Annotated in this window: 49 protein-coding genes (2 of these 49 only partly in view); 10 read left to right on the top strand and 39 right to left on the bottom strand. The window is 69.4% G+C overall.

Going from position 1 to position 57,107, the window contains the following annotated elements; all coding sequences use genetic code 11:
• The 11 genes from trpC to AC3A6J_RS18185 all read right to left on the bottom strand — a co-directional run.
• Positions 1-703: the 5' portion of an indole-3-glycerol phosphate synthase TrpC gene (trpC, locus tag AC3A6J_RS18235; RefSeq protein ID WP_487861381.1), read on the bottom strand. The gene continues 98 nt to the left of window position 1, outside the view; only the first 703 of its 801 coding nucleotides appear in the window; the start codon lies at positions 701-703; its stop codon lies beyond the left edge, outside the window.
• A 29-nt stretch (positions 704-732) separates the two neighbouring features.
• Positions 733-1,755: an anthranilate phosphoribosyltransferase gene (gene trpD, locus AC3A6J_RS18230; protein ID WP_487861380.1), complete on the bottom strand. Its 1,023-nt coding sequence runs from the start codon at positions 1,753-1,755 to the stop codon at positions 733-735.
• Positions 1,756-1,782: 27 nt separating this feature from the next.
• Complete coding sequence (locus tag AC3A6J_RS18225) at positions 1,783-2,451, bottom strand: LysE family translocator (RefSeq protein ID WP_487861379.1); 669 nt, start codon at positions 2,449-2,451, stop codon at positions 1,783-1,785.
• A 17-nt stretch (positions 2,452-2,468) separates the two neighbouring features.
• Positions 2,469-3,530, bottom strand: a complete 1,062-nt coding sequence (gene ltaE, locus AC3A6J_RS18220; RefSeq protein ID WP_487861378.1) for a low-specificity L-threonine aldolase — start codon at positions 3,528-3,530, stop codon at positions 2,469-2,471.
• Positions 3,531-3,539: 9 nt separating this feature from the next.
• Positions 3,540-4,124, bottom strand: a complete 585-nt coding sequence (locus AC3A6J_RS18215; RefSeq protein ID WP_487861377.1) for an aminodeoxychorismate/anthranilate synthase component II — start codon at positions 4,122-4,124, stop codon at positions 3,540-3,542.
• A complete protein-coding gene (locus AC3A6J_RS18210) occupies positions 4,121-4,513 on the bottom strand; it encodes a GxxExxY protein (RefSeq protein ID WP_487861376.1) in 393 nt (130 codons plus the stop codon). The genes AC3A6J_RS18215 and AC3A6J_RS18210 overlap by 4 nt, the downstream gene beginning before the upstream one ends.
• A 61-nt stretch (positions 4,514-4,574) precedes the next feature.
• The gene (gene trpE / locus AC3A6J_RS18205) at positions 4,575-6,077 is read right to left on the bottom strand and encodes an anthranilate synthase component I (protein WP_487861375.1); all 1,503 of its coding nucleotides are present in this window, start codon (positions 6,075-6,077) and stop codon (positions 4,575-4,577) included.
• 281 nt (positions 6,078-6,358) lie between these two features.
• Positions 6,359-7,087 carry a phosphoglycolate phosphatase gene (gene gph, locus AC3A6J_RS18200; protein ID WP_487861374.1) on the bottom strand — a complete coding sequence of 243 codons (729 nt, stop codon included), beginning with the start codon at positions 7,085-7,087 and terminating at the stop codon, positions 6,359-6,361.
• 83 nt (positions 7,088-7,170) lie between these two features.
• Entirely contained in the window at positions 7,171-8,958 is a 1,788-nt protein-coding gene (locus AC3A6J_RS18195) for an alkaline phosphatase D family protein (protein WP_487861373.1), read from the bottom strand.
• Positions 8,959-9,126: 168 nt separating this feature from the next.
• Positions 9,127-9,609 carry a ferritin-like domain-containing protein gene (locus AC3A6J_RS18190; RefSeq protein ID WP_487861372.1) on the bottom strand — a complete coding sequence of 161 codons (483 nt, stop codon included), beginning with the start codon at positions 9,607-9,609 and terminating at the stop codon, positions 9,127-9,129.
• A gap of 185 nt (positions 9,610-9,794) precedes the next feature.
• Positions 9,795-10,076, bottom strand: a complete 282-nt coding sequence (locus AC3A6J_RS18185) for a hypothetical protein (protein WP_487861371.1) — start codon at positions 10,074-10,076, stop codon at positions 9,795-9,797.
• 209 nt (positions 10,077-10,285) lie between these two features.
• Between AC3A6J_RS18185 and AC3A6J_RS18180 the strand changes: the two genes are divergently transcribed.
• Together AC3A6J_RS18180 and AC3A6J_RS18175 are read left to right on the top strand one after the other, a co-directional pair.
• Positions 10,286-10,645: a translation initiation factor IF-2 gene (locus AC3A6J_RS18180; protein ID WP_487861370.1), complete on the top strand. Its 360-nt coding sequence runs from the start codon at positions 10,286-10,288 to the stop codon at positions 10,643-10,645.
• A gap of 28 nt (positions 10,646-10,673) precedes the next feature.
• On the top strand, positions 10,674-10,907 hold the full coding sequence (locus tag AC3A6J_RS18175) for a hypothetical protein (RefSeq protein WP_487861369.1): 234 nt from the start codon (positions 10,674-10,676) through the stop codon (positions 10,905-10,907).
• Between the two features lie 10 nt (positions 10,908-10,917).
• Here AC3A6J_RS18175 and AC3A6J_RS18170 read toward each other — a convergent pair whose 3' ends face one another.
• The 3 genes from AC3A6J_RS18170 to AC3A6J_RS18160 all read right to left on the bottom strand — a co-directional run bounded on the left by AC3A6J_RS18170 (position 10,918) and on the right by AC3A6J_RS18160 (position 12,558).
• Positions 10,918-11,367 (bottom strand): hypothetical protein, encoded by a 450-nt coding sequence (locus AC3A6J_RS18170; RefSeq protein WP_487861368.1) that lies wholly within the window; start codon positions 11,365-11,367, stop codon positions 10,918-10,920.
• A gap of 22 nt (positions 11,368-11,389) precedes the next feature.
• Positions 11,390-11,734 carry a hypothetical protein gene (locus tag AC3A6J_RS18165; RefSeq protein WP_487861367.1) on the bottom strand — a complete coding sequence of 115 codons (345 nt, stop codon included), beginning with the start codon at positions 11,732-11,734 and terminating at the stop codon, positions 11,390-11,392.
• Positions 11,735-11,874: 140 nt separating this feature from the next.
• Complete coding sequence (locus AC3A6J_RS18160) at positions 11,875-12,558, bottom strand: response regulator (RefSeq protein WP_487861366.1); 684 nt, start codon at positions 12,556-12,558, stop codon at positions 11,875-11,877.
• Between the two features lie 233 nt (positions 12,559-12,791).
• On the opposite strand from AC3A6J_RS18160, the gene AC3A6J_RS18155 reads away from it, so the two are divergent.
• Both AC3A6J_RS18155 and AC3A6J_RS18150 read left to right on the top strand, forming a co-directional pair.
• A complete protein-coding gene (locus tag AC3A6J_RS18155) occupies positions 12,792-14,111 on the top strand; it encodes a DotU family type IV/VI secretion system protein (RefSeq protein ID WP_487861365.1) in 1,320 nt (439 codons plus the stop codon).
• Positions 14,112-14,121: 10 nt separating this feature from the next.
• Positions 14,122-15,228, top strand: a complete 1,107-nt coding sequence (locus AC3A6J_RS18150) for a type VI secretion system protein (protein ID WP_487861364.1) — start codon at positions 14,122-14,124, stop codon at positions 15,226-15,228.
• A gap of 9 nt (positions 15,229-15,237) precedes the next feature.
• Here AC3A6J_RS18150 and tssJ read toward each other — a convergent pair whose 3' ends face one another.
• Positions 15,238-15,750, bottom strand: a complete 513-nt coding sequence (tssJ, locus tag AC3A6J_RS18145; protein WP_487861363.1) for a type VI secretion system lipoprotein TssJ — start codon at positions 15,748-15,750, stop codon at positions 15,238-15,240.
• 71 nt (positions 15,751-15,821) lie between these two features.
• Here tssJ and tssA point away from each other — a divergent pair, with 71 nt between their 5' ends.
• The 5 genes from tssA to AC3A6J_RS18120 all read left to right on the top strand — a co-directional run bounded on the left by tssA (position 15,822) and on the right by AC3A6J_RS18120 (position 20,968).
• Complete coding sequence (gene tssA, locus AC3A6J_RS18140; RefSeq protein WP_487861362.1) at positions 15,822-16,853, top strand: type VI secretion system protein TssA; 1,032 nt, start codon at positions 15,822-15,824, stop codon at positions 16,851-16,853.
• Positions 16,854-16,920: 67 nt separating this feature from the next.
• On the top strand, positions 16,921-17,445 hold the full coding sequence (gene tssB, locus AC3A6J_RS18135; protein WP_487861361.1) for a type VI secretion system contractile sheath small subunit: 525 nt from the start codon (positions 16,921-16,923) through the stop codon (positions 17,443-17,445).
• Positions 17,446-17,499: 54 nt separating this feature from the next.
• Complete coding sequence (gene tssC / locus AC3A6J_RS18130) at positions 17,500-18,993, top strand: type VI secretion system contractile sheath large subunit (RefSeq protein ID WP_487861360.1); 1,494 nt, start codon at positions 17,500-17,502, stop codon at positions 18,991-18,993.
• Between the two features lie 156 nt (positions 18,994-19,149).
• On the top strand, positions 19,150-19,632 hold the full coding sequence (locus AC3A6J_RS18125) for an Hcp family type VI secretion system effector (RefSeq protein ID WP_487861359.1): 483 nt from the start codon (positions 19,150-19,152) through the stop codon (positions 19,630-19,632).
• Positions 19,633-19,966: 334 nt separating this feature from the next.
• The gene (locus tag AC3A6J_RS18120) at positions 19,967-20,968 is read left to right on the top strand and encodes a hypothetical protein (protein ID WP_487861358.1); all 1,002 of its coding nucleotides are present in this window, start codon (positions 19,967-19,969) and stop codon (positions 20,966-20,968) included.
• Positions 20,969-21,007: 39 nt separating this feature from the next.
• Here AC3A6J_RS18120 and AC3A6J_RS18115 read toward each other — a convergent pair whose 3' ends face one another.
• From AC3A6J_RS18115 to phnD, 24 genes are all read right to left on the bottom strand, one after another.
• On the bottom strand, positions 21,008-21,799 hold the full coding sequence (locus AC3A6J_RS18115; protein ID WP_487861357.1) for a PP2C family protein-serine/threonine phosphatase: 792 nt from the start codon (positions 21,797-21,799) through the stop codon (positions 21,008-21,010).
• Positions 21,800-21,840: 41 nt separating this feature from the next.
• Complete coding sequence (tagH, locus tag AC3A6J_RS18110) at positions 21,841-23,505, bottom strand: type VI secretion system-associated FHA domain protein TagH (protein ID WP_487861356.1); 1,665 nt, start codon at positions 23,503-23,505, stop codon at positions 21,841-21,843.
• 140 nt (positions 23,506-23,645) lie between these two features.
• Entirely contained in the window at positions 23,646-24,041 is a 396-nt protein-coding gene (locus tag AC3A6J_RS18105; protein WP_487861355.1) for a DUF4150 domain-containing protein, read from the bottom strand.
• Positions 24,042-24,049: 8 nt separating this feature from the next.
• On the bottom strand, positions 24,050-24,739 hold the full coding sequence (locus AC3A6J_RS18100) for a DUF3540 domain-containing protein (protein WP_487861354.1): 690 nt from the start codon (positions 24,737-24,739) through the stop codon (positions 24,050-24,052).
• A gap of 47 nt (positions 24,740-24,786) precedes the next feature.
• Complete coding sequence (locus AC3A6J_RS18095; RefSeq protein ID WP_487861353.1) at positions 24,787-25,839, bottom strand: pentapeptide repeat-containing protein; 1,053 nt, start codon at positions 25,837-25,839, stop codon at positions 24,787-24,789.
• Between the two features lie 16 nt (positions 25,840-25,855).
• Positions 25,856-28,453, bottom strand: a complete 2,598-nt coding sequence (locus AC3A6J_RS18090) for a DUF2169 family type VI secretion system accessory protein (protein ID WP_487861352.1) — start codon at positions 28,451-28,453, stop codon at positions 25,856-25,858.
• Between the two features lie 26 nt (positions 28,454-28,479).
• Positions 28,480-31,293 carry a type VI secretion system Vgr family protein gene (locus AC3A6J_RS18085; RefSeq protein ID WP_487861351.1) on the bottom strand — a complete coding sequence of 938 codons (2,814 nt, stop codon included), beginning with the start codon at positions 31,291-31,293 and terminating at the stop codon, positions 28,480-28,482.
• A 35-nt stretch (positions 31,294-31,328) separates the two neighbouring features.
• Positions 31,329-34,028, bottom strand: a complete 2,700-nt coding sequence (gene tssH, locus AC3A6J_RS18080; RefSeq protein WP_487861350.1) for a type VI secretion system ATPase TssH — start codon at positions 34,026-34,028, stop codon at positions 31,329-31,331.
• Between the two features lie 39 nt (positions 34,029-34,067).
• On the bottom strand, positions 34,068-35,195 hold the full coding sequence (gene tssG, locus AC3A6J_RS18075) for a type VI secretion system baseplate subunit TssG (RefSeq protein WP_487861349.1): 1,128 nt from the start codon (positions 35,193-35,195) through the stop codon (positions 34,068-34,070).
• Complete coding sequence (gene tssF / locus AC3A6J_RS18070) at positions 35,171-37,063, bottom strand: type VI secretion system baseplate subunit TssF (RefSeq protein ID WP_487861348.1); 1,893 nt, start codon at positions 37,061-37,063, stop codon at positions 35,171-35,173. The genes tssG and tssF overlap by 25 nt, the downstream gene beginning before the upstream one ends.
• Positions 37,064-37,072: 9 nt before the next feature.
• Positions 37,073-37,582, bottom strand: a complete 510-nt coding sequence (gene tssE, locus AC3A6J_RS18065; protein ID WP_487861347.1) for a type VI secretion system baseplate subunit TssE — start codon at positions 37,580-37,582, stop codon at positions 37,073-37,075.
• Entirely contained in the window at positions 37,575-38,387 is an 813-nt protein-coding gene (locus AC3A6J_RS18060; protein ID WP_487861346.1) for a type VI secretion system accessory protein TagJ, read from the bottom strand. The genes tssE and AC3A6J_RS18060 overlap by 8 nt, the downstream gene beginning before the upstream one ends.
• Positions 38,388-38,529: 142 nt before the next feature.
• On the bottom strand, positions 38,530-39,087 hold the full coding sequence (locus tag AC3A6J_RS18055) for a type VI secretion system tube protein Hcp (protein WP_487861345.1): 558 nt from the start codon (positions 39,085-39,087) through the stop codon (positions 38,530-38,532).
• A 37-nt stretch (positions 39,088-39,124) separates the two neighbouring features.
• On the bottom strand, positions 39,125-41,116 hold the full coding sequence (locus AC3A6J_RS18050; RefSeq protein ID WP_487861344.1) for a caspase family protein: 1,992 nt from the start codon (positions 41,114-41,116) through the stop codon (positions 39,125-39,127).
• Between the two features lie 116 nt (positions 41,117-41,232).
• Entirely contained in the window at positions 41,233-42,366 is a 1,134-nt protein-coding gene (locus AC3A6J_RS18045; protein WP_487861343.1) for a hypothetical protein, read from the bottom strand.
• A gap of 28 nt (positions 42,367-42,394) precedes the next feature.
• The gene (locus AC3A6J_RS18040) at positions 42,395-43,144 is read right to left on the bottom strand and encodes a hypothetical protein (RefSeq protein WP_487861342.1); all 750 of its coding nucleotides are present in this window, start codon (positions 43,142-43,144) and stop codon (positions 42,395-42,397) included.
• 157 nt (positions 43,145-43,301) lie between these two features.
• Positions 43,302-44,924 (bottom strand): murein transglycosylase A, encoded by a 1,623-nt coding sequence (gene mltA / locus AC3A6J_RS18035; RefSeq protein WP_487861341.1) that lies wholly within the window; start codon positions 44,922-44,924, stop codon positions 43,302-43,304.
• 54 nt (positions 44,925-44,978) lie between these two features.
• Positions 44,979-46,886, bottom strand: coding sequence for a protein kinase domain-containing protein (locus AC3A6J_RS18030; protein WP_487861340.1), 1,908 nt, complete (start codon positions 46,884-46,886; stop codon positions 44,979-44,981).
• A gap of 610 nt (positions 46,887-47,496) precedes the next feature.
• Positions 47,497-48,078, bottom strand: coding sequence for a type VI secretion system-associated protein TagF (gene tagF, locus AC3A6J_RS18025; RefSeq protein ID WP_487861339.1), 582 nt, complete (start codon positions 48,076-48,078; stop codon positions 47,497-47,499).
• Positions 48,078-51,677: a type VI secretion system membrane subunit TssM gene (gene tssM, locus AC3A6J_RS18020; protein ID WP_487861338.1), complete on the bottom strand. Its 3,600-nt coding sequence runs from the start codon at positions 51,675-51,677 to the stop codon at positions 48,078-48,080. Before tssM ends, tagF begins: the two co-directional genes overlap by 1 nt.
• Complete coding sequence (locus tag AC3A6J_RS18015; RefSeq protein ID WP_487861337.1) at positions 51,674-52,999, bottom strand: DotU family type VI secretion system protein; 1,326 nt, start codon at positions 52,997-52,999, stop codon at positions 51,674-51,676. Before AC3A6J_RS18015 ends, tssM begins: the two co-directional genes overlap by 4 nt.
• Complete coding sequence (gene tssK / locus AC3A6J_RS18010; RefSeq protein WP_487861336.1) at positions 52,996-54,327, bottom strand: type VI secretion system baseplate subunit TssK; 1,332 nt, start codon at positions 54,325-54,327, stop codon at positions 52,996-52,998. Before tssK ends, AC3A6J_RS18015 begins: the two co-directional genes overlap by 4 nt.
• A 140-nt stretch (positions 54,328-54,467) precedes the next feature.
• The gene (locus AC3A6J_RS18005) at positions 54,468-55,523 is read right to left on the bottom strand and encodes a phosphate/phosphite/phosphonate ABC transporter substrate-binding protein (RefSeq protein WP_487861391.1); all 1,056 of its coding nucleotides are present in this window, start codon (positions 55,521-55,523) and stop codon (positions 54,468-54,470) included.
• Between the two features lie 2 nt (positions 55,524-55,525).
• Positions 55,526-56,590 (bottom strand): phosphate/phosphite/phosphonate ABC transporter substrate-binding protein, encoded by a 1,065-nt coding sequence (gene phnD / locus AC3A6J_RS18000; protein WP_487861390.1) that lies wholly within the window; start codon positions 56,588-56,590, stop codon positions 55,526-55,528.
• A gap of 172 nt (positions 56,591-56,762) precedes the next feature.
• On the opposite strand from phnD, the gene AC3A6J_RS17995 reads away from it, so the two are divergent.
• On the top strand, positions 56,763-57,107 hold the 5' end (the start) of the coding sequence (locus AC3A6J_RS17995) for an ATP-binding response regulator (RefSeq protein ID WP_487861335.1). It continues 1,557 nt past the right edge of the window; 345 of the gene's 1,902 nt are visible here — the first part of the coding sequence; its start codon is at positions 56,763-56,765; the stop codon falls past the right edge of the window.

Here is a 57,107-nt window from a genome sequence, read left to right as displayed (position 1 = left end):
CCACGTCCTCGCGCGTGGCGATGCCCGATTCGGTGACGGCCAGCCGGTCGGCCGGCAGCCCGGGCAGCAGGTCGATGGTGGCCTGGATCGACACTTCGAAATTGCGCAGGTTGCGGTTGTTCACGCCAATGAGCGGCGTCTTGAGCTTGAGCGCGCGCTCGAGCTCGGCCGCATCGTGCACCTCGACCAGCACCGCCATGCCGAGGCCCCGCGCAATGGCCTCGAAGTCGGTCATCTGCACGTCGTCGAGGCAGGCTGCGATCAACAGGATCGCATCGGCGCCGATCGCGCGCGATTCGTACACCTGGTAGGCGTCGACGATGAAGTCCTTGCGCAGCACCGGCAAGTCGCACGAGGCGCGGGCCTGCTTCAGGTAGTCGATGCCGCCCTGAAAGAACTGCCGGTCGGTCAGCACCGAGAGGCAGGCGGCGCGGATCTCGCCGTCGCCCTCGGCGTAACTCTGCGCGATGTCGGCCGGAATGAAGTCTTCGCGCAGCACGCCCTTGCTCGGGCTGGCCTTCTTGACCTCGGCGATCACGGCCGCCTGCCCCGCGGCGATCCTGGCGCGCAGCGCGCCTTCGAAATCGCGCGTCAGCACGCGGCTTTCGGCGTCGAAGCGCACGGCCTCGAGCGGGCTTCTCTTCTGGGCCGCGGCCACTTCCTGGTGCTTGACCGCAACGATCTTGTCGAGAATGTCGGACATGTTCTGTGTTCCTGCCTGTTGTTGCCGCGTCAGACCGCAGTCGAGATCCGGACCAACTCGTCGAGCTTGGCCCGCGCCTTGCCGGACACCACCGCTTCGCGCGCGCGCTCGATGCCCGCGGCCATTGAATCGGCCACGCCAGCTGCATACAGCGCCGCGCCGGCGTTGAGCAGCACGATATCGAGCGCCGGGCCCGCCTGGTTCTCGAGCACGCCGATCAGCATCGCCTTCGATTGCTCGGGCGTTTCCACGCGCAGCGCGCGGTTGCTCGACATCTGGAAGCCGAAGTCTTCGGGGTGCAGCTCGTATTCGCGGATCTCGCCGCCCTTGAGTTCGCCGACCATGGTCGCGGCGCCGAGCGAGATCTCGTCCATGCCGTCGCGGCCATAGACCACCATCGCATGCTCGGTGCCCAGGCGCTGCAGCGCCCGCACCTGGATGCCCACGAGGTCGGGGTGGAACACGCCCATCAGGATGTTCGGCGCGCCCGCCGGGTTGGTCAGCGGCCCGAGGATGTTGAAGATGGTCTTGATGCCGAGCTCCTTGCGCACCGGCGCGACGTTCTTCATCGCCGGATGGTGGTTGGGCGCGAACATGAAGCCGATGCCGCAGGCCTCGATGGAGCGCGCGATCTGCTCGGGCTGGAGGTTGATGTTGATGCCCAGCGACTCGAGCACGTCGGCGCTGCCCGACTTGCTCGACACGCTGCGCCCGCCGTGCTTGCTGACCTTGGCGCCCGCCGCGGCCGCAACGAACATCGAACACGTCGAGATGTTGAAGGTGTGCGAGCCGTCGCCGCCGGTGCCGACGATGTCGACCAGGTGCGTGGTGTCCTTCACCGGCACCTTCGTCGAGACTTCGCGCATCACCTGAGCCGCGGCGGTGATCTCGCCGATGGTTTCCTTCTTGACGCGCAGGCCCGTGACCAGCGCCGCCATCATCACCGGCGAGCATTCGCCGCTCATGATGAGCCGCACGATGTGCAGCATCTCGTCGTGGAACACCTCGCGGTGCTCGATGGTGCGCTGGAGCGCTTCCTGGGGGGTGATCATGAACAGTCTCCTCGATGTTTGTTGTCGTCAGGCGCCGACGCGGCTGGCCGGCGCGTCCGTGAAAGCGAGCTTGAGGCCGAAGCCGATGAACAGCGCGCCCGCGACCCGGTCGAGCCAGTGCATGCCCTTCTGCACGGCGCCGCGGCGTGCCATCCATCCCGCCGCGGCGGCCCAGCCGATGACGATCGGCGCCGAATTGAAGATGAACAGTACGCCGAGCAGCACGAAGGAAAGCGCCTTGTTCTCCGCGCCGGGCGCGATGAACTGCGGCACGAAGGCGAGGAAGAACAGCGCGACTTTCGGGTTCAGCACGTTGGTCCAGAAGCCGCCCAGAAAGATCTGCCGAAGGCTGCGTTCTGCGCCTGTAGAGGCGGCGGCGGGCACCTGGCCCAGTGCGGCGGGCGGCCTCGCGCGCGACAGCACCATGCGCACGCCGAGATAGAGCAGGTAGGCCGCGCCGGCGTACTTGAGCACCGTGAAAGCCGCCGCCGAGGTGGCGAGCAGCGTGCCGACGCCCACCGCCGCTGCGAACACATGCACGAAGCAGCCCGCCAGAATGCCGAGCCCGCCGACGATGCCAGCGCGCACGCCCGAACGCAGCGAGTGGCTCACGATGTAGAGCACGTCCGGCCCCGGCGTCAGGTTCAGCAGCCAGCCGGCGGCGATGAAGGCGAGCAGGTGGGGAAGATCGGGCATCGCTGGCTCCCGAGGATTCAGGCCTTGAAGAAACCGCGGATGGCGGCCACGGCGCGATCGACGCCGGCCGCATCGACGTCGAGGTGCGTCACGAAGCGCAGCCGGTAGAGCCCCGTCGCAAGGATGCCCTGGCTGTTGAGGTGCGCGAGCAGTTCGGCCGACCGTGCCTGGGCTGCGCCCGTGAGGTCGACGAAGACGATGTTGGTGTGCGGCGCTTCGACCTTGAGGCCCTCGATGCCTTCGAGCCCCTCGGCCAGGCGCCGCGCCAGTGCATGGTCGTCGGCGAGCCGGTCGACGTGATGGTCGAGCGCGTGCGATGCGGCGGCCGCGAGCAGCCCCGCCTGGCGCATGCCGCCGCCCGCCATCTTGCGGATGCGGTGCGCGCGCGCGATGAACGCGCGCGACCCCACCAGCGCCGACCCGACGGGTGCGCCCAGGCCCTTGCTGAAACAGACCGACACGCTGTCGAAGCACTGCGCGATGCGGCGGGCTTCGGCGCGGATGTCGCTGCGCCCGTGCTGCGCGGCCTGCGCCGTGGCGGCGTTGAAAAGCCGCGCGCCGTCGAGGTGCCGCTGCAGGCCCTTGTCTTTCGCGAGGTCGGTCGCGGCCTGCACGTAGTCGAACGGCAGCAGCTTGCCGCCCAGCGTGTTCTCCAGCGCCAGCAGGCGCGTGCGCGCGAAGTGCGCGTCGTCGGGCTTGATGGCGGCCTCGATCTGCGCGAGCGGCAGCGTGCCGTCGGGCGCATGGTCGAGCGGCTGCGGCTGCACGCTGCCGAACACCGCGGCGCCGCCGCCTTCCCAGCGGTAGCTGTGCGCCTGCTGGCCGACGATGTACTCGTCGCCCCGGCCGCAATGCGAAAGAATCGCGCAGAGGTTGCTCTGCGTGCCGGTCGGCACGAACAGCGCCGCCTCAAAACCCAGCAGCGCGGCGATCTTCTCCTGCAGCGCATTCATGCTCGGGTCGGTGCCGAACACGTCGTCGCCGAGCGGCGCCGCCAGCATCGCCTCGCGCATCGCCGGCGTGGGTTGCGTGACGGTGTCGCTGCGCAGGTCGACGACGGAGGAGCGGTCTGCTGTCATGGCGGTCGGTCAGTTCAGAAAGTTCTTGAGCATCGCGTGGCCATGCTCGGTGAGGATCGATTCGGGATGGAACTGCACGCCTTCGATGCGCACCTCATGCGCAAAGCCGGTGTGCCGCACGCCCATGATCTCGCCGTCATCGGTCCACGCAGTGACCGCCAGGGCCTTCGGGCAGCTGTCGCGCTCGATCGACAGCGAGTGGTACCGGTTGACGGTGAACTTCTCGGGCAGCCCCGCGAACACGCCTTCGCGCGTGGTCGTGATCTCGCTGGTCTTGCCGTGCATGAGCTGCTGCGCGCGCACGATCTTGCCGCCGAAGGCGGCGCCGATGGCCTGGTGGCCGAGGCACACGCCCAGGATCGGCAGCTTGCCCGCGAACTCGGTGATGGCCGCCACCGAAACGCCCGCCTCTGCCGGCGAGCACGGCCCGGGCGACACCACGAGCCGCGTCACGCCGGCGGCGATCAGTTCGCCGATCTGCGCGACGGTGATCTCGTCGTTGCGATGCACCTGCACGTCCGCACCCAGCTCGCCGAAGTACTGGACGATGTTGTAGGTGAAGCTGTCGTAGTTGTCGATCATCAGCAATTTCATGGCTTGCCCACAATCCTGTGCACGCCCTTGACGACGGGGAACACGTTGAAGTTGATCAGAAGGCCCAGCTTCAGGCCCGACAGGCGCAGCGCTGCAAGCACCTGCGCGCGATGCAGGTCGGTCAGCACGTCGACCGCCTTGAGCTCGACGATGACCGACTGCTCGATCACGAAGCCCGCGCGGTACACCTCGCCGAGCGAGCGGCCCTTGTAGCTCGCGGACAAGGCCACGTCGCGCGTGAAGCCGATCTCGCGCTCGGCCAGCTCGATGGCCAGCGCCGCGGCGTAGGCGCTCTCGTCGAGCCCCGTGCCGAGCACGCGCTGCACCTCGACGGCGGCGCCGATGATCTCGTGCGAAAAATCGTTCTGTGTATCGGGTGCGGAATTCATCGTAGTACCTCCGTGCTGCGCACTGCGGTGCGAGCTTGCTTGGGGCGGCCCGGCGCTGCGCTCATTCCAGGCCTTCCTCGACCAGTTCGGCCGCACGCAGCAGCGCGCGCGCCTTGGCTTCCGTTTCCTTCCATTCCAGCTCGGGCACCGAGTCGGCCACCACGCCGGCCGCGGCCTGCACGTGCAGCATCTGGTCCTTCACGATGCCGGTGCGGATCGCGATCGCCACGTCCATGTCGCCCGCATAGCTGATGTAGCCGCAGGCGCCGCCATAGAGGCCGCGCTTGGTCGGCTCGAGCTGGTCGATGAGTTCCATCGCATGCACCTTGGGCGCACCGGTCAATGTGCCCGCGGGGAACGTGGCCTTGAGCACGTCGATGGCGGTCATGCCGTCGGCCAGCGTGCCTTCGACGTTGCTCACGATGTGCATCACGTGGCTGTAGCGCTCGACCGCGAAGGCCTCGGTCACCTTCACGGTGCCGGTCTTCGCGATGCGGCCGATGTCGTTGCGCGCGAGGTCGATCAGCATGACGTGCTCGGCGCGCTCCTTCGGGTCGTTGATGAGCTCCTGCTCGGCGGCCTTGTCGAGTTCGAGCGAGGCGCCGCGCGGCCGCGTGCCGGCCAGCGGGCGGATGGTGATCTTCTGTTCGCCGTCGGCGGTGTTTTCCTGCCGCACCAGGATCTCGGGCGACGCGCCCACCACGTGGAAGTCGCCGAGGTCGTAGTAGTACATGTAGGGCGACGGATTGAGCGAGCGCAGCGCACGGTACAGCGACAGCGGCGACTCGGTGTAGCGCTTGCTGATGCGCTGGCCCACCTGAACCTGCATGAAGTCGCCTGCGGCGATCATTTCCTTCGCGCGCTCGACGGCCGCGAGGTAGTCGGCCTTGGCGAAGCTGCGTTCGGGCGGATGCGCCTGCGTCGGCTTCACGACCGGCGCGCTCACAGAGTACTTGAGCTTTTCCTTCAGCTCGCGCAGCCGGCGCTTGGCAGCGGCATAAGCCTCGGGCTGCCCCGGATCGGCATAGACGATCAGGTAGAGCTTGCCCGAGAGGTTGTCGATGACGGCCAGTTCCTCGCACTGCAGCAACAGGATGTCGGGGCAGCCGAGCGCGTCGGGCGGGCAGCTCTTCTCGAGCTTGCGTTCGATGTGGCGCACGGTGTCGTAGCCGAAGTAGCCCGCGAGCCCGCCGCAGAAGCGCGGCAGCCCCGGCCGGAGCGCCACCTTGAAGCGCTTCTGGTACTGCGCGACGAAGTCCAGCGGATTGCCGGCGGCCGTTTCGACCACGCGGCCGTCGGTGACCACTTCGGTCACGGCCTCGGCGCCGAAGCCGCTCGCGCGCAGCAGGGTGCGTGCCGGCAGGCCGATGAAGCTGTAGCGCCCGAAGCGCTCGCCGCCGACCACCGACTCGAGCAGGAAGCTGTGCTTGCCGCCGCCCTGGGAATGGGCCAGCTTGAGATAGAGGGACAGCGGGGTTTCGAGGTCGGCAAAGGCCTCGGCCATCAGCGGAATTCGGTTGTAGCCCTGGGCGCTGAGGCTCTTGAATTCAAGTTCGGTGATCACGGATTCGTTCTCCAGTTGCCGGCCGGCGCGCTCTCTCGGCCGGGGCAAGGTCATTCACATTCATGGCCTGGTGCTGTGCTGCACCGGAACCGCGGGCGCACGGCGTGCGCCGTGCCAATCAAACAGGCAGCGATGTATGGCGACGCCAGGGCCAGGCTCCCCGGCTGCCTTCACCTGATTGAATGACGTGATGAACGAACATGGAACGCGGAGTTTAGCCCACGAAAACGCCGCAACATGCAATGGCCCGCGATTTGAGGGTTCCCCCGAAGTTGCGCCGCTCAGCCCGCCGCGCGGCCGAGTTCGGCCAGCGAATCGACGAAGCCGTCGGCATCGACCGCGCGCACCGGTTCGCCATGGTTGTAGCCGTAGGTGACGAGCACCACGGGACAGCCGGCAGCACGGGCCGCCTTCGCGTCGTTGCTCGAGTCGCCGATCATCAGCGTGCGCGACGGCAGCGTGCCCAGCGCCTCGCAGGCCTTCAAGAGCGGCAGCGGATCGGGCTTCTTGCGCTCGAAGGCGTCGCCGCCGAAGGCGAATTCGAAGAACCCGTCGAGCCCCTTGGCGGCCAGCAAAGGTTTCGCGAACGCGCCCGGCTTGTTCGTGAGGCACACGAGGCGCAGCCCGCGCGCGCGCAGCGCTTCGAGGCCCTCGCGCACGCCCGGGTACAGCGACGAATGCTGCCCGTTGATGGCAAGGTAGTGGTGCTGGTAACGCGTCCAGGCGCGCTCGAACAGCGCCTGGGCGCGCGCATGCAGTGCGTCTGCGCCGTCGCCGGCGAAGGCGCTGCCTGGCATGGCCAGCACATGCGCGAGCGCGGAATGGATCAGATGCTCCGACCCCTTGCCGACCATGCGCTCGATCGCGGCCGGCGCGATGGGCGGCAGCGAAAGGTCTCCGAGCATGTGGTTGAGCGACACCGCGAAGTCGCCCAGGGTGTCGACCATCGTGCCGTCGAGATCGACGATGGCCGCGTCGAAGCGGGTGCAATCGAAGCGAAAGGAGTTCAAGACGTTTCAGCGGTTGCGAAAAGAGGCGCCATGCTACCCGCGGCGGCACGGCAACCCGGCCCCGCGCTCGGCCCGGACTACCCTCAGGCGGCAAGCACCTCGAGGTTGCCGGTGCCCGGCAACGCGCGCAGCGTGGCGGCCGTTCTCGCCGAATAGTCGCGGCTCAGCACCGTGCTGATCTCGACGTACTCACAGCGCGCTTCGCCCGGTTTCAGGGTCAGAATGGCATAGCCGCGCTTGCTGGTTTCGGCGTAGCGCAGGTCTTCGACCATGCGCAGGAAGCCGTCGGACAGCAGGTCGTTGGCAATCAGCGGCAACGCTCGCTCGAAGCCGGGCGACGACACCGACGACGTTCCGAATTCCACGCCCGCCCGCTGCCCCGAGGCATCGGTGAGGTTGCCGGCCCACGCGTTGTGCGTATCCCCTGCCAGAGAGACCAGGTTCTTGCCTTGATTGCGCGCCATGGCGAGCACGGTGTCGCGCGCGGCCGGGTAGCCGTCCCAAGCGTCCATGTTGTAGGGCACATTCTGCTGGGCGAGCAAGGCCCTCTGGCTGTCGCTGCGCTCTGAGTCCGGAAGCGCCTTTGCGGCTACGTAGGCGGCCAGCGTCTCGGCGTCGAAGTCGGTCGCAATGCTCAGGGGAATGGTCATGCGCATCATCAGCACCTGCTGGCCCAGCACCTGCCAGGTACCGGCCGACGCGGCCATGCGCGCAGACAGCCAATCCACCTGCGGCTGGCCCAGCAGTTGCCGCGTGGGGGCGTCCGCCTCGCCGGCCAGGTACTGGTCGATCGTGAGCTGCCGCTCGCGGCCGATCAGCCGGGTGTCGAGCATGTGCAGCGAAGCCAGCGTGCCGATGTCGAACGAGCGATAGATCAGCAGCGGATTCGCCGGGTCGGGCAGCCGCGTCGGCAACCACTCGTGGTAGGCCTGCACGGCCGCCGCGCGCCGCGCCGCAAAGCTGCCTTCGTCTGCTTCGTCGTGGTTGGCGGCGCCGCCCGACCACGCGTTGTCGGCCAAGTCGTGGTCGTCCCACACGGCAATCATGGGAAACCGCGCATGCAGCGCGCGCAGGTCGCCGTCGGTGCGGTATTGCGCATGGCGCTGGCGATAGTCCGCCAGCGTCAATAGCTCGTGGGCGGGTGCCGACTCGCGGTCGATGGCGATCGCAAGCTGCGACGCATACCCCACCGGGCCGTACTCGTAGATGTAGTCGCCCAGGTGCAGAACCACATCGATATCGGTGCGCTTGGCAATGTCGGCATAGACATTGAAATAGCCGCTCGGAAAGTTGGAGCAGGACACTACCGCCAACTTGGCCTGCGATACGCCACCCACCGGCAGCGTTCGGGTGCGGCCGATGGGTGAGCTCTCGCTGCCCACCAGGAAGCGATAGAAATAGGTGCTGGCCGGCTGGAGCCCGGAGGCGTCCACCTTGACCGTGTAGTCGCGCTCGGGTCCGGCGCTCAGCGCACCGCGCGCAACGATGACGCCGAAGCGCTCGTCGCTCGCAACTTGCCATTCGACGTTCAGGGTGCCCGGTGCGGGCGCCGTCACACGGGTCCAGAGCATCACCCGGTCCGACAGCGGGTCGCCGCTGGCGACGCCGTGCTTGAACACCGGGCCGGTGCTCTCCGGCGGACTGCCGCCGCCTCCGCCGATGCCCCCTCCGATGCCGCCGCCGCCACCACCACCACCACCGCCACAAGCGGTCAGGCTCACCCCGCTGGCGGAGAACATCGCGAACAGCACGGCGCTGCGTATGAGCGAGCGTCGGGTGGTGCCGGTCAGGACTTGCTGGGGATCTGTGCCGCCGCCGTCATCGGCAATCTGGATTGCCTCGTCGTTCTTCTTCTCTTTCCGAGCGCGCATGGCTGTCTCCTGATCCGCCGAGGGTGAGACGCACGGCACGCCTCGATCGCCGCCCGGCGGCGGCGCCATTGAAGGAGAAGACTTTGCTTTCCGGCGTAGGTTTGTACCTATGCGCGTGTCAGCCGGTAGCCAAGCCGCTGGGCGTTGCTTGCCTACCGGCCTGCCTGCTTACTTACTTGCACGCAGCTCGTCGCGCAGCCGCTTGATCTCGTCGTGGTTGCGCTGGGCACCATCGGCATGCTGCTGGATCACCGCGCGCACGTCGGCGGGCAGGTCTTCCTTCAGGGCTTTGCGGTAGCGCGCCACTGCCGCGTCCTCGCCGCGTTCGCACTCCTCGAGCATCGAGAGCGCGCTGTTGGCACCCACCGAGCCCTTCACATGCACCCAGCCGCGGTGCATCGCGCCGCTCACCGTGCCGCCGTCGTCGGGCGAGCCGCCGAAGCGGCGGATGAGCTGGACCAGTTCGCCGGCCGCGCGCGCGCAGTCGGCCGACCGGTTCTGGAAGACCTGTTTGAGCTGCGGCGATTCGACCTCCTCGGCGCAGGCGCGGAAGCCGTATTCGCCGTCGCGCGAGTTCTCGAGCAGGTCGTTCAGCACCTCGACGACGTTTTCGGCGTTCGCGGTGTCGGCAGTGTTCGTGTAGTTGGCCATGTCTGGAAACTCCTTCATTCGTTGGCCTCGGGAAGACGAGGCAGTTGGGAAAAATTAAAAACTCCCGGCACTGCGCCTGCGCCGGGTCAGCCACCCATGGTGGCCGCATGCCCGAGCACCTATGTCGGCGTCGCCTGACGTCGGGTGTAAGCGTTCTTCGAGCAGCGCCGCACAGGCGCCGGCAGTCACTCGTCGCGCACGGGCTTTTCGGGCAATCCGGGCTGGCTGTACGGCGAACTGCCGTGGTTGTCGGTCTCGCCGACGCCCGCATCGCCCGGGCGGGGCGGCTTTTTCTGCGGCGTGATTGCGGGGCCGTTATTCGGCCCCACCGGGTCGTCGTTTTCGTTCTCGTTCTCCGCCGCGGTCTTGGCTTCGCGCTTCATGCTGCGCTGCGCGGGCATCTGCTCGCCATAGGCGGGGGCCGTGCCGGGCGCGCTACTGTGCGCCGTTGGGGTGGATCTGGTCACGCTCGATTCCTTTCGAAAAAACCACCGTGACCCCGGCAATGGCGCTCCGGCGTAGGAATGCGGCCCGTCTTCGGGGCATTCGAGTTCGCGCGCGGGCAGGCGCGCCACCGGCGCCGGAATGCTGTTCCTGCCTACAAGCGCATCGCCTGGATCGGCGACAAACACATCTGGCTTGCATATTTCCCTGTTTTCTTTCGAGGACCTCACCGATGGCCAACGAATTTTTCACACACTTTGGTGCCCGCAGCCTGCGCTACGGGCTGGCAGCCGCCGCGCTGGTGTCGCTGGGCGCCGCGGCCCAACCGGCGGGCAACCCCAAGGGCACCGTCACGCCGCCCAGCAGCGACGCGGAAAAGGCCCCCGCCACCCGCCCGCCCGAACAGGCCCGCGGTTCGATGGACCAGGGCAAGCTCGGCGCCGACAAGGGCCCGGCCAGCGCCCGCACGCGGACCTCCCGGCCGCCTTCGTCGGCCACCCCCGGCGGCATCGCGCCCTCGCGCGACGGCGATCCCAGCAAGCAGCAGCGCAGCGACGGCAGCAACCGCCATGCGCCCCCTGCTCCACAATGACCGGCACCGCCACCAAGGAACAAGGCCCATGACCACCTCCACCCCGCAGCAGATCGACGCCCGCATCGCTGGTCCGGTTGAATTCCGCGCCGGCGATGGCCCGGGACTGACGATCCCCGAGGGCGACTGCCAGGCGATGGTGGCCGACGACAGCGTCGTGCTCACCTGGTCGGAAGAGGGCCAATCGCTCACCGCGGCGATCCCGAAGATCGAATTCGACCGCTACATCAGTTCGGGCGCGATCGTGCTCGGACGGAGCTGAGAAGCCGCTCCTATTCCTCGCGCAGGCTGCTGGCGCGCGCGTCGAGCGCCTGCGCGTACGAGGCGGCTTCGCCCGGCGTCATCGCGCCTTCGAGCTCTGCCAGCTCGAGGCGCTCGAAGTCGTACGCGATCCACTCGAACAGGTGCGACTTCGGCATGTCGTCCAGGTTGTCGCTGTCGCTCCAGCCCTGCAGGCGCATCGGCGCGCTTTCGAGCAGCATGCGCAGGTAGAGCGCACGCGCCACCTTGATCTGCGCGATCTGGCCCGGGTCGTGGATCAGCAGCCGCAGGCCCGCTAGCGCCTGCTCGCAGCGCAGCACGCGGCAGTGCGCCTCGCGGCTCCCGCCCTCGGCGGCCGCGGGGTCCACCTGCGCGTTCCAGGCGCGATGAAACTCGCGCACGATGCGCGCATAGGCCAGTTGCTGCAGGCTCTGGAGCACACATTCCAGATGGGCTTGCATGGTGTTCCGCACCAGCGGCGCCTCAGCTGCGGTCGTCTTCGTCTTCGTCGGCGTCCACCGGATCGCCTTCGTCCGTGTCCGCCAGCTCGCCGGCCTCGGCCATGCTGTCGGGCAGGATGTCCGCATCGTCCTGCGGCGCGGGCGAATCGGCAGAGGCGCGCTCGCCCGTGCCGGCGGCGTCGGTGCTGCTGTCGTGCGCGACCGGGATCGCCCCCTCGGCCGCGTCGTCGGGAAGTGCGGTGCGTTCGCGCGCGATGCGCACGTCGCTTCCGCTGTCGCTGGTATCGCTCGGGCCCAGGCTGTCGATGTCGGTGCCCTTTGGTTCCTCTGGCGGACGCGCGCCGCCCAGGATGCTGCTCGTGGCCATGTCTTCCTTCGATGGGTTCGTTGAGAAGACTTCAGGCTGCGCACCGGCGGCGTGCGGCTGCGTAGGAAAGGCGCGCATCCGGGCCGCCGTCATCGGCCGAGATTGCGGTTTGGGCGCCGGACCGGACTCGGTGGCGCGGCTCAGGCCTGCGCTTCGGTGAGCGCCTGCGCGGCCACCACCGCCTCGGTGCGATTGCGCACGTTGAGCGCGCGGAAGATCGCTGCCAGATGGATCTTGACCGTGCCCTCGCTGATGCCGAGGCTGCGGCCGATGAGCTTGTTCGGCTTGCCCTGCGAGAGCAGCTGCAGCACCTCGACCTGCCGCTCGGTGAGCACGCTGCGCAGGTGCTCGAGCGTCTGCGAGGAGGAAGCAGCCGCGGTGCGCGGCTCGCCTGCCGCGTTGGGCGCCACGCCGGCCACGATGCCGGGCGGCAGCGCCGCCAGCATCATCTGCGGCACGTAGACGCCGCCCGCGAGCACCAGCCGCACCGCCGACAGCATCACCTCGGGCGAATAGGCCTTCGGGATGAAGCCGAGCACGCCGCGCTCGAGCGCGCTGCGCATGATGGCGGGGTCTTCATAGCCGGACAGCACGATGACCGGCACGGCCGGATGGCGGCGGCGGATCTCGTCGATGTGGGCCTGGCCGTCGGCCCCGGGCATGTTGAGGTCGATCACGGCCAGGTCGAGCTCGTCGGTCGCGCTCGCGAGCAGTTCGTCGACGCTCATCGCCAGGACGAACTCGATGCCGGGTTCGAGCTCGGCCAACTTGGCCTTGACCGCCTCGATGACGAGCCGGTGGTCGTCGGCGATCAAAATTTTCATGGCATGTCCCAGCGTGCGGTGAATTCAGCGGATGCCGAAGATACCGGCGAATGCCCCGCGCAGCAAGGCTGTACCGCTCCACGAACGGCATAGGCCCCAAGCGGTATGGCGCCGCTCTCGCCTCCTTTGGAAGAATCGGCGTTCATTCGAAGGGGACATGGGCATGTGCCACAGCAGCAGACGCCGGTGCAAGGCATCCCTCCCGATGCGGCCGCGGTGATCGGGCGCAGTTCATGGCCCGGTTGCTCGACTGCTTCTCCGCCTTCGTTTCCTTCGGCCTCGCCCTCGATGCATCGATCGCCGCCGGCCGCGCCGAGCCGTCGCGTGCGGCGGCCCGGCAGCAGGCCCATCGCCTGCTCGATGCGGCACGCGCCAGCGCGGTGGGCAAGCCGCAGCCGCAGATCGAATCGGCCGCCTTCGCGATGGTGGCATGGATCGACGAGATCCTGGCGCGGCACCCCGACGGCCTGGGCGCGGTACCGCTCCAGGTAGAGCTGTTCAATTCCAATAACGCCGCGAGCGAGTTCTTCCATCACCTTTCCGCACTCGGGCCCGATGACGACGAGCTGCGCGAGGTCTACTGGCATGCGCTGGTGCTCGGCTTCAAGGGCCAGTACTACTTCGAAAGCGGCGACCGCGGCGAACTCGGCAAGCTCAAGGACCTGCATGGCCGGCAGCTGCGGCACGGCCCGCTGGCGCTCGGCAGCCTGGTGCAGGACCGCATCACGCCCCAGCCCTACGGCGTGCCCGATCCGCGCGGCCCGCCGGACATGCGGCGGCGCGACCGGGCGCTGCTGCGCGCGAGCGGCGCGCTCGCGCTGCTGCTGCCGCTTGCCTACCTGCTTTGGTGGATGTGGCTCGCAGGGCCACCCGCGCGCGAGCCGGGGCTGGCCCAGCGCATCGAGCAGCACCTGCAAGGCTATGCCTGCGCCGACCTGGCGGCGAGCGCCGGCCCAAACGGCAGCCTGCGCGTGAGCGGCTTCGTCTCGCTGCCCGCGGACCTGGCGCGCATCGAACGCGAGGTGGCCGCGATGCCGGGTGCCGGCGCCGCCTCGTTCGACATCGCGTTGCGCGCCTGGCCGCAATGCGAGGTGTTCGCGATCCTCAAGCCCTACCAGCAGCGCAACCGCGACAAGGCCCACGGGCTGGGGGTGCAGTCGCCCACGGCCCACGCGCAGCGGCTGCGCGAAGGCGACGGCGTGCGTGTGGAGATCCGCGCGCCGAGCCACGACAGCTATGTGTGGGTCGACTACTACACCGCCGACGGGGCGGTGATGCACCTCAATGCCGGCCCGGCCGCCACGCGGCTGCGAGGGGGCGCGGGGCTGGTGCTCGGCACCGACATCCCGTCGAGCTGGCTCGTGGGCCCGCCGTTCGGCAGCGTGCTGGTCACCGTGATCTCGTCGCCCGCGCCGTTCCCCGAGACCGCCGATCGGCCGCCATTCGAACTGGCCTCGGACTACCTGTTGCGCCTGCGCGAAGCGCTCGCGGCCAACCGCGGCGGCGAGCGGCTGATCGCCGACCTGGCGGCGCTCCAGACCGTCGCGCGCTGAGGCCATCGCCATGCCCCCCACGGATCTTCTCTCGCCGGCCCACCTGTTCTGGCTGCTGCTCGCGCTGTGCCTGGGCGGCTTCGGGCTGCTCTACGCCGTGGTGCGTGATGCCGGGCGCGGCGCGCGGCGCCGGGCGCTCAAGCGGCGCATCGCGGCGCTCGGGCCGCCTGGCGCAGAAGACGACGAGGCGGCCTTCGGAGCCACGCGCGAGGCCATGTCGCAGGCGCGCCAGATGCTGCGCCCGCGCGACGCGGCGGTACCGTGGTTTCTCTTCGCCGGCGATGCGCAGGCCGACCTGCCGTCCCTGCTCTCGACCGCGCGCGCCGAATGCGTGCAGCCCCCGGGCGGCGAGTCGCTCGGCGAACCGTACTGGCGCTGGTGGCTCGGCCGCTCGATGGCCGCCATTGCGCTGCATCCGAGCGCGGTCGGCGAGGCGGCCACCACGCCGCACGCACGCGCGCTGTGGCTTCATGCGCTGCTGGCGCTGGCCGAGCGGCGCGAGCGCATTCCGCTGCATGGCGTGGTGGTGTGCATGGCGGCCAGCGCGCTGCGCGACGCGAACGGCGACCAGGCCAAGCCGCTCGCGACACGCATGCGCCGCATGCTCGACGAAGCGGGCGACATGCTGCGACTGCAGATGCCGGTCTACCTGGTGGTGACCGGCCTCGAGCGCCTGCCCGGCTATGCCACGCTGCGCGGCGCACTCCCCCCCGAGGTGCTGGCCCAGGCCATCGGCCATCGCATGGCCGAGCCGATCGCATCGGGCGAAACGGCGGCCGCGCGGCTCGATGCCGTGTTCGGTCCCTTCGTGCAACAGCTGCATGCGCTGCGCATGGCGCTGCTGCGCGAACAGCCCGGACCGACGGGCCGTCTTGCGGTGCATGAATTCACGGAGGCGGTGCGTGCGCTGCAACCCGGGCTGCGCCAGGTGGCCGACGTGCTGTTCGGGCCCTACGCACGCGGTTCGCGCAAGCCGCGCTGGCGCGGCCTGTACTTCACGGCCGCTGGGTCCGAGGCGACCGGCGGCGCCTTCGTGAACGAACTGTTCGAGCGCTTCCTGCCGGCCGACCAGCCGCTGGTGCGGCCGGGCCGCACGCCGTCGGGCGCGCCGCCCTGACGGCGCGGCCTACTTGGTGTCGATGCGGATCGCGCGCGCGCCGAAGTTCACGTCGAAGGCCTGCGCCTTGCCGGTCTGCACAGGGCGCACTTCGCGCCAGCGTGCGCGGTCGAGGTCGCGGAACGCGGCCATCACGCCGATGGCCTTGGCATCGGCCGGCAGCGTGAGATCGAGCTTTTTGCTCTCGCCGGGACGCAGCAGCACTTCTTCGCGCTGCACGAGTTCGGCACCGAGCGTGGCCTGGTCTTTCTCGAACAGCGAGAAGAAGTCGGCACTCTCGAACGGACCCGGCGACTTGAGCACGTAGACGCGCACCGTCAGCGGCGAGGCGCGGCCGCGCGCATCGGGGTTGGCATCGGCCGCTGCGGCCAGGTTGATCGACACGGTCGTGACGACGGGCTTGGGCGCGCAACCGGCCAGCAGCACACCCGCGCATGCCAGGCCGCAGGCCAGCACCAGGCGCCGCGAACCCGCAGCAAGAGAGCGTCCATAGGACGAATGGCGTGTACCCAGCGTGCGCATGCTATTCCCTTCGTTGCATTGACCGGTTTGGAGGCATCTTTGATTATCACCAGCCAACTCGAACAGGCAACATGCTGACCAACGAACTTGTCGAAGCCCTGCTCACGCCCATCGGCGAGGCATCGCCGTGCGGCGACGATCTCGAATACGACGCGGCCTTCACAGCGCTCTCGGCCGCGTCGCAGGGCAAGCCCGAGCAGCAGTTCGGCGACACCGTGATCCCCGCGGTGGAGCCGGAATGGCGCGAAGTGGCCGAACAGTCCGACGCCATCCTGCGCCGCAGCAAGGACGTGCGCGCCGCGGTGCTGCTGCTGCGCGCCGCAACGCGCCTGCAGGGCGTCGTTGGCTTCGCCGCGGGGCTCCAGCTGTTGATCGGCCTGCTCGACCGCTTCTGGGACGGCATACATCCAATGCTCGATGCCGACGACGGCAACGATCCCACCATGCGCCTCAATGCGCTGGCGCCGCTGTCCGACGAGAACATGGTGCTGCGCGATCTCTACGAGGCGCAGGTCGGCGTCGCCGCGGGCGTCGGTCCGATCCGCGTGCGCGACGTCGCGATCGCGAACAACGCCCTGGGCGTGGGCGGCGACCCCACCTATTCGATGTCGCAGATCCAGGGCGGTCTCGAAGCCCTGCAGGCCGAACGGCCCGAGCTGCTGCAGGCCGCCATCGGCACGACGGCGCAGGTCGAGCAGCTGCAGGCCCTGCTGGTGGAGCGCACCGGGCGCGCCGACGCGATCGACTTGGGCGCACTGCGCGGCATCGCGCGCATGCTGCAGAAGGCCTGCAGCCTTGCGAGCGGTGTGCCCGATGACGCGCAGGCCGGGGACGCCGCCGCAGGCGACGAAGCGCAGGCCGCAGGCAACGCGCCGCGCATGGCCGCCGCGCGCGGCGAGATCCAGAGCCGGCAGGACGCACTGCAGATGCTCGACCGCGTGATCCGCTATCTCGAGCAGACCGAACCGGGCAATCCGGCGCCGCTCCTGATCGAACGCGCCAAGAAGCTCATCGGCGTGAGCTTCCTCGAGATCATGGCCAACCTCGCGCCCAACGCGCTCGACACCATCGAGACGGTGACGGGCAAGCGGGCGTCCGAATAAGCCTCTCCATTCAGAGTTTTCGTTTTTCCATCGACCCGCCCCATTCACACCCGCAAGGAGCATCTCCATGGCCAAGAGCAGTCAGAAATTCATCGCCAGAAACCGGGCGCCCCGGGTCCAGATCGAGTACGACGTCGAACTCTACGGCGCCGAGAAGAAGATCCAGCTGCCCTTCGTCATGGGCGTGCTGGCCGACCTGTCGGGCAAGCCCGCCGATCCGCTGGCGCCCGTGGCCGACCGCAAGTTCCTCGAGTTCGACGTCGACAACTTCGACTCGCGCATGAAGGCGATGAAGCCGCGTGCGGCCTTCGCCGTCGAGAACTCGCTGACCGGCGAAGGCGAGCTCAAGGTAGAGCTGACCTTCGAGAGCATGGACGACTTCTCGCCCGCCGCCGTGGCCCGCAAGGTCGGTGCGCTCAGCAAGCTGCTCGAGGCACGCACCCAGCTGTCGAACCTCGTCACCTACATGGACGGCAAGAACGGCGCCGAGGAACTGCTGGCCAAGGTGCTCGAGGACCCGGCGCTCTTGCAGTCGCTCGCGGCCACCCAGAAGCCCGTCGACGACGCCGCCACGTCGCCGCCCGCCGCCTGACGACACCCCTTTTTTTCCATTTCCGCACACCCGGTTCACGAGGAGTAACCCACCATGGCCGAAGCACTCGAACAGAGCGCGTTGAAAGACGTCGCCTATGCGGGCAGCGACTTTTCGTCGCTGCTGCAGAAAGAATTCAAGCCGCGCAGCGATGAAGCCAAGAGCGCGGTCGAAGCCGCCGTGCTCACGCTGGCCCAGCAGGCGCTGGTCAATACCACCGTCATCGGCAAGGACGTCACCAAGTCGATCCAGGCCATGATCGCCGCGATCGACGCCAAGCTGACCGACCAGGTCAACAAGGTCATTCACCACCCCGACTACCAGAAGCTCGAGAGTGCATGGCGCGGCCTGCACTACATGGTCAACAACACCGAGACCGACGAGCACCTGAAGATTCGCGTGATGGACATCTCCAAGCAGGAGCTCGCCAAGACGCTGAAGAAGTTCAAGGGCGCCGCCTGGGACCAGAGCCCGATGTTCAAGAAGGTCTACGAACAGGAATACGGCCAGTTCGGCGGCGAGCCCTTCGGCGCGCTCGTGGGCGACTACCACTTCGACCAGAGCCCGCCCGACGTGGAGATGCTCGGCGAGATGGCGAAGATCGCCGCCTCGGCGCATGCGCCCTTCATCACCGGCGCGAGCCCCAACCTGATGCAGATGGAATCGTGGCAGGAGCTCGCCAATCCGCGCGACCTGACCAAGATCTTCCAGACCCCCGAATACGCCGGCTGGCGCACGCTGCGCGAGTCGGACGACTCCAAGTACCTCGGCCTGTGCATGCCGCGCTTTCTGGCGCGCACGCCGTATGGCGCCAACACCAACCCGGTGGAGGAGTTCGACTTCGAGGAAGACGTGGCCGGCGCCGACCACAGCAAGTACGCCTGGGCCAATGCCGCCTATGCGATGGCCACCAACATCAACCGCTCGTACAAGCTCTACGGCTGGGGTTCGCGCATCCGCGGCATCGAGTCGGGCGGCGCGGTCGAGAACCTGCCGCTGCACACCTTCCCGAGCGACGACGGCGGCGTGGACCAGAAGTGCCCGACCGAGATCGCGATCAGCGACCGGCGCGAGGCCGAGCTGTCGAAGGCCGGCCTGCTCTCGCTGATCCACCGCAAGAACTCGGACTTCGCGGCCTTCATCGGCGCGCAGTCGCTGCACAAGCCGGCAGAGTACGACGACCCCGACGCCACCGCCAACGCCAACCTGGCCGCGCGCCTGCCCTACCTGTTCGCCTGCAACCGCTTCGCGCACTACCTGAAGTGCATCGTGCGCGACAAGGTCGGCAGCTTCAAGGAGAAGAGCGACATGGAGCGCTGGCTCAACAAATGGATCATGAACTACGTCGACGGCGACCCCGTCAACTCGTCCGAGGAGACCAAGGCGCGCAAGCCGCTCGCGGCCGCCGAGGTGGTCGTCGAGGAGGTCGAGGGCAACCCCGGCTACTACAGCTCCAAGTTCTTCCTGCGCCCGCACTACCAGCTCGAAGGCCTCACGGTCTCGCTGCGGCTGGTGTCAAAGCTGCCGTCCGCGAAGGGCGGCAAATAAAGAGAAGAGAAGAGAAAAGAAAACAGGCGCGCGGCCTTTGAAAAAAAGCCTGCTCGCTCGTTCTCAAGACAGCTCCCGGGCACCCACGCTGAAGCGACGCACGGAAGCCCCTTCATCTAGACCACCACTGACTCACACAACTGAAAGGTAAGCATCATGGCTGCAGACATGTTTTTGAAGCTCGAAGGCGTCGACGGCGAATCCAAGGACGACGGACACAAGAAGGAGATCGACGTGCTCTCGTGGAGCTGGGGCGCCAGCCAGTCGGGCACCGGCCACGTCGGCGGCGGCTCGGGCGCCGGCAAGGTCAACGTGCAGGACCTCTCGTTCACCAAGTACGTCGACTCCGCGTCGCACCTGCTGCTGCTCGACTGCTGCAACGGCCAGCACATCAAGAAGGGCGTGCTCACCGTGCGCAAGGCCGGGGCCACACCGCTCGAATACATCAAGCTCACGATGGAAGACATCCTCGTGACCGCCATCAGCACCGGCGGCAGCGGCGGCGAAGACCGCCTGGCCGAGACCATCACGCTGAATTTCTCGAAGTTCAAGTACGAGTACACGCCGCAGAAGTCGGACGGCTCGGGCGACGGCGTGAAGGAAACCGGCTGGGACATCGCTGCGAACAAGAAGGTCTGACGATTGGGGGGCTTTGGCCCCCCTTTATGAGTTCGCCGACGGCGGCCTGGTTGACACCGGGCCGCCGTTTTTTCTGGCTCTTCGCCGATCAGCGTGATCATGCGCGCCGCACTGGTTCACATTCTTGCCGCACTCGTAAAGTGGAGCTTAGTGGTTGCCACCCGCCTCGTGAACTAGTTCCTGGGTCCCAAGCTCGTGCCCTCACAGAATGACCGGCCGCCTCGCGTCACCGTCTCCCTTGCCTCGCGCAAGAAGAGACCGGGCCCGATGCGAACGGCACCGGCCGAACTGGCTCAGGTGAATACACAAGGTTTGCAACACAGGGAGAACGGTCATGACGTGCAGTTATCGGTTGAGGTCGAGCTTTTTTTATCTGGCGTTCGGCGCGCTGGTCGCCGGCTGCGGCGGTGGGGGTGGAGGCGGTGGCGGTTTCCCGTTTCCAGTCGCGGGCGTCCCTGCTCCCGCGCCGCCCGATTCAGGCACGCCGACTCCGGCTCCAGCCCCAGCTCCGGAAGAGCTTCCCGCTTGCCTGGCGATGCCGGGTGAAGGCATGGAGGTCGCGGTCAGCGTCTCGACGACGCTCGGCATTCCGCTGCCGCTGGGCGTTGCCACATTGACCAACGAAGGGCCGAAGGCCTTCGAGGGGCAATCCTTTCCGTCGCTGAGTGTCCGCAGCGTGTTCGAGCGCATGGCGGGCCGCGAGTCGCGCCATTCGCTTCACATGCTGGCCGATGCGCCTTTGCTGCCGGTTGGCGCTACGACTTACTCGGCCGACGATGTCTGGGGGAATCGGCGATACGCCTACACCTACGCCAACCTGACGCTGGCGCAGCTGAGTGCAAAGATCAAAGATGGCACAGCCAGCTTTTCGTGGGGTACTCTGGGCTCGGAGCCTAACTGGGAGTGGCTGAGTGGCCTGACCACGTGGGGTAACAACACGTACATTCTGCCGGACGGCGCGAGGTCGGAGATGCTCAATAACTATGGCGGCCTGTCGATTCCAGACTTGACCCCCGCCATGCCATCCCTGTCGATCTTCAACGCCGACGCGCCGACAACACTGCTCATGCTGGAACGCCGCGCCAGGGGATCGAGTCCGTTCCCCACGAACTTCAGGACTGGCGTCAAGGAACTTACCTTGACCAACGCCGGCCGTGAGGACGTGAAGGTTGGCGAGATCACGTATGCGAAGGCGTGCAAGGTCAACATCGTGGTTCGTCGCGCCGACATGTACATCTATAGCGCAAAGCCGGAGACTCTCGAAACCCGCACTGCCAGCGCATGGTTCGGCCCGTCGGGCCTGGTGAAGGTCGAACTGAACGCCAAGGCGCCCTGACCGCAGCGAGCGCCGGCATGCAACGCCGGCGCGCGCTACTCACTCCGAGGCCACCGGCTCCGCCATGAGCCGCGTGGCCTCGTCGTCTTCTGCATCGGCGATCACCCACAGCGTCAGCGCCGTGTAGTTGTCATGGCCGGGCTTGGCGCGCGCCTTGATCTGGCCGTCGAGCTGCTCGGTCCACTGGCTTGGGGTGCGCGAGGCATGCAGGGTTTCGACCAGGCATTCGTCGCCGAGCGGCTCCCAGACGCCGTCACTGCACAAGAGCAGCACATCCCCAGGCTGCAGCCGCATGCGGTCGGACACCGCGATGTCGGGCGCCTCCTCGAGCGAGCCCAGCGCCGACAGCAGCATGTTGCGCTGCGGATGCAGCCGCGCGCCTTCCTCGTCGAGCATGCCGCCCGCCACCATCTGTTGTACCAGGCTGTGGTCGGTGGTGCGCGCGACGATGGCGCCGCCGCGAAACAGGTAGGCGCGGCTGTCGCCGCTGTGCACCCAGGCGAGCGCATGGTCCTCGAGGTCGATGGCCGCGAACACGACGGTCGAGCGCATGCCCGCGAGCTTGCCGCCCTCGGCCTGGCGCGCCACCACGTCGCGGTTGGCCTGCTCCACCAGGATGCGCAGCACGCCCGCATCGAGGCTCGGTCCGGCCGAGAACGCACCGAGCACGCTCGCGCGCACCGTGGCCGCCGCCACGTCGCCGCCGCCGTGTCCGCCCGCGCCATCGGCCACCAGGCAGGCGACAAAGCGCTCGTCGTGCCAATGGCCATGCACGTCTTCGTTGTAGCTGCGGCCGCCCTGGCGGGACAGCGTGACGATTTCGATTTCCAAGCGGATGCCTCTTGCTTGTCTGGTTGCTGTGCTGCAAAAACTCAGCGGCCCGGGGGCGTGGCGGCGTCGGCCTTGAGCCGCGCCATCTGTTCTTCGTACGCTTCGAGAAAGGCCTTGCCGAAGAGGTTGTGAAAGTCGTCTTCCGCTTCGCTCGCGATGCCGCCGTAGAGCGCCACGAACTGGTCCCAGAGCTTGGCCTTGCGGTTGGCGGCGAACAGCGAATCGAGCGCCGACCTGGCGCTGATCTTCTTTTCGAGCTCGTCGGGTTCGAAACGCGCGATCACGTGCGCGAGCGCCGCGCGCAGGCCCACCATCACGCCGAACTGGTGCGCGCGCAGGTCGTCGAAGGCATCGCGCATCGCGGCTTCGGCCGGCATGAAGCCGCGCACGCCGGGCCCCAGCAGGTGCGCGAGCGCGACCTCCACCGTGGGCGAGAACTTCAGCGGGTTGTTGGCCTGCGATGCGATCATCGTGACCTCGGCGCGCACCTCGCGCTTGAACTCCTGGCGCGTGAGCAGCAGCTGCAGCGTGCCCTCCGTGGTGCTGCGCAGCAGGGTGCCGATGCGCTCCATGAGGCCCGGCGTGAGCACCGCGGGCGGCTGGTGCAGGTTGCCGAGGCCGCGCAGCAAGGCGGCGAGCAGCTCGTCGTCGGTGGCGGAGCGCTCCGTGGCGGCCGCAACAGGACGCTGTGGCACCGGCGCGGGCGCGAACACCGGCGGTGGCGCTGGCGGCAGCTCGCGCGCCGGGGTGTCCGGGCCGCTGATGCGGATCGGCTGGTCCGCAATGTCGTCGAACGCGGGCAGCAGCGGTTCGGCCGGCGCGGGCGGCGGCGTCACGGCCCTGGGTGGCGTGAAGCCGAAATGGTCGATCGGCAGGTGGTCGGCGCGTGGGGTCGGCGTGGCTGGCGCCGGGCGCTGCAGCGCCGCGAGCGGGTCGGCCGACGATGCGGTGTTCGGCTGCAGCAGCGGATCGGCGAGCGGCGACAGGGCCAGCGGATCGCCGCCGATGCCGCCGGCACCCGCCGTGCCACCGAAGAGCGCGTCGATGCCCTCCGCCTTGCCGTGCGCGGGCGGCGCGCCGAGGTCGGAAAAATCTTCGAGCGCGCCCATGCCCGCGGCCGGCGCCGACGCCGCATCGGCGCCGAGCAGGCCGGCGAAGGGATCGACCTGCGCTGCCTGCGCATTGCGCGAGCCGGTGGCCATCGGGTCGGGGAAGAGCAGCGGGTCGGCGGACGCGGGCGCCTTCGCGTGCGGGGCGGCAGCGGGTGCGGCGGCCGGCGAGCCCAGGCCCGCGAGCAGGTCGGCGAACGGATCGTCGCTGCTGCTGGCCGGCGCTGCCGGTGCGGGCGCACCCGGTGCCACGGTGTGGGGAATGGCAAGTGCCGGCGGCATCGCGGCCGTCACGCGCACGCCGAGTTCGAAGCTGCCGATGACGAGCCGCACGCCATCACTGAGCGGTGCCTCCTTGCCCGCGCCCAGCGACACGCCGTTGCACTGCATCGGGTTGCTGCCGCGGTCGATGATGAAGTACTGGCCATCGCGGCACAGCACCTGCGCATGCACGCGCGAGACGGTGCGGTCGGGATCGTCCAGCACGAGCGTGTTGGTTTCGGCGCGGCCGATGGTGCCGCCGTTGGGGCCGAAGTCGGCGGCGATGGCCGGGCCTGCCGCAGCGCCTTGCCGGGTGATGACAGCGATATGGATCATGAATCGGCCCTCGGGGCAGCTAGGCCCGAATACAGCCCGTGCGCGCGCGGGCGAAGATGTCCGAAGGAGTATTCATTCCAGTGCGCGGATTGGCAATCTCGCCGGAAGAGATATGCCGTGGCCGCGATGACGTGTGTGCCTCAAGGCGCCAGCAGCAGCACGAGCGTCTGGCTCGGCACGGTGCGCACGCCGGGACAGTTGGTGCTGTTCTGCAAGGAGGTGCTGGTCAGGCGGGTGGCGGGCATGCTGTTCAGCAACACCGTGAACGCACCCGTCAGGTGCCGGCTCGGGCCCATGACGGTTCCCGAGGCCACGCCGAGCAGCACGCCCGCGTTGTCGCCGTTGGTCATCGGAATGGTCGTGCCGAGGTTGTGGGCCGGCGTGCCCATGAACAGGATGGTCGGACAGTTCGGAATGGCCATCGGCCCCATCGCGATGTTCGGATAGGGGACCGGAATCGGCGATGGCGCAGCGGGCGTGATGCAGACGTCGGGGAACCCCATGTCCGTGCCCATCATCTGGCAGTTGGCGAACATGCGCGTCCTCAGCCGAAATGGATTTGCGCGCCGCGCGTCTTCACCAGCTTCGCGCCGTTGATGAGCGCATGCTCGCCGCGCAAGTGGAGCAGCTGCGCGGCATCGCATTCGATGTGGTCGGCGCTGACGCGGTCGAGCCCGCGCGTGGTCCGCAGGTAGTGCTGGCTGAAATGGTTGACGCGGTCCATCACGGTGCTGAGCACGCTTCCGACCAGCTTGACCGTGCCGGCAATCAGGCGCACGCGCTCGCCGACGTACTCGGCCGCGTCGATCGACACGGCGGCGGTGTCGGCCCGCATCTCGAGGCGCGAAGACTTCATCTGCAGCTGCTCGGCCTCGAGCGCGAGCCGGCCACCTTCCACGACGAAGCGCGTGTCGCCGCTGCACTGAAGCAGGCGCTCCTGCGCGCCGGCGCAGCGCTCCAGCACGCCCAGCACCCAGACGTCGTCCGGCGCAGCGCCGAAGCACAGCACGGTGTCCCCGGCGATGGGCGCGAGCAGGCAACTGGCCGCCGTACGAACGCGCGTGAATGCCTCGCCGTTCCGGATGCATGGCTGACCGTCGTCGCCTGCTTCCAGCAGCGCGGTCCAGCAGTGCTCGGGATGGCCGGCGTGGGGCGGTTGGACGGCAGCAGCGGGGCGGCTTCGGTGCAGCGCGGCGTCGGCCCTGCGAGGTGTGTGGCGAGAGGTGGTCTTCATGGCAGCACTTCCATCAAAAGAAATCGAGCGGCATCGGCAGGCGAACATCAGACCGGGACAGGCCGCCAGTCCTCGGCCTGCGCGAGGTCGGCGTCGGTCTCCAGTGCCCGCGCGCGGTCGTCCATCCGGGCGTCGTCGGTCTTCGCGCGGTGCAGGCAGGCACGGGCCAGGGTCGCGTCGCTCAGGTCCGCGCGCTGGAGGTTGGCGTGGCGCAGATCGGCATAGGTCAGGTCGGCGCCAACGAACCGTGCGCCGTCAAGGCTCGCGCCTGCAAAGTGCACCTGGTAGAGCTGTGCAGCGCTGAAGTTGGCTTGCGGCAGGCGGGCACCTGTGAACAGCGCCTGGGCCAGCTTGGCGTGGCTGAAATCCACGCCCGCCCCCTCGGCTTCGCAGAAGAGTGCGAGCGGCGCATCGATGCGGTCGAAGCGGGCCTCGTCGAGCTTGGCCGATTGGAAGTTGCACTGGCGCAGCGCGGCGCCGCTGAAAAGCGCGCCGCGCAGGTCGGCGCCTGCGAACTGGCAGCTCTCGAGCGCCACGCCCTCGAACGAGACGCCCGCGAGCTGGGTCGTCGAGAACGCGGTGCGCAGCAGGGTGGCGCCCTGCCATCCGACATGGCGCAGGTCGCAACCGGCGACCGTGGTGTGGACCCAGCGCGTGTTCTCCGCCCCCACGTCGAGCAGGCTGCTCTCGGTCAGCACGCTGGCATCGAGCAGCGCGCCGCGCAGCATCGCGTGGTCCAGGCGTGAGCGGGTGCAGGCGAGCATGCTCAGGTCGGCATCCGTGAGGTTGACATGCGATGCGTCGCACTCGCTGAGCACGGCCGCGTGCAGGGCCGCCGCGCGCAGATCGGCGTGCGCCATCTGGCATTGATTGAAGACGGCGCGCTGCAGCCGCGCACCGCCCAGCAATGCCCCTCGCAGGTCGCACTGATTGAAGACCGCCTCGCGCAGGTCGGCCCGGCGCAGGTCGGCCTTGGAGAAATCGGTGCGATCGAACAAGGCACCGGCCAGGCTGGCGTTCGCGAAGTGGCCGCCCGAGAGGTCCAGGTCGGGAATCGATTCGCCGAGCAGCACGGCAAGTACCAGCGTGGTCGCGTTCATCTTGATTTCGAGGTCCTCATGCGCCGGCAGCGTGCTGTTCGGGCGTGAGCCGCGGCCAGGTGCGCGCGCGCTTCAGCAGCGCGCCTTCGAAGCGCACGCCAGCATCGAGCCGGGCACGCGACAGGTCGGCCCCGAAGAGATTGCTGTTGCGCAGATCGGCGCCGCGCAGATCGGCATGCTGCAGGATCGCGTCGCTGAAGTTCACACCCGCGAGGCGCGCGCCCTGCAGCGCGGTGCGGCGCAGCAGGGCGCCTTTGGCCGAAGCCATGCGCCAGTCGCTGTCCGGCAGGAGGGCTTCGCAGAAGTTGGCGCCGTCGACCACGCTGCCGACCAGGCGCGCACGGGACATGTCCGAGCCGCCGAAATTGACACCCTGCATCCGCGCCCCGGAAAAATCCGCGTCGGCCAAGGAGCAATGCTGCGCGAAGACCATGCCGCCGCCGGTCGCGCCGCCGAAGCGTGCGCCTTCGAGCTGGCAGGTCACGAGATTGGCCTGCGCCAGATTCGCTTCGCGGAAGTCCGCCCCGGTGAGGTCGCACTCGACGAACTGACACCCCGCCAGCCCGGCTTCGCCGAGCCGCAGGCCCGGCAGCGCCAGGCGATAGAAAAGTTGCTCCTGGGCCTGGAGGCCGTGCGCATCGGCGCCCTCCCAGCGCGTGCCGATGAGCATTGCGCCCTTGATGCGAGCACGGCGCAGTGCCAGGCCGCCGAGGTCCGCTTGCGAGAGTTGCGTGTCGCTGAAGTCGGCCTCGTCGAACACCGCGCCCTGCCACCGGGTACGGCCCAGGTTCGCACCGCGCAGCACAGTGCCAATGCCGATGGCACCGTCGAGCCTGGCATGCGCCAGGACCGCCGAAGTGAGGTTCGCGCCCGACAGGTTGGCCTTCGTGAGGTCTGCGCTTTCGAGCCAGGCGCCCGCGAAGTTGACGCCGCGCAGATCGAGGCCCGAGAGATCGGCACCGGTGAAGTCCATGCCACTGAAGAAGCGCAACCCGCCCGCAAGCGCCTGCTTCAACCCGTCGCGCAGGGTGGCCGCCTGCGCTGGCGCCATGGCAGGTGCGGGCGACTGCTCGTGCGCGCCTTGCAGGTAGCCCACCCGCTCCATCGCTTCCTGCTGCAGCAGCTTGGCGCGCGTGGCTGACAGATCGAAGGTGCCGGTCGCCCCGGCGTTGGCCGCCTGCAGTCGCTCGAGCGCCACGTCGGCGTTGAACGTTGGCGGCCCGCGGTGCGGCAACGGCTTCATCGCCTTATGCGCCTTGGACGAGGCCGCCGCCCTTTCGAGGGCATCGAGAACGTCGTCGATGGCCGCCAGTTGCTGCTGCTCGGCTTCGACGATCTTCTTCTTGAGAAAAGGGACGCGCTGCGCCGGCGTGGGCAGCGTCTCGCGCGGGGGCATGACCACGCCCAGGGCGTCCGGGTCGCGGCCGCTGGCGCGCAGGTCTTCGCGTGCCAGTGCCACGTCGACTTCCGCACGGCGGCGTTGTGCTTCGGCCTGCAGGCCCTGGCTCGCGAATGCCTCCGCAGCGCGCTCGGCTTCCGGGTCGACGGCATCGAGGCCTTCGGGCAGCAGGTCGCTGTCGTCCAGGCATTCGATGCCGCCCCAGCGCGGATCGGCGCGGCGCGCGAGCGCGTCGAGGTAGTGGTGATCAGGGCGCGGCGCGTCGAGCCGCTCGACGGCGCCGAGCAGTCCGTGCACGTCGCCGCCATCGTCCCGCGCCACTTCGGCCAGCCCCTGGAACAGCAGCAGCGCCCGCTCGGCATGCGGAAAGAACCAGGCCGTCGTCAGGCGCAGCGGAACTTCGCGCAGGCGCGGCGCGGTGGCGCCCGCGGCGCGATAGTCGGCAAACACGCGTGCGCGCAGGCCGGGCAGACGCCCCTCGACCGACGCCTTCTGCGGGTGCATGTGATCGAATGCGAAGGGCTCGTCGCCGCGCAGAGGCGCATCGAACCACTGGTCCGCCGGTGCAAGGTTGAAGTAGCGCCAGTCCAGGTCGGGCGCGAAGCCTGGCGCGTGCATCTTCAGATAGTCCGCGTCATAGGTGCCGCGATAGCGTGCACGCTCGGGATGCATCGGCCCGCGCGCGCCGAAGCCTGCGGGCACCACGCGCTGGTCGGGGTGGCGCAGCGGATCGCCGGGCAGCTCGATGTTCGGCAGCCGGTGGACCCCATCCTGCGGCGCCGCCCCGACGCCGTCCGGATTGCCCGGCTCCGGGGGCCCGCCCCAGGCGCGCGCCCATTCGATCGGCATCTCGTCGAACGCGGCGGGCGCGGTCGCGTTCACGCCCTCCCACCGGCGGTCGCCGAAGACCAGCAGGCTCTTGCTGCGGCTGCCCACGCGCGCGCGCACGGCACATGCGCCCCGCGCGTCCTTCGGCGCGAAGGCCTTGCCGTGCACCAGGAACTCCGACGTGAGCTTGGCCACCCCCTCGTCCACCAGCGGCACCGACATCTCGTGGCCGATGAAGTTCCATGCCGACTGCTCGCCCCAGAGCGTCCCGCCGGCGGCCTGAGCAAAGGGAACGTGCAGCATCGCTGTCACGCACAGGCCGAATCGCTTGCGGTACTCGATCGGACGGGTGGTCAGGCAGACTGCCTGGGGTTTGACGACTTGCATGGTGGCCTCGCGCGGTGGAGCTCGCGTCACTCCTGCGTCGGATTGCCGGCGTCGTCGCGGTCCAGCAGGTCGCCGGCCTCGCGCTCGGTGCCGATCGCATTGGGGAACAAGCCAAGGGCCGCGTAGATCACGCCGCCCGCGCCCAAGGTCCCTACCGTCACCACTGCATCGTCGCGGTTTTCGCCCACCATGCTGCGCATGCGCGTGAGACGCCCGCGCATGCCCGGAATCTTGTCGATGTCATTGCTCGACAGGATTTCCGTCAGGAGCTTGTGCGCATCGTTGTATTGCTCGCCGAACGACGCGGCGCCGCTGAGATAGGACACGGCGCCGTAGCCCAGGCTTGTGACCGCCCCGGCAGTCCCCGCTTTCGCCATCAAGGCGGTCGCCGGGTCGCCGTTGCCGGCGCCAGCGCCGGGCATGATCGAATGCAACGGCGCCTGCCGCACCGAGGTTCCGTCGCGCTGGATGTTCAGTCCCGCCACCGAGCCCATGCTGATGGCCAGCGTGTTCTCGACCTTGAGGCCCAGGAAGTTCGACATGGCGACGCCCAGCGCGTTGTCCATGCTCAGGCCCATGAAGGTCGATCGGGTCACACCGAGATTGAAGTCGGTGTTGATGCCCATGTACCCACTCGAGTTCGGGCCCAGCACCGTGGTGTTCGAGCCCACGGAAACGGTGTTGATGTTGCCCACCGCCACCATGTTGAGCTCGGTGTTGCTCACCAGCGTGTACTTCTGGAAGGCCGCCGCATAGGGTGCGGCGTTGGCATCGATCTTCATCGAATTGGCGCCCGTCACCTTGAACTCCATGTGGCCGGCTTCGAACAGCATGGTCGGTGCCTTGTACTTCACCCCGCCCTGCACCGTGACCGTCTGCGTGCCGATGACGGTGCGGGTCTCGTTGCCGCCCGTGATGTCGGTGCGGTTGCCGTCGGCCTGGATCTTGTGATGGCCCTTCACCAGCAGCGCATGGTCGATGTCGACGTTCGTGGTCTGGTAGCCGACGATGTGGTTGTCCTGGTTCTTGCCGACCGTGAGTTTCTGGAACTGCCGAATCTCCGTGGTGTCGTTGTTCTCCACCGTCGTCTTGCGGTTGCGCACGATGGTGGAGGTCTGGTCGCGCTTCACCGTCACCGACTGGTCGCGGTCCACCGAGGTCGAGTCGTCGAGCTCCACGCTGCGGCTCATGTTCCGCTCGGCATGGATGTTGATGTTCTCGGCGCCCTTCTTGTCCTCGAACATGATCTCGTTGTAGTTCGCGGGGCCGCCGCCGGGCGTGGAGCGGGTCTTGAAGCCGCTCTGCGTGGGCGACTTGTAGGGAATCGGCTGGTCGTCGTTGTAGACGCGGCCCACGATCACGGGCCGGTCGGGGTCGCCGTTGAGGAAGTCGACGATCACCTCCTGGCCGATGCGCGGGACGAAATACCCGCCCCAGCCCTTGCCGCCCCACGGCTGTGACACGCGCACCCAGCAGGTCGACTTCTCGTTGCTCTCGTCGTAGCGGTCCCAATGAAAGTGCACCTTCACGCGGCCGTGATCGTCGACGTGCAGTTCGTCGCCCGCCGGGCCGACCACGATGGCGGTCTGTGGCCCCGGCATGGTCACGCGTGGCGTGAGGCGCGGCGGCCTGAAGGCGCGCTCCATCGGCAGCGCCGTGATCAGGAACGCGCTGGCGCCCGGCTGCGCGGTGTTGAGCACGGGCGTGCCGGCGATCAGGTCCTCGAGCACCTCCAGCGTGTCGGCGTTCACCGCATCGTCTCGCAGCGCTTCGGCCAGCACCGCATGCACATGGCGGGGCGCCGCGGCACTGGCGTCGACGCTCTCGTAGCCGTGGTGGCTCACCATGAAGGTGCAGGCCGCAATGACATAGTCGCCGTTGCGGGTGCCGTCGGGATCGCCTTCGAACTTGAAGCTGCGCCCCGCGGCCACGTCGGGCCAGCTGGTGAGGGCCCAGTGCCGGTCGCGGCGCGCATTGAGCTCTTCGCCGCGCCACTTGGTGCGGTTCTCGCCGTCGTCGCCGTTGAAGTAGCCGCCGGGAAATTCGAATTCCTCGAAGTCGGCGAGTTCGTGGTCGTCGCTCGCATCGATCTCGAGGTTGAGCTTCTTCTTGATCGCCTTGAAGTCGCTGTCGCGCGACGCCTGCTTGCCGGTGTCGAACTGGCGCGCGCTCACCCAGCGCGTGATCTCTGCGTGCCGCGCCTCGCTCGCGCCGTCGAGCGCGTAGTGCAGCGTGTCGACGACCGGCAGCTTCTCATGCGCCAGGTCGCTCGCGTCCGACAGGTGCATGGTGCCCGGCGCATCGTGCGCATCGAACCAGTAGTAGATGCCCTCGTCCTCGAGCAGGCGCGACAGGAACTGGTAGTCGCTCTCCTGGTGCTGCACGCAGTAGCGCCGCGGCGTGTGGGTGCCGATCACGTTGCCGGCCTTGGTCTTCTTGAAGCGCTTGATCGGGCTGTCCTCGAACACCGCGTCGAGCACCTCGAGCACCTTCTTGTCCTGCAGGATGCGCGAGTTGGTGCGCTTGGTCAAAAGCCAGAACCACGAGCGCAGCGTGATGCGGTATTCGAAATGCCGGCCCACGTGCCCGCTGCGCACGAAGCGCACCGCATGCCCCTGGCAGTGCCGCTCGTGCCCGCCGCCGTCGGCGTCCTCGAACTCGATCACCACGTCGAACGCACGCCCGAGAATGTCCGTGGCATCGATCGCCTTGTTCGTCGACAGCACCGTGAGTTCGTAGGTCGAAGGGCGCGCCAGCGCCTCGTGGCCCACGATGCGCCAGAACATCAGGTCGTCCTTGGCGGGTGAATCGGATTCGATGCGGAACGCGTGGTCGGCCATGGGGTTCTCTTGTGGGAAGCCTCGGAAGCTGCGAATCAGTCGAAGGCGTAGGTGAAGTCGGCGTCTTTCACGTCCAGGGCCACGCGGCGGATCTCGCCGCCCGACGCCAGCCGCTGCAGGTACTCGACCGAGATGGTGGGCAGCACGGTGTTGGTCAGGATCGCGTCGATCACGCGCCCGCCCGACTCCGGGTCCTGGCAGCGCGCGACCACCTGTTCGACCACCGCTTCGCTGTACTCGAAGGGCACGCCGTGGTTCGTCTCCACGCGCTTCTTGATGCGGCCCAGCTGCAGCCGAACGATCTTCTTCATCATCTCGGGCGACAGCGGGTAGTACGGAACGGTGACGATGCGCCCCAGCAGCGCGGGCGGGAACACCTTCATGAGCGGCGCCTTCAGCGCATCGGCCAGCGCGTTCGGCTCGGGCAGCAGCTCGGGGTCGCGGCACATGCTCATCACGAGCTCGCTGCCGGCGTTGGTGGTGAGCAGGATGATCGTGTTCTTGAAGTCGATCATGCGGCCCTCGCCGTCCTCCATCCAGCCCTTGTCGAAGACCTGGAAGAAGATCTCGTGCACGTCGGGGTGGGCCTTCTCGACCTCGTCGAGCAGCACCACGCTGTAGGGCCGGCGGCGCACCGCCTCGGTCAGGATGCCGCCCTCGCCGTAGCCGACGTAGCCCGGGGGCGCGCCCTTGAGCGTGGAGACGGTGTGCGCCTCCTGGAACTCGCTCATGTTGATGGTGATGATGTTCTGCTCGCCGCCGTAGAGCGCCTCGGCCAGCGCGAGCGCGGTCTCGGTCTTGCCCACGCCCGAGGTGCCGCAGAGCATGAACACGCCGATCGGCTTCTGCGGGTTGTCGAGCCGTGCGCGCGAGGTCTGGATGCGGCGCGCAATCATCTCGAGCCCGTGCTTCTGGCCGATGACGCGCTGGTTCAGCGTGTCGGCGAGCTTGAGCACCGCCTCGACCTCGTTCTTGACCATGCGGCCGACCGGGATGCCGGTCCAGTCGGCCACCACCGAGGCCACGGCCTGTTCGTCGACCGAGGGCAGGATCAGCGGCGACTCGCCTTGCACAACGTGGATCTTCGCCTGCAGCGCATGCAGCTCTTCAAGCAGCGCCGCGCGGTTGTCGCTTCCACCCCCACCCTCCCCCGGTGGGGGAGGGAGTGAAGCGTCCACCGGCTTGTTCCCACCCCGCAGCTTCGCCCGCAGTTCGAGCAGCCGGTCGACCAGCCCCTTCTCCTCCTGCCAGCGCGCATTGAGTGCCACGAGCTGCGTCTTCGACTCGTCGAGCAGCGTCGCCACCTGCGCAGCACGCTTCGTCACGTCGATGCCGATGGCCTCCTCGCGGCCGATGATCTCCTGCTCGACCGTGAGGCCCTCGATACGGCGCATGCAGTCTTCCACCTCGGGCGGCGTGGCGTGCTGCGACACGGCCACGCGCGCGCAGGCGGTGTCGAGCAGGCTCACGGCCTTGTCGGGCAGCTGGCGCGCAGGAATGTAGCGGTGGCTCAGCTTCACGGCCGCCTCAATGGCCTCGTCGAGCAATTGCACGCGGTGGTGCTTCTCGAGCACGCTGGCCACGCCGCGCAGCATCAGGATCGCCTTGGTCTCGTCGGGCTCGGGCACCTGCACCACCTGGAAGCGCCGCGTGAGCGCCGGGTCCTTCTCGATGTACTTCTTGTACTCGGCCCAGGTGGTGGCGCCGATGGTGCGCAGGTTGCCGCGTGCGAGCGCGGGCTTCAGCAGGTTGGCCGCGTCGCCGGTGCCGGCCGCACCGCCCGCGCCCACCAGCGTGTGGATCTCGTCGATGAAAAGGATGATCGGCGTGGGCGAGCTCTGCACCTCGTCGATCACCTGGCGCAGCCGCTGCTCGAACTCGCCCTTCATGCTTGCGCCGGCCTGCAGCAGGCCAAGGTCGAGCGTGAGCAGCTTCACGTCCTTGAGCTGCGGCGGCACGTCGCCGCGCGCCAGGCGCTGCGCGAAGCCCTCGACCACCGCCGTCTTGCCCACGCCGGCCTCGCCGGTGAGCAGCGGGTTGTTCTGGCGCCGGCGCATCAGGATGTCGACGATCTGGCGGATCTCCTCGTCGCGCCCGGTCACAGGGTCCATCTCGCCCTTCTTCGCCTTCTCGGTGAGGTCGACCGCGAACTTCTTGAGCGCGTCGCCCTTGCCCATCGCGGCCGGCGCCATCGCGCCGGTATCTTCGCCGGGCGCCCCTTGCCCCAAGCCCGTGCCGTCCTGCGCGCGCATCTGCGCTTCGGGCGAGGCGTCGCATATCTTCGCGAAGTTGTCGCACAAGTCCTCGAGCTTGATCTTCTCGAACTGCTTCGACAGGTTGAACAGCGGATTGCGCAGGCTCTGCGTCTTGAGCATGCCCACAACGAGGTAGCCGGTGCGCACCTGCGCCTCGCCGAACTGAAGCGTGGCATAGGTCCAGGCGCGCTCGATCGCGTTCTCGATGTGCGGCGAGAAGTCGCTGATCGCGGTGGCGCCGCGCGGCAGGCGGTCGAGCGCGGCCGTCATGTCCTTGGCGATCACCGACACGTCGAGGCCGTAGTGCTGGATCACGCGGTGCAGGTCCGAGTCCTGCGCCTGCAGCAGCTGGGCGAACCAGTGCTCGAGTTCCACGTAGGGGTTGCCGCGCATCTTGCAGAACACGGTCGCGCCCTCGATGGCCTTGTAGGCCAGCGCATTCAGTTTGCCGAAAAGGGCTGTGCGGCTGATTTCACTCATGGAGGACTCCGTATCTCTTCAAGACGAACGAAAGGGGTTTCATTGAAAGGCCAGCGGCGCGGATTCGCTTTGTCGTCCGCTGCGGGCAGGGGTTCGGCTCGCGATGCGCACGTCCGCCGCGTCGCGCGAACGCGTGCGTTCGCCGAGCCACGCGATCCAGCCCAGGCGCGGCGCGTTGCCCTGGTGCTGGCCGAGCCGCGCGGGCGGCACCTGCTCCTTCTGCAGCACGAGCTCGGCATCCCATTCGAGTTCGTCGCCCAGCAGTTGCGACATCCAGCGCTGCAGCACGGGCTGCGCATCGCCGGTCGGCAGAAACATGCGGTACTGCGCCAGATCGAGCGGCCCGATGTGCAGCCGCACGCGGTGCTGCCGGTCCCAGGCGCGCGTGCCGAGCATGGCGCCCAGGCCCATCGAACGCGAACTCTCGCCGCGGCCCAGCCGCGTGAACTCGCCGGCCGGCAGCGCCATCCAGTGACCGACCCAGCGCTCGAGCTTCACCGGCACGCCGAAGTAGCTGCACAGCACCGCCTCGACGCTCTCGGCGTTGTGCACGCGGCGCGCGAGCCAGCCCGAGAAGTGCAGCCGCGCGTCGTCGTGGATTTCGTCGCGGCCGATGCGCCCCGGCGTGCCGACGCCCACGAGCGCGCCGACCTGCAGCCGGAAGCGGTCCTCGTGCGGCCGGTCGAGCGCCACCGCGGGCCGAGCCTGCGCCCAGGCGCGGTAGAAGTGCAGCGAGAAGCGATGCAGGAAGCTGTCGAGAAAGGCGAGCCAGGTCGGGTCGCCATGGTTCAGGCTGCGCTCGCGGATGAAATCGCTCAGGTGCACCGGCAGCGGCCCGTTGGGACCGATGTAGGCAAAGAAATGCTGCCGCAGCCGCGGCGGCGAATGCGCGGCCGCCGGTTCGAAGCGGCTGAACGCGGCCGGCGCGAACGACAGCGACGGCTCCTGCCCCACGCGCACCGGCTCGGCGCCCGGCAGCAGCGCACGGCCCCAGCGCGGCGTGGTCGCGGCGGCGGCCTCGAGCCGGCGCAGCACCGCGAAGTAGTCATACGCCCAGGGCTGGTCCGAATACTGGCCGAGCGCCGCATCGACGCGCGTTCGCACCGCGTCGTGGGTGGCCGACGCGCCCGCGGCGCCGGCCGCTAGAGGATCTGGCGTGTCCCGCACAGCGGCCTCCAGCGCATGTTCTCGCCCTTGCCCGCCACGCGGACCACGGTCTCGACGAAATGATTGACCTCGACATGGCGCGCGAGATAGCGCGCCAGCACCGCGCCGAACAGGAACACGCTGTGGCCGTGGAACGCATCCTTGTCGACCTCGAGCGTGACCTCCAGCCCGCGGCCGAAGGCGATCGGCCCCTTCATCGGCAGCCGGCGCGCCACGGGTTTGGCCTTCACCGACAGCAGCCCGCGCACCTGGCCCTGGCGCATCTCGTCGCCATGCACCGCGTAGAGCATCAGCGTCTCGCGCAGCGCCGCGGCGCCCTGCTGCGGCGTGCTGTCGGACAGCGACAGGTAGTTGAGCGCGAGATGGTCGAGCACGCGCCAGCCCAGGCCCTGGCTCACCACCGGCGACACCGGCCGCGACGGGCCGCGCACCATGCGCACGCGCTGCGCGGGAAAGGAGTCGACGCAGTCGAAGTCGTTCTCGCGGCCCAGCGGCAGCAAGAGCGGCAGGTCGCGGTTGGTGCACAGCGCCGACACCGCGAGCTGGCGCAGCGTGCCCGCGTACGGCGCCTGCTGCGGATCGACGATCTGCATGTAGACCTCGGAGCCGATATGGCTGCTGCGGTTGCCTTCGGTGCGCTGGCGCACCGACAGCATGCGCGGCTCGCGCGTGGTCGTGTAGTAGGCCGGGTGGCTGTGGCGCGTGCCGTGAAAGGCCGAATAGAAGGGCCGGAACAGCTGCTCGGCCGCAGCGGCGTCCGCCCCCGGCGCGCCGTGGCCGACGACCTCGTTGACGGTGTGCACCTCGAAGTCCTGCGGCCGCGTGCGGTCGGGCACCAGGTGGAACTGGCTCACGCCCTCGCTGAGCGGCACGCGGTCGAGCCGCTTGTGGAACAGGTTGACCGCGGGCACGCAATGCAGCTGCACGTTCTCGGCGCTCACGAGCTTTTCGAGCGCGGCGTCGCCGCGCGAGAACAGCAGCACGATCTCGACCTGCCCCACCGGCATCGACGACAGCACCGGCTGCAGCCCGCCGAGCTTGATGAACTGGAAGCGCTGCGGAAACGCGAAGTACTCCTGCAGCAGCCGAAAGCCAGAAAAACCCGTGGCCGTGACCGGCAGCAGCGCCTCTTCGTCGTCGAAACCCACCGCGCCGATGGCGCTCGCGGGCAGGCTGCGCACCTCGCCCTGCAGCGCACCGCCCGCGCCGAGCGGACGCACCAGCACGCCGATCGGCCGGCCGAGCGCGCATTCGTGCAGCTGCCAGGCCACGTCTTCGGCGCCCCCCAGGTGCAGCACCAGCTCGTCGAGCGCGATCTGGCTGAAGTTCAGGCCCGCGGTGGTGCGCAGCTGGATGCGCAGGCCGCCGCGGATCGCGCGTGATTCCGGGTGCGTGGCCAGCGGCAGGTCGGGCGCATAGCTGAAGTACTGCGCGCGCTGCACTTCGAGTGGCCACAGCCGCATTGCGGCCGCGGTGCGGAATTCGCAATACGTGTTCTGGCCCACGGCCTGGCGTGCGCGCAGGCCCGCACCGCGCGGCAGCGTCGGGCCGGTCGCGAGGTTGGCGTCCTCGGGATCGTGCGCGAACGAGACCACGGCCATCGCAGGCGTGGGCGCGAGGAAGTGCGGATAGACGATGTCGAGCAGGTGCCCGGTGAAGCGCGGGTACTCGGCGTCGAGCTTGAGGTTGACGCGTGCCGACAGGAAGGCCGTGGCCTCGATCAGCCGCTCGACGTACGGGTCGGCGACTTCCTGGCCCTCGATGCCGAGGCGGTGCGCGATCTTCGGGAAGGCGCGAGCGAACTCGGCCGAGCTTTCGCGAAAGTAGCGAAGCTCCTGCTCGTACAGGTTCAGCAGCCGGGGGTCCATGCGCGGGCGCTACCGGTTGGACATGTCCTCGATCTCGATGCGTCCTTCTTCCAGGTCGACCCGGCTGCGCATGAGGAACTCCAGCGGCACGGGCTGCGCCCACAGCATGCCGCGGATCTGCAGGCCGATGCTGTTGTGCGAGTCGAGGGCGGGGCCATCCATGACGAGTTCCACTTCGAGAGTGCGTGACAAGATGCGGGGCTCGAACTGCAGGATCGCGTTCTTCAGAGCCTGTTCCATGCTGACACGCTGGACCGACGAGGTGAACTGGCCAGACAGCATAGGCAATCCGTAGTTGAGGACCGAGCGCGCCGCGTTCGGGTACTGCCGGTCGTCCATCGCGAGGCCGTAGCCGGTGGCATTGAACAACCAGCTCAGGTCGCGCAGCACCGCCGCGCGCAGCGCCTGCTTGGTGAGCGTGCGCTTCTCGTCGCTCTCGCGTTTTTCCCCGGGCGCCTCGTCGACCAGCCGGTCGAGCAGCGAAGGCTGCAGGCGCTCCTGCGCGCTGAGGTCAGCCACCGCCCGATCCTTCGGCCGCCGGCGCGAAGACGATCTCGCGCACATCCATCAGCGCGTACTCGCCCTGGTCGCTGCCGAGCACGCGCTGCCCGTGGCCGGCCCAGACCTCGGGCCGCAGTTCGCGCCATGCGGTCTTGCGCGCAAGCCGCAGCTCGCCGTCGTCGCACTGCTCGCTGCCTTCGTAGCGCGTGGGGATCAGCGCCAGCGTCTCGCCGCCGTTCTCGAACGCAAGGTGCGCGGGCATCCACACGCAGTCGCGCAGGTCCTCGGGCGGCTCGATCTTGATGTGCGACAGCCGCGCGTACGGAATCCAGTAGTACTTGCCGTTGACGAAGGCCTCGAGCACCGGCCCCAGGCGCATGTCGGCATCGGCCAGCCATTCGAAGGGAACGCCGTCGATGCGCCCGCCGACCGCGGGCGCCGCGTCGAACGCGCGCTGGCGCAGGTCTTCGGCCAGGTCGGCCTCGCCGCGCCCCTGCCGCAGCAGCGACTCGATGAGCAGCGCCAGCCATTCGTCGGGCTGCCCGAAGATCATCGGCGTGCGCGTGCCGGCGAACACCTCGGCGCGCAGGCCCTCGCAGCGGATGGCCTCGCCATACACCTGCTTCATCGGCACCGCGAGCGCATCGAGCTCGGCGGCCACCGTCAGCTGGTTGAGCGCACGCTCCCACTGCCCGAGAACGCACAGAAGCTGCGCCATGAACACGCGCGGCTTGCTGTCGGAGGGCTTGGCGCGCACGTCGTCGCTCAATGCCTTGAGGGCGCCGACGGGGTCGGCGGACTTGAGGAGTTCGGCGGCAGTCATTTTGTCGGTTCCTCGCATGGATTCGAGAGGCCCGCGACAGCGAGGCCCGTTCGGGAGCACCCGCGGAACCGGCTTTGCCGGGCCGCTGGGTGCGCCCCCCAGTGGGGGGAGGCGTCGAAGGCGCTTCGGGGGGCGTTCATACCTATGCCTCGACGAAGGTACAAGTTCTGACGGCGCCGCGCGCGCCGGTCTGCTGCTGCGGTGCCGAGCGCATCTCGAGCTTGCGGTAGCTGAAGAAGATGATGTCGCAGGGCCGCTTGGGCGAGCCGCCGGTGACGATCGCATGGCACTGCACGCGCGCGCCCTCCATCACGAACTCCAGGTGCGACTGCATGTCCTTCGAGCTGTCGCCGCCGGCCTTGAAGACCGAGACCGTGACCTTCAAGTCGGCGTCCTGGCTCTTGAGCAGGCTCGCGATCGAGGCGGTGGCGGCGTCGCAGTCACGGATCACGATGAACGGGTAGTTGCGCAGCTTGCCCTTGCTCGCGCCCGGCGGCACGATCACGTCGGTCTTGTACGAGTAGCCGCCGATCTCCATGCGCTGCTTGCCGTCCTCGTAGGTGCGCTTGGATTCACCCTCGATCGCCGAGCCCTTGCTCTCGATCATCATCGCGAAGTCGTTGCCCGACTGGCCCGAGAGGTGATCGAGCAGGCGCAGGGCCTCATCGGGGTCCAGTTTTCCGTCGTAAGTCCAGCTCATGTCGATCTCCTGATGGCAGAAAAGTAGGTGGGTGCGGTCATCGCGCGGCCGGGCCCTCGCCCGGCCAGCGCACCAGGGCGGCATAGGTCTGCCGCGCCTTGTCGGGCGCGGGCTGGCCGCGAAGCCGAAGCCCCGCCAGCCCGCCCGTGGCGGTGTCGAGCGGCGCGGCGCCGAAGAGCCGCGGCGCGGTGTGGGGGCCGGCCACGGTCGCGAGCACCAGCAGGCGCGCGCCGCCGGCCGACGCCAGCCACGGCAGCTCGAAGCGCTTGGCCGCGGGTGCCTCGCGCGTGCCGCGCTCGAAACGGTTGGTCGCGCCGGGGTCGTCGGGGTAGACCGCGCGCAGCGCCCCGTCGGCGTCGACGCCGACCACCACCATGTCGACCGAATGGCCGCTGGCATTGCGCACATGCAGCGCGGCACGCTCGCCGTCGCCGAGCGGCAGCAGGCCGCCTGCGCCCGCACGCAGCGCCGATTCGCTGCGCAGCAGGCGATCGCCCTGCCACACCTCGAGCACGGCGTCGAAGCCTTCGACCGGCGTGGCGCCCGCCTGGCCGATGGCGACCAGCCGGTTCCACCACTTGAGGCGCGCGAGCAGCGCGATGCGCCTGCGCGCTGCCGCGGCATTGGGCAGCAGCTGCGTGCCGGCGCCGAGCGCGGGCGAGAGCACCTCGATGCTGTGGCCGGCGGCGCCGAGGTCCGTCCAGCGCACCTCGGGCGCCTCGGCCGCATCGCCGCCCGCGCTGCCGAGCAGTGCGACCGAGGCGGGATAGTCGAGGTTCAGCCGCTGCTGCAGCTGCGGTTGGCCGCGCACGCGCAGTGCGAACGCGGCCGGTGCGGCGAGCGGCGACACGTTCCAGAGCGCGCCACCCGGCACGTCGCGCAGTGGCGCGGGCACCGGCAGGCGCGCGCTGTCGATGTCGGCCTGCGCCAGCCGCGACGGGGCGCTGCGCTGGGTGCCGTCGTCGAGCGTGGCGCTCACGCGCAGTTCCTGCGATGGCTGCACACCATCGATCAGTCCCGCCTGCAGCACGAGCTGGTCGCCGCTGCGCTGCGCGCGCCAGGCCGGGCGCGTGGACGCCGCGCCCGCGCCGTTGGCGAACAGCGGTGCATCGAGGTTGCCCTCGGCCACTGGCGAAGGCAGTTCGCGCGTGGGAAAGCGCTGCGCAAGCTCGTCGATGACCGGCGGATAGACCGAGAGCACGCCATCGAAGAGTTCGCGCCAGGTCGCGGGCCGGCGCTCGAGCGCGCCCGCCACGGCCCAGGTCAAAAGGCCCTGCGACCGCGCGTGGCGGCCCTGGCGCGGCAGCCGGAGCTCGGGCGTGATCTGGTGGCTTTCCGATGCGAAGAAGGCGACGTAGCGCGCCCGTGGCACGCGCTCGGACGCGGGCGGCGCGGGCACTGCAGCGACGGCGGGCGATGCGGCAGCGGCAGCGGCCTGCAGCTGCGCGGTGCGCAGCCCACGCCAGCGCACCTCGTCGTCGGGCGGGCCTTCGGCCACGGCCGGCGCGGCCGCGGTGCTGCGCGTCATCGAGGTGGCGGCGCAGGTGTCGAACACCGACCACACGAACACGTCGCGCGCGAGGAAGGCCTCCACCCAGGCGTCGAAGTCGACGTCGCGCATCCCGCCCGAGAGCGCGGCCTGCGCGCCCACGGTGCCGCGCACGTCGCGCGCGAGAAAGTTCTCGGCCAGGCCATCGGGCTCCTGGTAGCGCTTGGCCGCATCGCGCCAGCGCGTGCCATGCCCCGAGAAGTAGAGGAGCACGAAATCGCCGCTCTTCGACTGCGCGAGCAGCCGGCCAAGCGCCTCATGGATGGCGTGCGACGCGGGCAGCGCCGCGCCCTCGACGCCGTCGGCGAGCAGCACGATGTCGTTTGGCGCAAAGCCCTGCTTGAGCAGCGCGTCGCGCATCAGCATCACGTCGTTGCGCGGGGCCTGGAGCCAGAGCGATTGCGGCTGGTTGACGAGCTCGGAGACGCCGACGAGCAATGCGCGCTGGGCGGCGGCGGCCTGCGGTGCGAGGAGGAGCATGGCGGCGATCAGCAGCAGGCATTGCAGGAGTTGCGAAGCGATCGAGCACCGCGGGCCCCCACCCCTGCCCTCCCCCAGAGGGGGAGGGAGCAAGACGGGGAGCCGTGCGCCACGGGTCATGGCCGCTCCGTCGCGCGTGCGGCAGTCTCGACGAGCGGCGACGCAGCCAGCAACTGCAGGCTCTGCTCGACATCGGGCACGCGCAGGCGCCAGACGCCGTTGCTGCCCGGCCCACCCACCACTTCGGCCGACACCGCCTGCAGCAGCCGGTCGGCCTCGTCCACGCGCACGCCGTCCTTCCAGCGCACGACGAGGTCGGCACTCGCGGCGGCGGGCGCGGAGGGCAGGTTGCGGAAGCGCACCGCGTCGTCTTCATCGCCACGGCTGCCGAAGAGGCCAACGTTCTGCACCACCACGACCAGCGCGAGTACGCCGAGCGCGGGCCGCATCCAGCCCTCCGTACCGAACCAGCGGCGGATGCTGCCCCACCAGCCGCCTTCGGGCCGCGGCTGCGGCCTGGCGCGCGGCGTGCCCTCCACGGCCTGCGGCTGCAGCGCGGTGCCAAGCTGCGCCGCGGCGGTGCGGTAGAGCGCCTGGTAGTCGGCGCGCGGATCGTCGGCGCCGAGGGGGGTTCCGCACAGCACCGAAAACACGCCCCCCGCGGTGCGCAAGGCGATGTGGCCCGGCGCCGGCGCGATGCCGAGCGGCGCCTGGGCGGCCCATTCGTCGTGCACCGCGCGGATGGCGGCGAGCCGCGTGGCCGAAACCTCGCCGAGCACGCGCGCGCAGAGCTGCGGGCTCGGTTCGAGCGTGACCACGTTCCAGGCCTGGACCAGTCCGAAGGCGGGTTCGAAGGGCTCGTCCCCGGGCTCGAGCAGCACGTCGTGCGCGCCGGCCCAGTCGGCCTCGCTGGCGGCCATCCAGCCCTGCCACACGCTGCCCTGCACGCAGCGGTCGAGCAGCACGCCGAGCAGCCGACCTTCGTGCACCACGCTCACCAGCCGGCCTGGCGCCCAGCGCGCGGTGAAGGCGCGGCGTGCGACGGCCTCGCGGCGCGCCGCCAGTTCGGCGAGCGGCAGCAGCAGGTCGAGCACCGCGCGCGGCGCATCGGGCGGCGGCGCGGGCGTGGCGCGGTGCGGTATCGCGACGACGGCCGCCGTGTCGGCTGCAGGCGGCGCGGGCACGGCACCCGGCGCCTCGAACGCGCTGCGGATGACGCTGAGGGGGGGCCAGAGTTCGGTGGTCGGCATGGCGGTCTGTTCCTGAATGGCTATGTCTTCAGGCATAAGACGCTTCAGCGCCGAGGATTTTGAAAACCTGCAGGATCGCGGCCATGTTCTCGCGCTCGATCGCGATGCCCAGCGTCTGCTGCAGCCAGCCGCCGAGCCGGGTCTTGGCGTAGTCGGCCGTGAGCGCCTCGCGCTTGTGCACCAGGCCGAGCCGGCCCGCACGGTAGTGGTACGACGCAATGGCGTGGCGCGACGCGATGCCCGAGAGCCCGCCCTCGGCCTCCCTGCCGAAGCCTTCGCAGAGCAGCAGGCGTTCGGGTTCGTCGAGTTGCGCAATGAAGGCGCGTGCCGCCTGCTGCACCGCGGCGGCGCTCAGGCCGTGCTCCGCGAGGCAGGCGTCCATGTCCTCGTCGGCGCCGAGCGCCTCCTCGAGCTGTGCCTCGGTGACCTGGTCGCCGATCGAGAGCTTGCGCCGGAACGAACTCGCACGCGTGCAGTCGATCAGGTAGCGCCGGAAGTACGCGCACAGCGCGAAGGCGCTCGACGGCGCGCTGTGGCCCGCGCGCTCGTCGGCCTCGTCGGGATCGGCATCGAGCCGCAGCACCTTCACGTAGATGAATTGCGCCACCAGCTCCTGGCGGCCTTCGCCCAGCACCTGCAGCTCGGGCGGATTGCAGGCCACGAGCGCATCGCCCACGATGCGGTACATGGCGCCCATGTCGCTTGCGGACAGCGTCTGGCGCCGGCGCCAAAGGCGCACGAGCTCGGTGCTTTGCGCGGACGACAGCGTTTCCTGCATCACTGGCTCTCCCCCAGGCTTCGCGCACTGCGTGTCGCTTCGCCCTCCCCCTCTCCGGGGGCAACACCAGCGGCCCGGCAAAGCCGGTTCCGCGGTGTTTCCCGAAGGGGCCGCGCTGCGCGGGCCGCTGCAGGGACGGACTGGCAGGCGTTGTGCATCAATCGTCGACGCAAATGTCTTCAGTGGGCACCAGGCATTGCGGCAGGTCCGCGCCCACGGCCGCGCCGCGCGTGCGGATCCCCGAGGACGCGGCCGCCTGCGCCACCGCGAGTCCGCGCGGCAGCAGGATCCAGAGCTGGCCGCGCTCCTTCATGCGGCGCGCATTGGCTGCGGCCTGTTGGCCGTTGCCGAAGAAGTAGTCGGCCCGCACCGCGCCGCGGATCGCACCGCCGGTGTCCTGCGCAATGGTCAGCCGCTGCATCGGCTCGCCCGTGCGCGGCGTGCGCGTGGAGATGAACACCGGATAGCCGAGCGGCGTGCTGCGCGGATCGACCGCGATCGATCGGCCGGCCGACAGCGGCACGCCGAACGCGCCCACCGGGCCACCCTCAGGCGACTGCGACTCCTTGAAGAAGACGTAGCTCGGGTCGGTGATGCCCGAGCCGGCGACGCGGCCGGTCGCACGGCGCCCCGGCACCACCACCGCGCCGCTGGTCACGGGCCGCGCCAGCGTGAAGCCGCGGGTGCGGATCACGCCGGTCTCGACGCCATCGGTCTCGTCGTCATCGCCGTCATCGAGCTCCAGCTCGATCGACGAGCCGCGCACCTTGACCGCGCTGCGTGGCTTGCCGTTGGGCGCCTTGGCGATCGTCGGGCGGAAAGGCTGGCCGTTCTGCTCGGCATAGGCCACGCGCACGACCTCGCCGCTCGGCAGGCGGATGCGGCCCGAGCCCTGGATCTGCATCTCGTAGAGGGCGGTGGCGCTGCTCACGAAGGCCAGCACCTTGGCGTTGGGCGCGCCCTTGGTCTCGATCTCTTCGCGCGTGTAGTAGGGCAGCAGCTGCTTGCCCTCGACGCGCAGGCGCACCTTGCGGTCGAGCGTGTCGCGCGTGATCGCCGAGAGGTCGAGCGCATAGAGACCGGGCGCGCCCATGTCGCGCGTGCTGAGTCCCGTCTGCACCAGCACGTTGCGGCCCTGCACTCGCGCGGCGACCGTGCCGTTGCCGCGCGGCAGCTTGCGCGCGTCGGCGAACAGCATGTCTTCGGGCTGGCCGTACACCGGGTAGATGTAGGGCGGCGCGTAAGTGCGGCTGCCCGCGATCTCGGGCTCGAAGTAGCCCGTGACCACGCCGTCGGGCCGGCGGTCGTCGTCGCGGATCTGGTAGGCCGAGAACTCCTGCTCGAAGAAGCCGCGGATCGCGACGTCGTTGCGGCTGTCGACCCGGAGCGCGCGCGCACACACGTCTTTCCATTCGGCGCCGCGGCCCGTGAGCACCTTGCAGCTCGTGAGGAAGGCGGGCCAGCTCTCCGAGAAATCGTCGCGCCGCCAGCCGGGCACGGCATCGAAGCTGACCGCCGTGTAGGTGGCCAGCTGGGTGGAGAAGGTGCGCGCCTGGCCGGCCACGCTTGCGCCTGGCGGGGGCCGCGCGGGGGCGGGTGCAGGCGCAGGTGGGGCGGCGGCCACCACCGCGGACGCGGCGGGCGCGCTGGCGGGAGCAACAGCGGCCCCGTCGGCGCTGCGCCCGAAGTACGGCAGGTTGGCGCAGCCTGCCGCGAGCGCGGCGGCGGCCACGGTGGCCCAGCGAAGCGCGGGAACGAAGATCGGCGACCGTGTGTTCATGAAAGCCTCCATGTCGGCAGAAGAGGGCCCGGCGGGCCCTCCTCCTGCAGACGATTACTTCTCGACGATTTTGAAATTCGCGACGCCGTACGCGTCGTTGCAGGGGACGCCGGGCGCGCACATCGGCTTGCCCAGCAGTGGCGACGGTCCGGTGCCGCGGTTGGCCTCGAGCGCTGCCAGCACCGGCAGCGGGAACTGCGGGAACACGCCGTCGTTCTGGACGCCCGCGTTGCCGAAGTCGCGCTCGTGCTCGCTCACGAGCACCGCGAAATGGTTGGTGCCCGCGGGTCCGCCCGCGTTCATCGGCCAGGAAGCGCGCGGCAGCGAGAGCGCGTTGCCGGCCGTGAGCTTGTTGTGCTTGTCGAGCAGGTTCGGGAACAAGAGGAACATCTCGCCCCCGCTGGACAGCAGGAACACGTAGGCAAAGCCGTCGCGCTGGCTCTTGATCTCGAAGCCGAGGCGGTCCTTGCCGATCGCGACCTCGGCCTTGGCCGGCACCGCCGCCACACCGAAGCCCGGCGCCGCGCCGGCCGCGAGCGATCGCAGCGACTCGAGCGGCGTGCGGGGCTTCGGTGGAGGGGGCGGTGGCGGCGGCGGCGGCGGTGGGGCCTCGACGGCGCTGTCGCCCGTGTCGGCCGGCGGCGCGGGCGCCACGGCAACGGCCTGTCCTCCGCTGCCGCCATCGGCAGGCGCGTCGGCTGCGCCGCGCAGCCACCACCAGCCACCGGCACCCACCGCGGCAAGCAGCGCGACCGAGGCGATCGTGGCCACGGTCTTGCCGCTGCCGCCACCGCCGTCGGCGCGGCCTTGCGGCCGGGGTGCCGGTGCCGGTGCCATCGCCTTGCTGCCACGCCCGATGGTGGTCGGCAGATCGGCCTGGGCCATCGCGCCCGCGCCGGGCGATGCCGGCGAGGTGCGAGGCGTCGGCGCGATGCTGGTGCCGACTTCGAGATCGAGCGCCGCGCGCAGTTCGGCCATCGACTGCGGCCGCGCCTCCGGCCGCACGCCCAGCCCCGCGTCGATCGCCTGCAGCAGCCGCAAGCTGTAGCGCTCGCGCAGGATCTCGTTGCCCGCGAGCGGCACGTAGCTATCGGAAAGCAGCCGCGCCACCGAAGGCGGCGGCGCGCGACCGCAGACCGCCACGTGCATCACCGCCGCCAGCGCATAGACATCGGTCCAGGCGCCCTGCGACATGTCGGGCATTTCCGCGTACTGCTCGATCGGCGCGTAGCCCGGCTTGAGGATGACGGTGATCGCCTGCGTCTTGTCGGTGATCACGCGGCGCGCGGCGCCGAAGTCGAGCACCACGGGCCGGCCCGAGCCTTCGAGCAAGATGATGTTGTCGGGCGCGATGTCGCGGTGGTAGCAATTGGCACCGTGCATCACCGCGAGCGCCTGCGTCACGCCGTCCATGATGCGGATCAGCCAGGCCTCGTCCACGCCCGCGGGAATCGACACCAGCGCCTGGCGCAGCGTGTCGCCGCGGTAGAACGGCATCACCATGTAGGTGGTGCCTTTCTCCTGCCAGAACCGGTAGACCTTGAGCAGCGACGGATGGTCGAACTGCGCGAGCAGGCGCGCTTCGTTGATGAAGCTGCGCATGCCGAGATCGAAGGTCTCGCGGTGCCGCTCGGACAGCGGCACGACGGTGCCGTCCTGCTGGCGCGTGGAGAGCGAGGTGGGCAGGTATTCCTTGATGGCGACGACGCGCTCGAGCGTGTGGTCCCAGGCTTCGTAGACCACGCCGAAGCCGCCTTGGCCGATGACGCGCGTGATCTCGAATTCGGCGAGGCGGCTGGCTACGGGGAGGAGGCCGGCTTCGTGGGTGCCGGTGGCGGGGGCTGTGACGGGTGTGCCGGCGGTGATGACGGTGGCTGCGGTGTCGCCCAGCGTGGTCGGCGCGTCGGTCCGGCTGCTGACGACGCGGGTGCGGTCTTCTTCGTCTTTGTTGGAGTCGGTCATGGACGGGCTCCTTGTTGGCGCAGGCTGAGCGGTTGTTTCCCGGGGCCGGGGTGTCCGCCCGACGGCGGCCTCACTTTCTTTTGCTTCGCCAAAAGAAAGTAAGCAAAGAAAAGGCGACCCCGCTGTCTGCGACCCCTTCGCTGCGCTACGGGGCAACCTGCGGTGCTCGCGTTTCGCGGGGTCTCGCAGAACTCGCTTCGCTCAAACAGCTGCGAGCCCTGATCCGCGAAACACTCCGCTCCTCGGCGCAGCCAGAGGGGACTTGGAGACCATGCGGGCCGTCGCTGCGCTCGGCCCCCGGCGCAAGCGAGCACGCTGCGCGCGCTCGCGTTGGTGGCCGAGCGCAGCGATGGCCCGTCGGTTCCCCACCCCCTTCTGGCTGTGCCGAGGAGCGCAGGTGGAGGCGGGATCAGGGCCGCAGCTGTTTGAGCGAAGCGAGTTCTGCGGACCCCCGCCGGAGCCGAGCACCGCAGGTTGCCCGTAGCGAAGCGAAGGGACACAGACAGCAGGGTCGCCTTTTCTTTGGCTACTTTCTTTTGGCGAAGCAAAAGAAAGTAGCTCGCCCGCCGGGGCGAGACCCGGCCCCGGCAACGAAAACGAGCAACCCGCCTCATTCCCGCCCCCCGAGAAACAACGCCTCGAAGGCCTCATCGCGCGGCAACCCCCGAACCAGCATCCGCATCGAATCGTCTACAGCAGGATCCGCCATCCAGAGCGACTCCCCCGCTGCAGGCATCGCCAGCGAACCAGCCGCCGCCCCCGAGACGAAACCCGAAGCAAACACCCGCCCCAGCACGGCATCGAACCGCAACGCATCGAGGTCGCCGTCGAGCCCTTCGAGCGCGGCCCGCGTCGCACAGGCCCACCATGGCAGCCCCGCCGCGAGCGACGCAGACGGCACCGCGACGGTGAACGGAAAGTACCGCCCCACCCCATCGACCGACGGCATCATCACGCCGATCCAGCCGTCCTCACCGGCCACCCCCGGCCCGAGCGCAAAACACCAGACCGGCGCCTCGAGGTAGTGCGATGTCCAGTCCGAATGCCGGTCGCGCAGCCGCGCGAGCCCCTGCTGCAGCCACGGGTCCCACGCATCGCGAAACGACGCGGGCAGCCGGCGGTGCGCGAAGTCGCCCATGCCCGGCAACTTGCCGAACCATCCGGGCAACGCTGCGGCCTCCATCGTCATCATCAGAGGCCCTCCGGACAGGAGAACTCGCGCAGTTCCTTCAAGCGGATCGGATGCTGCACGCTGTTGGTCGTCACCTCGAAGCGCGTCTTGCGCGGGCCGATCTGGAAGGTGATGAAGAACTTCTCGGGCGCATCGCCGGCCTCGAGCTGGCCGTCGTCGAGCGCGCGGAACAGCGCCCACGGCCCGTCGACCGCCGCGCCCGAACTTCCGGTGGCCGAAGGCGGGCTGACCTGGATGCGCACCTGGTTGCTGCCCTTCGGGCCGGGCCACTGCACGGCCATCGGCACCACGGGGCCGTGCGCGTACTTCACGAGCTGGCCGTCCACGTCGAGGATGAACTGCGTGATGCCGGCGTCCATCTCCACCGGCTTGAAGTCGAGCCGCATCGACGGCCCGCGGCCGCCGGCACGGAAGAAGATGTCCTTGATGCGCGCGGCGCGCTCGAACTGCGCCAGCGCCTGCGTGGTGATGGCGCCGCGCTCGGCCACGGGCTTGTAGCGCCACGGCCGGGTGCTGGTGTCGACCAGCGATGCGAGCCGCTTCTGGAAGAAGTCGTCCATCAGCCCGCCGGCGCCGAACATCTGTCCGAAGTCCTCGGGCAGCACGTCGCGCTTGCTGCTGCCCACGAACGGATAGCGCCCGGCGATCGCGCGGTTGCAGAACTCGGTCACGGGGCGCAGGTCCTGGCTCAGGTTGCCGCGCTCGGCGACCTGCGCCTGCGCGGCGCCGGTCTGGCTCAGGTTCTCGACCATGGTGCGCACCGGCTCGGGCAGGCGCCCCGCATCGGACTTGAGCTTGCCGGCCACGTCGCCGGGCGGCGGCGAGGTGCGGCCCTTCACGGCCGTGTCGACCGCGTTGAGGTACACGTAGACCTCGTTGAAGAGCTTCAACGCATCGTCGAGCGGCGCGGGCTGGCCCGGCGCCACGGGCGTGACGAGGCGGCGCAGCGGCTCGAAGCGGTCGTCGACGATGCTCTCGATGCGCTTGCCGCTGGCCACGGGCCGGGTCGGATCGCCGCCGAACAGGTCTTCGAGCCCCTTGCGCGTGCTCGCGACGGTGGCGCTCGCCTTGCTCACCACGTCCTTGGGCTGGTCGGCGGGGATCAGCGTGGTTTCCTTCACCACCGCGCGCAGGAAGTTCGCAAGCGGCGAGCCCACGCCGGAGAGGATGCGCGCGGCCTCGATGTTCTTCTCGAGCCCGGTGACGCGGATCAGCCGCACGTCGGCCAGCAGCGCCTCCCACTGCTTGACGTACTCGGCCAGATACAGCCGGCGCACGCGATCGGTCAGCGCGCCGATCGCCGCCGCGTCGCGCAGGCGGTCGGTGGCGCTGCGGTCCTGGCCGAGCACCCACGGGTCTTCCTGCGCGAGCAGGCCGGTGAGCACCACCACCTCGTTCTGGAAGCGCTTGTGGTAGCCGTCATAGGTGAACATGCCCGGCACGCCTTCGGTCAGCGGCTTGCCGCTGATGCGTTCGAACACCAGCGGCGCCGAGGGGCCTGCGGCGGCGGCGATGCTGAACGCCGGAATGTCCTTGGTGGCGCGCTGGCGCTTGAGGCGGCTGAACACGCGCTGCTCGAGCGGGTAGCTTGCAAGCATCGCGCGCACGCTGCGCACCAGGTTGTCGTCGATCTTGAGCGGCGAGCGCGGCGGGCCCTGGGCGATCAGCACGTCGAGCTGGCTCTCGAGCGCCAGGCGCTGGTCCTCGGGAATGCCGCGGTCGAGGCTGCGCGCCCAGTCGAGCGTGATCCAGGCCTTGAGCGCCTCGGCATCGAAGTGCTCGGGCTGGTAGAGCATCAGGTAGCTCTTGAGGGCCTCGTAGGTGTATTCGAGGTTGTCCCGCTGCGCGGTGCGCAGCTGGTCCTCCACACGCTTGGCGATCTGCGGCAGGAAGGCGTCGTTGAGCGCGCGCTGGTGCGTGAGCATGGCGGCGGCGTCGAGCTTGTCGCCCTGGTACAGGCCCAGCGTCATCGCGAGCGGTGCCTCGCCCTGGCGGTTGTCGGGCGTCTTCCAGATGTCGCGCAGGCCTTGCAGCACCGGCGCCACCTCGACCAGGTTCTGCACCCGCGACGGCAGCGCCGCGAGCGCCTGGCGCGCGGGCTCGACGCGTGCCTCGACCGAGCGCAGGTAGTCCATGTTCTTCATTGCGCTCCACCCCCAGCCCGCGAGCAGCCCGAGCGTGACCAGCGTCATGGCCGCAACGCCGGCCATGCGCAGCGTGTGGCGGCGGCGCTCGAGCTTCACGTTGGCGCCGGCCAGGCGCTGCTCGGGAAACACCACGTCGCGCAGCAGCGCGGTCAGGAAGTAGCTGCGCCCGCTCGACTTCTGCGGCGCGAGCATCGCGCGCTCGATGCCGAAGCTGCGCGAAAGGCTGCCCATCACGCGGTCGATCGGGCTGCCCTCCTGCGTGCCGCTGGTGAAGTAGACGCCGCGCACCCACGGCGGCTGCGCAAAGCGCGAACCGGTGAACACCTGCTCGAGCAGGTCCGACAGCATTCCGCCGACCGAACCGAACTGCGCCGGAAAGCCGAAGATCGCGGCGCGGCGCGTTCCGTCGGTCTCGCGCTGCATGCGCGGGATCAGCCCGTCGTTGATGCGGTTGTGCAGCAGCCCGAACTCGCGGTGGAACGCGGCGGACAGGCCCTTCTCGTCGGCCTGCACGTTTTCGTCGGCCGCGAGCGTGAAGCCGAAAACCTGCGCGCGCTGTTCCTTGCCGAGGTCGTCGAAGTAGTCGGTGAAGCCGTAGAGCAGGTCGCTCTTGGTGACGAGCACATACACCGGCAGCCGCGTGACGAGCTTCTCGTCGAGTTCGAGCAGCCGCGCCCGGATCGACGCGGCGAGCTGGCTGCGCTGTTCGGGCCCCTGGCTCAGCAGGTCCGCGACGCTCACCGTGAGGAACACGCCGTTGAGCGGGCGACGCGGCCGCACCTTGCGCAGCAGGCCCAGGAAGCCCTCCCACGCGCTCTTGTCCTCGGCCTGGTGGCTGTCCTGCGTGGTGTAGCGGCCCGCGGTGTCGATCAGCACGGCCTCGTCGGTGAACCACCAGTCGCAGTTGCGCGTGCCGCCCACGCCGCGGATCGCGCCGGGGCCGAACTTCTCGGCGAGCGGAAAGCTCAGGCCCGAGTTGACCAGCGCGGTGGTCTTGCCCGCGCCCGGTGCGCCGATGAACACGTACCACGGCAGGTCGTACAGGTAGCTGCCGCCCGAGATCGAGAGCCAGTCGCGCCAGCCGGGCTTCTTGCCCGCAGCATGCAGCCGCATCTGCTTGAGCGTGGCCACGGCCTCGGTGAAGCGGGTGTCGAGGATCTTCTGCTCGCCGTCGACGGGCGCGCCGGCCTTGGGCGCAGGCGGCTTCATGAGGCCATCGGTCAGGAACTGGCTCGCACGGCGCGCGCGCCAGCGACGCCACAGCACGCGCAGCACCACGGCGAGCACGACGAGGCCGATCAGCACGCCGCGCGAGAGCTCGGTCTCGAGCGGCGCCAGTTCGCCGATGCGCACGAGCGGGCCGATCCACCAGATCAGCAGCGCGACGACCACCAACGCCACCAGCGTCAGCAGCAGCGGGCTGAACACCAGACCGAATAGCTTCTTGATCATTTCGTCACCCCCGCCGCAGCCACCTGCTCGGGCCCGGCCAGCAGCACGATCTCGACGCGCCGATTGCGCGCGCGGTTCGCCGGCGAATCGTTGGGCGCCACCGGTTCGGCATCGGCCTTGCCGTCGGAGCGCATGCGCGCCGGCTCGACCAGCGTGGTGAGCGCGCCGCGCACCGCATCGGCGCGGGCCGCCGACAGATGCCAGTTCGACGGATAGCGTAACGACCGGATCGGCTGGTTGTCGGAATGCCCGGTGATGAGCACGTCGCCCTTCACCTCGGCCAGCGCCTGGCCGATGCGGCGCAGCACCGGCAGCGAACTCGCCATCGGCTCGGCGCTGCCGGAGCCGAAGAACGAATCGCCGCGCAGGCGCACCGTGCTGCGGTCGGCCTCGTCGGTCACGGTGACCAGGCCCTGCTTGATCTCGGGCTCGAGAAAGCGCGCGAGCCGCGGTGCCTTGGCCGGCGTGGCCGGCGGCGCGATCTGGATGTTGGGAACGCGCAGGCTCGAGACGGCCGCATAGGTGGTGTCGGAGCGGTGGTTGAGCGCGAGCCGCAGGCCGAACCAGGCCAGCGCGAGCAGCAGCGCGAAGCCGGCCGCGAACACCCACAGCGGCAGCGATTCGCGCAGCCGCACCATGCCCGCACCCTGGCCGCGCCAGTGCGGCGAGAGCTCGGCCTCGAGCGGCGGACGGTCCTTGGCGATCAGGTCGGCCAGGCGCTGGCGCACCGAGTCGAGCTGCGCGCGGCCGTTGTCGACCACACGGTAGCGGCCTTCGAAGCCGAGCGCGAGCACGCTGTAGATCAGCTCGAGCAGATGGCGGTGCGTGGGCACGTCCTGCGCGAGCTTGGCGAGCAGCTGGAACACCTTCTCGCCGCCCCAGGTCTCGTTGTGGAACTGCACCAGCAGGCTCTGCTTGTTCCAGCCGGCCTGCACGCCCCAGGGCGTGTTGGCGACCGCCTCGTCGAGCGAGGTGCAGAGCACGTAGCGCGCCGCCAGCACCGTCTCGTTGGCGATGCCCGCGCGGCGTGCCGCGGTATCGAACCGATTCACCTCCTCGGCGGTGGAGGCCCTGAGCGCGGGCACGTTGGGCGGCTGCGCCAAGTTGCGCAGCTTGGCCGTAAGCACCAGCAGCTTGCCCGCGGCCGAGACCAGCGGATTGAGCAGCCCGATCTCGCCGACCTCGGCCGGTGCGGGATCGCTCGCGGGCATGAATGGCGGCGGCGCGGCCGCGGCCGGCGCACTGCCCGCCGGCGTGCGCGGCTTGGGCTTGATGACCGTGCGCTCGGACTCGAACGCCGCGAAGGGGTCGGGAGTGGTCATGATCTGATGGCCCAGAAAGCCAGGTCGAGGCCCGGAAAGTCGCCCGCGATGTGCATCGCGATGCCGCCCGACTGTTCGAGCTGGCGCCACAGGTCGCTGTTGCGCGTCTCGAGCTCGAAGTAATTGGCGCCCGCATGGAACGGGATCTGGCGCGGCGCCACCGGCAGCGGCGTGAGCGTGACGCCCGGCAGCGCGAGGTTCACCAGGTCGCGGATGCGCTCGACCGGCCCGATCTTGACCTGCGTCGGAAAGCGCGCGCGCAGCGCCTCGCTCGGCATGTGCGCGTTCACGGCGAGCACGAAGGTGGCGTTGCGCTGCAGCTCCACGTCGGCCACCACCGCCACGCGCACGCCGTGCTTGCGGTCGTGCAGGTCGATGCGGATCGCCGACTGCTCGAGCACCATCGAAAGGCTGCGCCGCAGGTCGTCCATGAGCGGACGGAAGCTCATCGCAAGGTCGTCGTGGACGTAAGGGCCGAAGCGCGTGACGCGGCGCGAATCGCGAAAGCTCGCGAGATCGCCGGCCAGCCCGAGCGCCTGCGCGAAGAACTCGCGCGGATGCAGCATCGCGCTCTTCGCCAGGTGCGCGAACACCGCCTCGTTGCGGTTCACGGTCTGCAGCAGCATGAAGTCGGCGATCTCGGCCACGCCGCCGGTTCCGCCCTGCGTCATGCGCCCGGCCAGCGCCTCGCCGCGCTGGCGCAGCAGGCCCAGCAGTTCGTCGAGCCAGGAACGGATCACCGCATGGGCCGCCACGTCGAGCAGCGGCGGCAGCATCGCGCGGTCGAGCTGCACCTGGTTGTCGACGCGGCGCTCGACCACGCGCGCCACGCCCAGCGTGGTCCAGGCATCGGTCGCCTCGCTCGCCCGCATCAGGCGCGTATGCAGCTGTCCGAGTTGCAGCATCGCGGTGCGCTCGCCGGCGGTGTTGGAGTCGGGCACTTCCGACTCGAGCACGCGGTGGCGCACCAGCTCCTCGTATTCCTCGGCATCGGCCTCGCGCGCACCGGCGCGGCGCAGCGGCAGCGCAAGCACCACGGCCTCGTCGCGCATGGTGGATGGAATGTCGATCGGCTCGGGCAGCGGATCGACCGCCGGCATGTCGAACACCGTGCCGTCGCCGAAGATGCCGACCGCGCGCACCAGCGCGAGCTTGCCGAGCGTGAGCGCCGCGGCATCGATCTCGACCTCCGCAAAGCCCCAGGCGTACGGCGTGGTCGAGCGCAGCAGCACATGCCGCGCATGGTCGCCATGACGCTCGCTTTGCTGCAGGTGCTGGGGCTGCAGCAGCATCCCCTCGCTCCAGACCACTTTTGTTCGCCAACTCATCCGCACTCCGTCAAAGGCAAGGGCTGCCCGAAGAGCTGGGAGTTTCCGGCGCGGCGCGCGGCGGGCAAATCCGCCTAACGGCCTAGACGCCGGGTTTTGGAGCTACGGCGAAGGGAGTAGTGGCGGCGTTTTTTTGGGGCTCAGCGCGCTGCGGTGTCGGTGCTCGCCGCGCCGAGCCGCTCGCGCCGGCTGCGGTAGGTCTGCTCGATGCGCTGCAGGCGCCGCGAGCGCGAGGCCTCGTCGACCCACGCCGCGGCCATGGCGTGCTGCCTGCCGAGCTGGTGTTCGAGCTGCGCCTGCGGCAGCAGTGCGCTGTTGTCGGCCGCGGCGTAGCCGTAAGCCGCGCGCAGGTTCTTGAGCACCTCCTGCTCGGGCTCGGCGCGCGGCCCCTTGCCCTGGCCATAGTTCACCAGGAAGGCCTGCACCCTGGCCTGGAATGCGGCCGGGTAGCTGCGACGCAGCACCATCAGCGCGCCCGGCGGCGGGCCCGATTCCCACACGACGTGCAGCCGTGCGGCCTCGACCGGAAACTGCTCCCTGAAGCGTTCGAAATCCGTCGTGTTGTTGGTCGCCACGTCGGCATCGCCGTTGGCGACGGCCAGCGCCGTGGCCTGGTGGGTGCCGATGATCTCGCCGCGAAAGCGGGTTTCCATCGCGATGTCGTGCGGCAGGAAGAGCTGGCTTTGCGGCACCTGAAAACCGGTGACCGACCGGCTGTCGCCGCGCGCGAGCCGCCAGCGCTCGGGCTCGGCGAGCACCGCCTCGAGGGTGCGGGGCTCGCCGCTGCGGCGCGTCAACAGCACCGCGCGGTGCGTCGGCATGCCGGGGCGGCGCGCGATCTGCGCCACCACCGTCATGCGCCGCTGCATCACCGCGTCGAGCGCGATCTTGGCCGACAGGAACGCCATGTCGATCTCGTCGCGCTGGATGGCCCGGTCGAGTTCCGCGTACGACGCGACCGAATGCACGCTCACGGGCACGCCCAGCGCGCGTGTCATGTCGTCGAGCAGCGGCATCCACAGCGCCCGCGACTCGACCGCGCCGCCGAGCGGCAGCACGCCGAAGCGCACCGGGCGGGCGGGCACTTCCGTGCGCTCGGCCTGCGCCGCCGGTGCCGCACAGGCCGCCACCAGCGCGAGCCCCGCCGCCAACAGGCGCGGGGCGAGCAGAAAGCGTCGCAAGGCCGAGCCCGGCATGGTCATCGACCGGGGAGCGCGTCCTGAAGGGCGGCGGACTGCTCGGCGTAGCTGCGGTCCAGGCGCAGGAGGCGTGCCTGGCGCGCGGCCTCGTTGACCCATTGCGCGTTCATGGCGTTCTGCTTCGCGAGCTGGTGGGCCAGGTTGGCGGCGGGCTGCAGCGAACTGTTGTCCGCGGCCACGAAGCCCGCCAGGTCGTGCAGCGACTTGAGCACCGCGCGCTCGGCATCGCCCTGCGGCCCTTTCGCGCGGCCGTAGCCGACGAGGAACGCCTGCACCCGGCTGCGCAGCTCGGGCGGGTACGCGCGCCGCATCACGATCTGTGCATGGGGAATGAGGTCCGACTCCCACAGCACCTGCAGCCGCTTGGCCTCGGCCGGAAAGCGCTGCTTGAAGCGCTCGAAATCGGCCGTGTTGTTGGTGGCCACATCGGCCTCGTTGTTGGCCACCGCGAGCGCCGTGGCCTGGTGGGTGCCCACGATCTCGCTCAGGAAGCGCGTCTCCATGGCGATGTGGTTGGGCAGAAAGAACTGCAGCTGCGGCACGATGAAACCCGACACCGATTGCCGCTCGGCGCGCGCGAGGCGCCAGCGCTCCGGTTCGGCCAGCAGGCTCTTCAGGGTGTTGAAGGGCGGGGCGCGGCGCGCCAGCAGCAGCGCCCGGTAGCCGGGCAGGCCATCGTGGCGCACCACCTGCGCCACGACCTTCATGCGGCGCTGGGTCACGGCGTCGAGCGCCATCTTTCCAGACAGGAACGCCATGTCGACCTTGTCGTCGCGGATGGCCTGCTCGAGCGCCTCGTACGAATTGACCGAAAGCACGCTCACCGGCCGCGCGATGGCCCGGCTCAGCTCGGCGAGCAGGGGGTCCCAGTCGCTGCGCGACTCGAAGGCACCGCCGAGCGGCAGGATGCCGAAGCGCACCGGCGACTCGGCTGGCTGCACGGGCTCGGCCGCGGCCAGCAGCGGCAGGCCGGCCGCGAAGGCGATCGCTGCGGCGCCCCGGCGCAGCCAGGCGGCGGCCTGCCCTAGGAGGCAGCGGCGACGGCAACGTGGGAAGGCCAGCATGATCGGACGGGAAGACAACGTGGCGCCAACGCGGGTCAGCGGTCTAACATGAGCGGAAGCGGACGCAATTAGATATCAAATACACAAATAGGCGGCATTTTCGCGATGTTTTTCCTCCTTTCTGCCCAACCAAGGTGCCCATGGGCTTGACTTCCAGGCGCTGGATACACCCATGAAATGGAACTTCCGCGTCCTGCGCGGGCTGGCCCGCCTCACTTTCGCGCAGCAGCTGATCCTGCTGGCGATGGTGCCGGCCACGGCGGCCACGCTCGCGGCGATCACGGTGCTGACGCGGCAGCACCTGGACAACCTGACCGAGTTGATGCGTGCCAATGCGCAGACGGTGGCGCTTCAGGTCGCCACGGCCGCGCAGGCGCCGCTGGTGCGCATGGATCGCCGAGCGCTGCAGCGCACGGCCCAGTCGGGCACTTACCAGCCGCATGTGCAGCAGGTGCAGATCTGGTCCGAGGACGGCGAGATCGTCGCCAACTCCGAAACGGTCGACCGCGCGCGCGGC

Source organism: Variovorax sp. Soil_C_39, assembly GCF_057656815.1.
This window is presented reverse-complemented; position numbering and strand designations above follow the sequence as displayed.

Bases quoted from the DNA above. Each gene is read 5' to 3' on its own strand.
- phnD (WP_487861390.1), bottom strand. From the start codon at position 56,590: ATGCTGGCCTTCCCACGTTGCCGTCGCCGCTGCCTCCTAGGGCAGGCC.
- AC3A6J_RS18165 (WP_487861367.1), bottom strand. From the start codon at position 11,734: ATGGCCACGAGCAGCATCCTGGGCGGCGCGCGTCCGCCAGAGGAACCA.
- AC3A6J_RS18050 (WP_487861344.1), bottom strand. From the start codon at position 41,116: ATGCTCCTCCTCGCACCGCAGGCCGCCGCCGCCCAGCGCGCATTGCTC.
- mltA (WP_487861341.1), bottom strand. From the start codon at position 44,924: ATGAACACACGGTCGCCGATCTTCGTTCCCGCGCTTCGCTGGGCCACC.
- AC3A6J_RS18030 (WP_487861340.1), bottom strand. From the start codon at position 46,886: ATGACCGACTCCAACAAAGACGAAGAAGACCGCACCCGCGTCGTCAGC.
- tagF (WP_487861339.1), bottom strand. From the start codon at position 48,078: ATGATGACGATGGAGGCCGCAGCGTTGCCCGGATGGTTCGGCAAGTTG.
- AC3A6J_RS18195 (WP_487861373.1), bottom strand. From the start codon at position 8,958: ATGCGCGCTCGGAAAGAGAAGAAGAACGACGAGGCAATCCAGATTGCC.
- AC3A6J_RS18210 (WP_487861376.1), bottom strand. From the start codon at position 4,513: ATGAATTCCGCACCCGATACACAGAACGATTTTTCGCACGAGATCATC.
- AC3A6J_RS18175 (WP_487861369.1), top strand. From the start codon at position 10,674: ATGACCACCTCCACCCCGCAGCAGATCGACGCCCGCATCGCTGGTCCG.
- tssB (WP_487861361.1), top strand. From the start codon at position 16,921: ATGGCCAAGAGCAGTCAGAAATTCATCGCCAGAAACCGGGCGCCCCGG.
- AC3A6J_RS18120 (WP_487861358.1), top strand. From the start codon at position 19,967: ATGACGTGCAGTTATCGGTTGAGGTCGAGCTTTTTTTATCTGGCGTTC.
- AC3A6J_RS18150 (WP_487861364.1), top strand. From the start codon at position 14,122: ATGCCCCCCACGGATCTTCTCTCGCCGGCCCACCTGTTCTGGCTGCTG.
- AC3A6J_RS18085 (WP_487861351.1), bottom strand. From the start codon at position 31,293: ATGGCCGACCACGCGTTCCGCATCGAATCCGATTCACCCGCCAAGGAC.
- AC3A6J_RS18055 (WP_487861345.1), bottom strand. From the start codon at position 39,087: ATGAGCTGGACTTACGACGGAAAACTGGACCCCGATGAGGCCCTGCGC.
- AC3A6J_RS18225 (WP_487861379.1), bottom strand. From the start codon at position 2,451: ATGCCCGATCTTCCCCACCTGCTCGCCTTCATCGCCGCCGGCTGGCTG.
- tssC (WP_487861360.1), top strand. From the start codon at position 17,500: ATGGCCGAAGCACTCGAACAGAGCGCGTTGAAAGACGTCGCCTATGCG.
- AC3A6J_RS18160 (WP_487861366.1), bottom strand. From the start codon at position 12,558: ATGAAAATTTTGATCGCCGACGACCACCGGCTCGTCATCGAGGCGGTC.
- tssA (WP_487861362.1), top strand. From the start codon at position 15,822: ATGCTGACCAACGAACTTGTCGAAGCCCTGCTCACGCCCATCGGCGAG.
- AC3A6J_RS18005 (WP_487861391.1), bottom strand. From the start codon at position 55,523: ATGCCGGGCTCGGCCTTGCGACGCTTTCTGCTCGCCCCGCGCCTGTTG.
- tssF (WP_487861348.1), bottom strand. From the start codon at position 37,063: ATGGACCCCCGGCTGCTGAACCTGTACGAGCAGGAGCTTCGCTACTTT.
- ltaE (WP_487861378.1), bottom strand. From the start codon at position 3,530: ATGACAGCAGACCGCTCCTCCGTCGTCGACCTGCGCAGCGACACCGTC.
- AC3A6J_RS18105 (WP_487861355.1), bottom strand. From the start codon at position 24,041: ATGTTCGCCAACTGCCAGATGATGGGCACGGACATGGGGTTCCCCGAC.
- AC3A6J_RS18040 (WP_487861342.1), bottom strand. From the start codon at position 43,144: ATGCAGGAAACGCTGTCGTCCGCGCAAAGCACCGAGCTCGTGCGCCTT.
- AC3A6J_RS18125 (WP_487861359.1), top strand. From the start codon at position 19,150: ATGGCTGCAGACATGTTTTTGAAGCTCGAAGGCGTCGACGGCGAATCC.
- AC3A6J_RS18015 (WP_487861337.1), bottom strand. From the start codon at position 52,999: ATGACCACTCCCGACCCCTTCGCGGCGTTCGAGTCCGAGCGCACGGTC.
- tssH (WP_487861350.1), bottom strand. From the start codon at position 34,028: ATGAGTGAAATCAGCCGCACAGCCCTTTTCGGCAAACTGAATGCGCTG.
- AC3A6J_RS18180 (WP_487861370.1), top strand. From the start codon at position 10,286: ATGGCCAACGAATTTTTCACACACTTTGGTGCCCGCAGCCTGCGCTAC.
- AC3A6J_RS18100 (WP_487861354.1), bottom strand. From the start codon at position 24,739: ATGAAGACCACCTCTCGCCACACACCTCGCAGGGCCGACGCCGCGCTG.
- AC3A6J_RS18060 (WP_487861346.1), bottom strand. From the start codon at position 38,387: ATGACTGCCGCCGAACTCCTCAAGTCCGCCGACCCCGTCGGCGCCCTC.
- tagH (WP_487861356.1), bottom strand. From the start codon at position 23,505: ATGATCCATATCGCTGTCATCACCCGGCAAGGCGCTGCGGCAGGCCCG.
- AC3A6J_RS18170 (WP_487861368.1), bottom strand. From the start codon at position 11,367: ATGCAAGCCCATCTGGAATGTGTGCTCCAGAGCCTGCAGCAACTGGCC.
- trpD (WP_487861380.1), bottom strand. From the start codon at position 1,755: ATGATCACCCCCCAGGAAGCGCTCCAGCGCACCATCGAGCACCGCGAG.
- tssM (WP_487861338.1), bottom strand. From the start codon at position 51,677: ATGATCAAGAAGCTATTCGGTCTGGTGTTCAGCCCGCTGCTGCTGACG.
- AC3A6J_RS18155 (WP_487861365.1), top strand. From the start codon at position 12,792: ATGGCCCGGTTGCTCGACTGCTTCTCCGCCTTCGTTTCCTTCGGCCTC.
- AC3A6J_RS18090 (WP_487861352.1), bottom strand. From the start codon at position 28,453: ATGCAAGTCGTCAAACCCCAGGCAGTCTGCCTGACCACCCGTCCGATC.
- tssJ (WP_487861363.1), bottom strand. From the start codon at position 15,750: ATGCGCACGCTGGGTACACGCCATTCGTCCTATGGACGCTCTCTTGCT.
- AC3A6J_RS18095 (WP_487861353.1), bottom strand. From the start codon at position 25,839: ATGAACGCGACCACGCTGGTACTTGCCGTGCTGCTCGGCGAATCGATT.
- tssK (WP_487861336.1), bottom strand. From the start codon at position 54,327: ATGAGTTGGCGAACAAAAGTGGTCTGGAGCGAGGGGATGCTGCTGCAG.
- AC3A6J_RS18190 (WP_487861372.1), bottom strand. From the start codon at position 9,609: ATGGCCAACTACACGAACACTGCCGACACCGCGAACGCCGAAAACGTC.
- AC3A6J_RS18215 (WP_487861377.1), bottom strand. From the start codon at position 4,124: ATGAAATTGCTGATGATCGACAACTACGACAGCTTCACCTACAACATC.
- AC3A6J_RS18045 (WP_487861343.1), bottom strand. From the start codon at position 42,366: ATGCCGACCACCGAACTCTGGCCCCCCCTCAGCGTCATCCGCAGCGCG.